Source organism: Thauera sp. 28, from assembly GCF_000310145.2.
In the GTDB taxonomy this organism is placed as follows: Bacteria; Pseudomonadota; Gammaproteobacteria; order Burkholderiales; family Rhodocyclaceae; genus Thauera; species Thauera mechernichensis.
Map to the genome: position 1 here is coordinate 168926 of NZ_AMXA01000001.1, position 56466 is coordinate 225391.

At 64.7% G+C, this 56466-nt stretch carries 52 protein-coding genes and 6 tRNA genes (2 of these 58 only partly in view); 44 read left to right on the forward strand and 14 right to left on the reverse strand.

The window, feature by feature from the left end; translation table 11 throughout:
• From C662_RS00765 to C662_RS00800, 8 genes are all read right to left on the reverse strand, one after another.
• A protein-coding gene (locus tag C662_RS00765; RefSeq protein ID WP_002923730.1) for a SulP family inorganic anion transporter crosses the window boundary here: on the reverse strand, nt 1-1349 show its 5' portion. The gene continues 394 nt to the left of window position 1, outside the view; the window shows 1349 of its 1743 coding nt (coding positions 1-1349); it begins with the start codon at nt 1347-1349; its stop codon lies beyond the left edge, outside the window.
• A gap of 12 nt (nt 1350-1361) precedes the next feature.
• Nucleotides 1362-2222 carry an MBL fold metallo-hydrolase gene (locus C662_RS00770; protein WP_002923731.1) on the reverse strand — a complete coding sequence of 287 codons (861 nt, stop codon included), beginning with the start codon at nt 2220-2222 and terminating at the stop codon, nt 1362-1364.
• A gap of 66 nt (nt 2223-2288) precedes the next feature.
• Nucleotides 2289-3287, reverse strand: a complete 999-nt coding sequence (locus C662_RS00775) for an SLAC1 anion channel family protein (RefSeq protein ID WP_002923733.1) — start codon at nt 3285-3287, stop codon at nt 2289-2291.
• A 20-nt stretch (nt 3288-3307) separates the two neighbouring features.
• Complete coding sequence (locus tag C662_RS00780; protein WP_002923736.1) at nt 3308-3739, reverse strand: DUF2141 domain-containing protein; 432 nt, start codon at nt 3737-3739, stop codon at nt 3308-3310.
• A gap of 39 nt (nt 3740-3778) precedes the next feature.
• A complete protein-coding gene (locus C662_RS00785; protein ID WP_002923738.1) occupies nt 3779-4195 on the reverse strand; it encodes a hypothetical protein in 417 nt (138 codons plus the stop codon).
• 37 nt (nt 4196-4232) lie between these two features.
• Nucleotides 4233-4532, reverse strand: a complete 300-nt coding sequence (locus C662_RS00790; RefSeq protein WP_002923740.1) for a DUF3817 domain-containing protein — start codon at nt 4530-4532, stop codon at nt 4233-4235.
• 16 nt (nt 4533-4548) lie between these two features.
• On the reverse strand, nt 4549-5973 hold the full coding sequence (locus tag C662_RS00795) for a dihydrolipoyl dehydrogenase (RefSeq protein ID WP_002923742.1): 1425 nt from the start codon (nt 5971-5973) through the stop codon (nt 4549-4551).
• A gap of 68 nt (nt 5974-6041) precedes the next feature.
• On the reverse strand, nt 6042-6686 hold the full coding sequence (locus tag C662_RS00800; RefSeq protein ID WP_002923745.1) for a peroxiredoxin: 645 nt from the start codon (nt 6684-6686) through the stop codon (nt 6042-6044).
• Nucleotides 6687-7382: 696 nt separating this feature from the next.
• On the opposite strand from C662_RS00800, the gene C662_RS00805 reads away from it, so the two are divergent.
• Nucleotides 7383-9845 (forward strand): ATP-binding protein, encoded by a 2463-nt coding sequence (locus tag C662_RS00805; protein WP_002923747.1) that lies wholly within the window; start codon nt 7383-7385, stop codon nt 9843-9845.
• 30 nt (nt 9846-9875) lie between these two features.
• On the opposite strand, the gene C662_RS00810 is transcribed toward C662_RS00805, so the two are convergent.
• Entirely contained in the window at nt 9876-11072 is a 1197-nt protein-coding gene (locus tag C662_RS00810) for a methyltransferase (protein ID WP_037983903.1), read from the reverse strand.
• Between the two features lie 288 nt (nt 11073-11360).
• On the opposite strand from C662_RS00810, the gene C662_RS00815 reads away from it, so the two are divergent.
• Nucleotides 11361-13544 (forward strand): malate synthase G, encoded by a 2184-nt coding sequence (locus C662_RS00815; protein WP_002923749.1) that lies wholly within the window; start codon nt 11361-11363, stop codon nt 13542-13544.
• 129 nt (nt 13545-13673) lie between these two features.
• Here C662_RS00815 and C662_RS00820 read toward each other — a convergent pair whose 3' ends face one another.
• A complete protein-coding gene (locus tag C662_RS00820; RefSeq protein ID WP_037982179.1) occupies nt 13674-14483 on the reverse strand; it encodes an outer membrane protein assembly factor BamD in 810 nt (269 codons plus the stop codon).
• 13 nt (nt 14484-14496) lie between these two features.
• Between C662_RS00820 and rluD the strand changes: the two genes are divergently transcribed.
• Nucleotides 14497-15456: a 23S rRNA pseudouridine(1911/1915/1917) synthase RluD gene (rluD, locus tag C662_RS00825; protein WP_386041131.1), complete on the forward strand. Its 960-nt coding sequence runs from the start codon at nt 14497-14499 to the stop codon at nt 15454-15456.
• A complete protein-coding gene (gene pgeF, locus C662_RS19855) occupies nt 15453-16226 on the forward strand; it encodes a peptidoglycan editing factor PgeF (protein ID WP_232433188.1) in 774 nt (257 codons plus the stop codon). The genes rluD and pgeF overlap by 4 nt, the downstream gene beginning before the upstream one ends.
• Before the next feature lie 56 nt (nt 16227-16282).
• On the opposite strand, the gene C662_RS00835 is transcribed toward pgeF, so the two are convergent.
• Nucleotides 16283-16498, reverse strand: coding sequence for a hypothetical protein (locus tag C662_RS00835; RefSeq protein WP_037982202.1), 216 nt, complete (start codon nt 16496-16498; stop codon nt 16283-16285).
• Nucleotides 16499-16601: 103 nt separating this feature from the next.
• On the opposite strand from C662_RS00835, the gene C662_RS00840 reads away from it, so the two are divergent.
• From C662_RS00840 to C662_RS00905, 14 genes are all read left to right on the forward strand, one after another.
• A complete protein-coding gene (locus tag C662_RS00840) occupies nt 16602-18347 on the forward strand; it encodes a PHA/PHB synthase family protein (RefSeq protein ID WP_037983905.1) in 1746 nt (581 codons plus the stop codon).
• Between the two features lie 108 nt (nt 18348-18455).
• Nucleotides 18456-19196, forward strand: coding sequence for an acetoacetyl-CoA reductase (phbB, locus tag C662_RS00845; RefSeq protein ID WP_002923756.1), 741 nt, complete (start codon nt 18456-18458; stop codon nt 19194-19196).
• Between the two features lie 225 nt (nt 19197-19421).
• The gene (locus C662_RS00850; protein ID WP_002923757.1) at nt 19422-20162 is read left to right on the forward strand and encodes a beta-ketoacyl-ACP reductase; all 741 of its coding nucleotides are present in this window, start codon (nt 19422-19424) and stop codon (nt 20160-20162) included.
• Nucleotides 20163-20287: 125 nt separating this feature from the next.
• Nucleotides 20288-20884: a polyhydroxyalkanoate synthesis repressor PhaR gene (phaR, locus tag C662_RS00855; protein ID WP_002923758.1), complete on the forward strand. Its 597-nt coding sequence runs from the start codon at nt 20288-20290 to the stop codon at nt 20882-20884.
• A 75-nt stretch (nt 20885-20959) separates the two neighbouring features.
• Nucleotides 20960-22291, forward strand: a complete 1332-nt coding sequence (gene rimO / locus C662_RS00860) for a 30S ribosomal protein S12 methylthiotransferase RimO (RefSeq protein ID WP_002923760.1) — start codon at nt 20960-20962, stop codon at nt 22289-22291.
• A 36-nt stretch (nt 22292-22327) separates the two neighbouring features.
• Nucleotides 22328-23296, forward strand: coding sequence for a patatin-like phospholipase RssA (gene rssA / locus C662_RS00865; RefSeq protein ID WP_002923761.1), 969 nt, complete (start codon nt 22328-22330; stop codon nt 23294-23296).
• Between the two features lie 10 nt (nt 23297-23306).
• Nucleotides 23307-24725, forward strand: coding sequence for an FAD-binding oxidoreductase (locus C662_RS00870; RefSeq protein WP_002923763.1), 1419 nt, complete (start codon nt 23307-23309; stop codon nt 24723-24725).
• 95 nt (nt 24726-24820) lie between these two features.
• A tRNA-Ala gene (locus C662_RS00875) sits at nt 24821-24896 on the forward strand.
• 23 nt (nt 24897-24919) lie between these two features.
• Nucleotides 24920-24995 (forward strand) — tRNA-Glu (locus C662_RS00880).
• Nucleotides 24996-25054: 59 nt separating this feature from the next.
• Nucleotides 25055-25131 (forward strand) — tRNA-Asp (locus C662_RS00885).
• A gap of 95 nt (nt 25132-25226) precedes the next feature.
• Nucleotides 25227-25302, forward strand: a tRNA-Ala gene (locus C662_RS00890).
• Nucleotides 25303-25329: 27 nt separating this feature from the next.
• Nucleotides 25330-25405 (forward strand) — tRNA-Glu (locus tag C662_RS00895).
• A 66-nt stretch (nt 25406-25471) separates the two neighbouring features.
• Nucleotides 25472-25548 (forward strand) — tRNA-Asp (locus C662_RS00900).
• Between the two features lie 197 nt (nt 25549-25745).
• A complete protein-coding gene (locus C662_RS00905; protein ID WP_002923764.1) occupies nt 25746-26603 on the forward strand; it encodes a 3-hydroxybutyryl-CoA dehydrogenase in 858 nt (285 codons plus the stop codon).
• Nucleotides 26604-26705: 102 nt separating this feature from the next.
• On the opposite strand, the gene rho is transcribed toward C662_RS00905, so the two are convergent.
• Together rho and trxA are read right to left on the reverse strand one after the other, a co-directional pair.
• On the reverse strand, nt 26706-27971 hold the full coding sequence (rho, locus tag C662_RS00910; RefSeq protein ID WP_157354431.1) for a transcription termination factor Rho: 1266 nt from the start codon (nt 27969-27971) through the stop codon (nt 26706-26708).
• Between the two features lie 172 nt (nt 27972-28143).
• Entirely contained in the window at nt 28144-28470 is a 327-nt protein-coding gene (trxA, locus tag C662_RS00915; protein ID WP_002923767.1) for a thioredoxin TrxA, read from the reverse strand.
• Between the two features lie 347 nt (nt 28471-28817).
• Between trxA and fdxA the strand changes: the two genes are divergently transcribed.
• From fdxA to C662_RS01040, 26 genes are all read left to right on the forward strand, one after another.
• Nucleotides 28818-29141 (forward strand): ferredoxin FdxA, encoded by a 324-nt coding sequence (gene fdxA / locus C662_RS00920; RefSeq protein ID WP_002923768.1) that lies wholly within the window; start codon nt 28818-28820, stop codon nt 29139-29141.
• A 98-nt stretch (nt 29142-29239) separates the two neighbouring features.
• Entirely contained in the window at nt 29240-29692 is a 453-nt protein-coding gene (locus C662_RS00925) for a CBS domain-containing protein (RefSeq protein WP_002923770.1), read from the forward strand.
• A gap of 217 nt (nt 29693-29909) precedes the next feature.
• Complete coding sequence (locus tag C662_RS00930) at nt 29910-31574, forward strand: long-chain-fatty-acid--CoA ligase (RefSeq protein WP_002923771.1); 1665 nt, start codon at nt 29910-29912, stop codon at nt 31572-31574.
• Nucleotides 31575-31937: 363 nt separating this feature from the next.
• The gene (gene ilvB, locus C662_RS00935) at nt 31938-33605 is read left to right on the forward strand and encodes an acetolactate synthase large subunit (protein ID WP_002923772.1); all 1668 of its coding nucleotides are present in this window, start codon (nt 31938-31940) and stop codon (nt 33603-33605) included.
• Nucleotides 33605-33922 carry an acetolactate synthase small subunit gene (gene ilvN / locus C662_RS00940; protein ID WP_002923773.1) on the forward strand — a complete coding sequence of 106 codons (318 nt, stop codon included), beginning with the start codon at nt 33605-33607 and terminating at the stop codon, nt 33920-33922. The genes ilvB and ilvN overlap by 1 nt, the downstream gene beginning before the upstream one ends.
• Nucleotides 33923-34093: 171 nt before the next feature.
• A complete protein-coding gene (aroC, locus tag C662_RS00945) occupies nt 34094-35224 on the forward strand; it encodes a chorismate synthase (RefSeq protein ID WP_002923774.1) in 1131 nt (376 codons plus the stop codon).
• A gap of 27 nt (nt 35225-35251) precedes the next feature.
• On the forward strand, nt 35252-36412 hold the full coding sequence (locus C662_RS00950; RefSeq protein WP_002923775.1) for an MFS transporter: 1161 nt from the start codon (nt 35252-35254) through the stop codon (nt 36410-36412).
• A 13-nt stretch (nt 36413-36425) separates the two neighbouring features.
• Complete coding sequence (locus C662_RS00955; RefSeq protein WP_002923776.1) at nt 36426-37241, forward strand: M48 family metallopeptidase; 816 nt, start codon at nt 36426-36428, stop codon at nt 37239-37241.
• A gap of 85 nt (nt 37242-37326) precedes the next feature.
• Nucleotides 37327-38736 carry a 3-isopropylmalate dehydratase large subunit gene (gene leuC, locus C662_RS00960; RefSeq protein WP_002923778.1) on the forward strand — a complete coding sequence of 470 codons (1410 nt, stop codon included), beginning with the start codon at nt 37327-37329 and terminating at the stop codon, nt 38734-38736.
• Nucleotides 38737-38763: 27 nt separating this feature from the next.
• The gene (locus C662_RS00965; protein ID WP_002923779.1) at nt 38764-38895 is read left to right on the forward strand and encodes an entericidin A/B family lipoprotein; all 132 of its coding nucleotides are present in this window, start codon (nt 38764-38766) and stop codon (nt 38893-38895) included.
• Nucleotides 38895-39533, forward strand: coding sequence for a 3-isopropylmalate dehydratase small subunit (gene leuD / locus C662_RS00970; RefSeq protein WP_002923781.1), 639 nt, complete (start codon nt 38895-38897; stop codon nt 39531-39533). The genes C662_RS00965 and leuD overlap by 1 nt, the downstream gene beginning before the upstream one ends.
• Nucleotides 39534-39584: 51 nt before the next feature.
• Nucleotides 39585-40649 carry a 3-isopropylmalate dehydrogenase gene (gene leuB / locus C662_RS00975; protein WP_002923782.1) on the forward strand — a complete coding sequence of 355 codons (1065 nt, stop codon included), beginning with the start codon at nt 39585-39587 and terminating at the stop codon, nt 40647-40649.
• Between the two features lie 53 nt (nt 40650-40702).
• Entirely contained in the window at nt 40703-41836 is a 1134-nt protein-coding gene (gene asd, locus C662_RS00980) for an aspartate-semialdehyde dehydrogenase (protein WP_002923783.1), read from the forward strand.
• Nucleotides 41837-42095: 259 nt separating this feature from the next.
• A complete protein-coding gene (locus C662_RS20715) occupies nt 42096-42680 on the forward strand; it encodes a type IV pilus assembly protein FimV (protein ID WP_443080803.1) in 585 nt (194 codons plus the stop codon).
• On the forward strand, nt 42637-45279 hold the full coding sequence (locus tag C662_RS00985; protein WP_443080805.1) for a FimV/HubP family polar landmark protein: 2643 nt from the start codon (nt 42637-42639) through the stop codon (nt 45277-45279). Before C662_RS20715 ends, C662_RS00985 begins: the two co-directional genes overlap by 44 nt.
• Nucleotides 45280-45339: 60 nt before the next feature.
• A complete protein-coding gene (locus C662_RS00990) occupies nt 45340-45984 on the forward strand; it encodes a CbiQ family ECF transporter T component (RefSeq protein ID WP_002923786.1) in 645 nt (214 codons plus the stop codon).
• Nucleotides 45981-46778 carry a tRNA pseudouridine(38-40) synthase TruA gene (gene truA / locus C662_RS00995; RefSeq protein WP_002923788.1) on the forward strand — a complete coding sequence of 266 codons (798 nt, stop codon included), beginning with the start codon at nt 45981-45983 and terminating at the stop codon, nt 46776-46778. Before C662_RS00990 ends, truA begins: the two co-directional genes overlap by 4 nt.
• Nucleotides 46779-47402 (forward strand): phosphoribosylanthranilate isomerase, encoded by a 624-nt coding sequence (locus C662_RS01000; RefSeq protein WP_002923790.1) that lies wholly within the window; start codon nt 46779-46781, stop codon nt 47400-47402.
• Nucleotides 47389-48600, forward strand: a complete 1212-nt coding sequence (trpB, locus tag C662_RS01005) for a tryptophan synthase subunit beta (RefSeq protein WP_002923792.1) — start codon at nt 47389-47391, stop codon at nt 48598-48600. Before C662_RS01000 ends, trpB begins: the two co-directional genes overlap by 14 nt.
• Before the next feature lie 42 nt (nt 48601-48642).
• The gene (trpA, locus tag C662_RS01010) at nt 48643-49464 is read left to right on the forward strand and encodes a tryptophan synthase subunit alpha (protein ID WP_002923795.1); all 822 of its coding nucleotides are present in this window, start codon (nt 48643-48645) and stop codon (nt 49462-49464) included.
• A complete protein-coding gene (gene accD, locus C662_RS01015) occupies nt 49461-50339 on the forward strand; it encodes an acetyl-CoA carboxylase, carboxyltransferase subunit beta (protein ID WP_002923796.1) in 879 nt (292 codons plus the stop codon). Before trpA ends, accD begins: the two co-directional genes overlap by 4 nt.
• An 8-nt stretch (nt 50340-50347) precedes the next feature.
• Complete coding sequence (folC, locus tag C662_RS01020; RefSeq protein ID WP_002923797.1) at nt 50348-51661, forward strand: bifunctional tetrahydrofolate synthase/dihydrofolate synthase; 1314 nt, start codon at nt 50348-50350, stop codon at nt 51659-51661.
• Between the two features lie 10 nt (nt 51662-51671).
• On the forward strand, nt 51672-52382 hold the full coding sequence (locus C662_RS01025) for an SPOR domain-containing protein (protein ID WP_002923798.1): 711 nt from the start codon (nt 51672-51674) through the stop codon (nt 52380-52382).
• A gap of 9 nt (nt 52383-52391) precedes the next feature.
• Nucleotides 52392-52883 (forward strand): CvpA family protein, encoded by a 492-nt coding sequence (locus C662_RS01030; protein WP_002923799.1) that lies wholly within the window; start codon nt 52392-52394, stop codon nt 52881-52883.
• Between the two features lie 10 nt (nt 52884-52893).
• Nucleotides 52894-54450, forward strand: coding sequence for an amidophosphoribosyltransferase (purF, locus tag C662_RS01035; protein ID WP_002923800.1), 1557 nt, complete (start codon nt 52894-52896; stop codon nt 54448-54450).
• A 51-nt stretch (nt 54451-54501) separates the two neighbouring features.
• A complete protein-coding gene (locus C662_RS01040) occupies nt 54502-55686 on the forward strand; it encodes an O-succinylhomoserine sulfhydrylase (RefSeq protein WP_002923801.1) in 1185 nt (394 codons plus the stop codon).
• Nucleotides 55687-55703: 17 nt separating this feature from the next.
• Here the strand turns inward: C662_RS01040 and C662_RS01045 are convergent, their stop codons facing one another.
• Nucleotides 55704-56466 carry the 3' portion of a UDP-2,3-diacylglucosamine diphosphatase gene (locus C662_RS01045; RefSeq protein WP_002923802.1) on the reverse strand. It continues 5 nt past the right edge of the window, so the window shows 763 of its 768 coding nt (coding positions 6-768); the start codon falls outside the window, past its right edge — the gene reads right to left on this strand; it ends in the stop codon at nt 55704-55706.

Genomic DNA, 56466 nt, shown 5'->3' on the forward strand with positions numbered 1-56466 from the left:
GCCAGGCGCCCGACCTCGGTCCAGTGGGGGCGGACGGTGCGCTGCAGCAGCAGGCCGACGGCACCGACCACACCGGCGAGCAAGGCCTCCTTCACCCCCACCGTCAGCGTCAGCACCGCCACCATCAGCATCAGGGCGAACTCGGTGCGCGAGTAGCGCCACGCCAGCACGAAGGGCGCGAAATCCACCAGCGACAGTACGGCCACGACGATGGTCGCGGCAAGTACGGCGCGCGGCAGGTAGTGCAGCACGTCGCCCAGCAGCGCGATCGCCAGCGCGAGGAAGAGCGCGGTCCACACGCCGGCCATGCGCGTGCGAGCGCCGGCGTCGAAGTTGACGATGCTGCGCGCGAAGCCGCCGGTGACCGGCATGCCGCCGGACACGCTGGCCGCGGCGTTGGCCGCTGCCAGGCCGAAGAGTTCGCGCCGGGGCGATACCTTCTCGCCGCGGCGTGCGCCGAGGGCCTCGGCGACGGCGAGGCTCTCGACATACGCCACCAGTCCCAGCAGTACCGCCGGGGCAAGCAGTTCACGCCACACCGGCAAGGGCGCCGTCCACGGCATTGGGAAGGCCAGGCCCTCGCCAAGGCTGATGCCGCCCGACAGGGCGACTCCCTCATTCAGGTGCGGGAAGCCGGCGACCCAGGCGATCGCAGCCGCGACCACGACGATGGGCGCGGTACGCGCCAGCAACTGCGCAGTCCGGGGCCTGAAGCCCAGGCCTTGCAGCACGGGGCTGCCGTGCCGGCGCAGGGCCCACATCAGCGCAAGCGCCAGCACGCCGATGAGTGCGGTGGTCGCATGGGGCAACGGGTGACTGGCGCCGGCGAGCGACTGCCACAGTGCGACTACCGTGCTGCCGCCAGCCTGCACCCCCAGCAGTGCGGGGAGCTGGCCGATCGCGATCACCAGCGCGGCACCGGTGATGAAGCCGTGCAGCACCGGCGTGCCGAGCAGCGCCGCCAGCGTCTCGAGGCGGAACAGCGCGGCGATGAGAAATACCGCCGCCATCTCCAGCGCCAGTACCAGTGCCGCCAGGTGCGGCGTGATCTGATGCGCGGCGGCGACGCCGCCGACCGCCTGCGCCGTCATCATCGCCAGCACCGCCACCGGCCCCACGGCGAGGCTGCTGCTGGAGCCGAAGGCGGCGTAGGCGACGATGGGCAGCAGGCTCGCCATCACGCCCACCACCGGCGGCAGGCCGGCAAGCATGGCGTAGGCCAGGCTCTGCGGTACCAGCAGGATGGTGACGATGACTGCCGCGATCAGGTCGTCGCTGAGTGCACCGAGCCGGTAGTCGTGCCAGCGCGCGAGCAGGGTGCGGGGGGCGGCGGCCGTCGTCGTGGGCATGGGATGGCGTGCCTAAAGCAGATCGATCGGTATCTTCAGGTAATGCACGCCGTTGTCCTCGGCCGGTGGCAGCTCGCCCGCACGCACATTGACCTGGATCGCCGGCAGGAGCAGCGTCGGCATGGCCAGCGTACGGTCGCGCGCGGTGCGCATGGCGACGAAGTCGGCCTCGGTCACGCCGTCATGGATGTGAATGTTCTTCGCCCTCTGCTCTGCGACCGTTGTTTCCCACACCGGGGCGCGGTCGTCGGGCGGATAGTCGTGGCACAGGTGCAGCCGCGTCTCGGGTGGCAGCGAGAGCACCTTGCGGATCGAGCGGAACAGCATGGCTGCATCTCCGCCGGGGAAGTCGCAGCGCGCGGTGCCGTAGTCGGGCATGAACAGGGTGTCGCCGACGAAGGCGTCCGGTCCGACGATGTAGGTGAGGCAGGCCGGCGTATGGCCGGGGGTGTGCATCACCTCGACGTCCAGCTCACCAATGCGGAAGCGCTCGCCGTCCTCGAACAGGTGGTCGAACTCGGCGCCGTAGGTGTTCATGTCCTTGGCGTTGAAGATGTCCTTGAACACGCCCTGCACCTGGCGGATATGCGCGCCGATGCCGATCTTGCCGCCGAGCTGCTGCTTGAGGTAAGGCGCGGCAGACAGGTGGTCGGCGTGGGCGTGGGTCTCGAGCAGCCAGTCGACCGTCAGACCGGTCTCGCGTACGTAAGCGATGGCCTTGTCGGCGGAGGTGCGCGATGTGCGCCCGGATTTGGGATCGTAGTCGAGCACGCTGTCGATGATTGCCGCGCGGCGGCTAGCCGGGTCAGAGGCGATATGCGTTACGGTGAAGGTGGCCGGATCGAAAAAGGATTGGATGTCAGCACGTTGCATGGCCAAACCTCCATGTTGAAGTGTTGAGAATGCGCTCATCGCGCAGGATGCGCTCGTGTCGCACGTCTATTCCGGCAAGCAGATCTTGCCATGGTGAGCCGCAGCCAAGGTCTTCCATGCGAGCAGCGCTACGACCCCACTGAGCACCGCGAGCATCAGCCAGGAAAGCCCCGCGTAGAAAGGCAGTCCGCTGCGCGCACTCATCTCGAAGGTGGCGATCGTCATCGCCGCCAGCGGGAAGGAGTAGGCCCACGCCGAGATAAAGAAGGGCAGGCGGAAGAAGCGCACGGCGTTACTGGCCAGCAGCAGGGTCAGGAACAGCGCGGTGAAGTAGAGCACGCGGGCAAAGGCGTCGACCTGGCCGGTAAGTGCGACATAGGCCAGGAAGCCGACCGAAGGCGGCGCGATCAGGATGAAGAGCGTGGGTGTAAGGCGCGCGGGCAGCGGTTCGTGGAAGAACAGCCGGTACAGCACGATCGTCATCAGTACCAGCCAGAACACCAACCCGATGCTGAAGAAGAACCAGCTGATGTCCGCCGGCGCGAAGCGCACGCCGGCGATCGGCACGATGATGTTGCCCACCACGGGGATGAACCAGGCCGGGTTGGCGTGCTTGATGTCGTAGTGGGTGTGGTGGATCCAGCTGCTCATGGCGAACAGTGTGAACATGAGATGCACTGCGGCGCCGATGCCCCACATCCACGGCGCGACGGTCGGGGCGTCCTGCGCCCAGGCGATCGACAGCAGCAGCAGGCCGATGGAGATGGCGGGGAAGAAGTTCAGACGCACCGGATGGGCGCGATCGGCCTTCACCGCTTCGGGGTGGCGCAGCAGCTTGGCTCCGTACATCACGAGGAGGAACAGGTACAGCGCGCTCGCCAGCCAGCGCAGCGCGATGCCGATCTCGATCGGCATGCCGCCGATGTGATGGGCCTTGAGCCAGGCAATGGTGAGGCCCGCCATGCCCATCACGGTGGAGAACAGGGCGACCGGGAAATGTGCGAGCCGTCCGCCATGCGCGTCGTGCGCAGCGGCGGGCGTGGCGGAGGAGGCGGGGGCGTTCATCGTTCTTCCTTGCAGGGCTGTCAGTAACGGAGGTCGATGCTGATCCGGGTGGTGCCCGCACCGGCAGCTACTTCGAAGGCACTGTCCGCGAACGCGGGCGGGCCGGACACGGTGGGATTGTTCGAGAGGCCGTAGCCTTCGGTCGGGAACATGCCGAAGCGGCGATTGAGTTCGCCGTTACCGTCCTCGTCGTGATAAGCCATGATCGCGTAGCGACCGGGCGGCAGCGCACCGAAGCTCACCGTCACCGTACCGGCGCTGGCCGGCACCTGCTGTATGGCGACGGCCTGCGCTTCCTTGCGGAAGGTTTTCGGCTCGGAATACAGCCCCACGCGCAGGCTTCCGCGATCATGCTGGATTCCGGTCAGACTGACTTCAAGTGCGGACGCTTGCGCCAGCACCATGGTGGCGGTTGTGGCAGAGAGAAGGAATACGAGCAGATGAGCGCTCATTGCGTGTGGCATCCGTTGATGATCAAGTGCGATGAATCGTCAGAAACCAATGACCTTGCGGTTCGGCTCCAGCAGTGCGGCGCCCATGTCGGCCGGCTTGGCCGGCTTGATGCCTTCCTTCAGGTCTTCGGCTTGCTTGCCGCTGTTGGGCAGGTAGAGCGCGCACACCGAGGCGGTTGCGCCCTTCTTCAGCGCGCCGTCGAGTAGTTGCGCCGGTGTCACGTTGTTGGGTTTGAGCGCTTCGCCGCCGGCGCCCTTGAGCGCGAGGTCGCCGGCTTGATCGCATAACAGGATGTCGACCTGCGCGCCCTGTTCCTGCATCTGGTTGGCCAGCACCATGGCCATGCCCTGGGTCATCGGGCTCTGAGCGTTGAGGACAACGGTGACTGCGGGCTTGTCGGCGAGCACGGCGGTGGAGCCGAGGGCGATGGCGAGGGCGACGAGGGCTTTCTTCATGGTAGTGCTCCTATATAAAGGGTGATGCATCGATGAATCAGGTCTGCAATTCCGGATAGGCTTGGCGCAGCTTGTGATCGGCAATAAATGCGCCCAGGGGCAGGAGCGCGCCGATGAGCAGCAGTAGCGCCAGGCCTGGCCGGAGAATTCCGCGTGCGAGCGCACTCAGCGTCGCAGTCGCAAGGGACAGGAACAGCGCCCCGTGCAAGGGGCCCAGCAGCTTCACCCCAAGCGGCTGGTCGAGCATGTACTTGACCGGCACGGCGACGAACACCAGGGCGAGCAGTGCGATGCCGTCCGAAAAGGCGAGCCAGTTGAGGATCTTGCGGTGGGACATGCTGGACGACTCCAGGTCAGAGGTGTTCGACGGGCGCGAGCCCGATCGGGTAGGGGTTTGGCAGCGGCAACTGCGCGGCGATGTCCTGTAGCGCTGTCTGCAACATCTCCTCGACCACGGGGTGGTAGAAGGGCAAGGCCAGCAGGTCGTGCGCGGTCTCGCCGCGCTGTATCGCCCAGGCAAGCAGATGGGCGAGATGTTCGCCGCCCGTCGCGACCATCGCGGCGCCGAGCAGTCGGCCATCGGTCGCGTTGGCATAGACGCGCAGCAGGCTGTCGGTGGCGCCGAGGATGCGGGCGCGTCCGTTCTTGTCGCCGCTGGCGGTGCCGACTACGATCCCCTCGGTGGGCAGGGCGTCGAAGCGCATGCCGACCGCGGCGATGTCTGGGTCGGAGAAGGCGATGCCGAGTGGCACCTTGCGCCAGAAGCGGGTGGGGGTTTTGCGGGCAGCGTTGTAGCCGGCAATCGCGCCTTCGTCGGCTGCCTCATGCATAAGCGGCCGGTCCGCATTGGCGTCGCCGGCGATGAAGACCGGCAACTCGCCGACCTGCATGGTCGTGGGGTCGAAGCGTGGGGTGCCGCGTTCGTCGAGTCGGAAGCCGGCAGCTTCCAGACCCAGGCTGTCGACGTTGGGGCGCCGGCCGAGGGCAGCGAGCAGCAGTTCGACTTCGGCCTTCCGTCCGTCCGCGTGCATGACAATGCCGGATGCGCTGCGCTCGAGTCGGGTCTGCGTGCCCAGCCAGAGTTCGATCTCCTGCCCAAAACGTTCGCGTGCGCGCTCGCCGAGTGCAGGATCGGCGAGGCCGCCGACATTCGGTGCGAGGTCTGCCCCGACCACGCGGATGCCGAGTCGGGACAGCGCAAGCCCCATTTCCAGCCCGATGGCGCCGAGTCCGAGGATGCCGATACTGCGCGGCAGCGCTTCGAGTTCGAACAGTGCGTCGGTCGTGATCACGCGATCGCGCAGGTCTTCCAGCCAGCCGGGCATGACTGGGCGTGAACCGGTGGCGATGACGACGGCACGGGCGCGTACGCGCTGCGATCCTGCAGGCGACGAGACCTCGATGAGCGTGGGTTCGAGAAAGCGCGCCGTGCCTTCGATGAGTTTGTCGCCGGCGGCGGCGCGAGCCTTGCCGGCGCCGTTGCTGGCGAAGAAGTCGCGTTGTTCGCGCAGCCTCGCCCAGGTCGCGGCAAGGTCGATGGAAAGGGCCTCGACCCCGCGTGCACCGATCCCGGCCAGGGCTTTGCGTGTCGCCCACTCCGCACCGGCATGCAGTGCGACCTTCGAGGGCATGCAGCCCACCCGGGCGCAGGTAGTGCCGAGCGGGCCGCGGTCGATCATCAGGACGTCGCGCCCGGCACGACGCACCTCGCGCAGCGCATAAAGTCCGGCGCTGCCCGCGCCGATGATGGCGACATCGGTGTGGATTTCGTTGGTCATGCGATCTCCTGTTCGCGCGTGGCGTGATGCCCTGCGGCGTGCGAGGCGCGCTGCAGGGCGGGGGCGGCTTACAGCGACTTGGTGGAGAAGTACCAATCGACCGTGTTGTAACCTTCGGTGGCGCGCTTGTCGGCCGCCTCGGCGGTCTTGGGCGGGGAGACGATCACTTCCTTGCCCGGGCACCAGTTCTCGGGTGTGGCGACACCGTGCGTGTCCGAGGTCTGCAGTGCCTGCAGCAGGCGGACGAACTCGTCGATGCTGCGGCCGTTGCTCATCGGGTAATACACCATGGCGCGCATTACGCCATTGGGGTCGATGAAGAAGGTCGCGCGCACGGCCTGGGTGTCGGCAGCACCCGGATGGACCATGCCGTAGGCGCGGGCGACATCCATCTTGATGTCTTCGATGATCGGGAAGGGGATATCGACGCCGAATTTTTCCTTGATGTTGCGCGTCCAGGCCAGGTGCGAGAACAGGCTGTCGATCGACAGGCCGAGCAGTTCGCAATTCATCTCAGCGAACTTGGGCGCGGCATTGGCGAAACCGATGAACTCGGTGGTGCATACCGGCGTGAAGTCGGCGGGATGCGAGAACAGGATCAGCCACTTGCCGCGGTAGTCCTCGAGCGAACGCTCACCATGCGTGGTACGGACGCTGAATGCAGGGGCCGGTTCGTTCAGGCGGGGAAAGCTGAATTGCTGTGCGTTTTCCATGATGGTGCTCCTAGGGTGAGGGAGATGTCTTTCGACGAGGCATACATTAGAGTGTTCTAATATTTAGAGCAATCTTATTTTTTGAATTATTTTGATAGCTAAACATAATGGCTTCCCGTGCTGGCTAGGCCTCGCTCTGTCAAGGCATGCGCAATCGGCGTGCCAACTCTGCGGAAGCAGGATTGCGCTTGAAATGTCTGCGCCAAAGCTGGAGCCTCGGGACAAGACGCCGGCTTTGGAGTGACTTCTGCTGCCTAAGATGGCGGTGATTGCTGCCATTTCTGGCGCATTTTGCCTGCTGAGTCGGATGTGGAGGTGTCGTGGCGGCGTATCACACGTTCCGACGTCTCCGCTGGAGTCCATGAGGACCTGTGTATTGATGCTGCGCAAGCCAGTCGGCCGGACGATGTGACGGCCCACAGGCGTCGGGAGACGGGAGCGCTCATTGCCGAAGGTCCGCATGCAGCCCCAATTCGCACTTGTAGACGCGCACTGGAAACGTCTGTCGAACTTGGCGACAATGCTTGGGTGGCCTCGCTGAAAGGCCCGTCCTTGCGCAGCCCGATGGCAACCGGCGATCAGTCGCACGCCCCTTGGCCAGGTCTTGCGCCCCCTGTTTCGCGGCATGCTCCAGTGGGGTCACAGTCGATGCAAATGCCATCATTGCCACGCGCATGGTTCGCGGCGGGGTTATCGGTGTTGCTGTTGATCGCTGCCGTTCCGCTTGGCGTGCATGCTGCCGTGCCGCAGGCCGCTGTTCAGCAGGTGCCGGCAGGTGTCGACTTCTCCCCGACTGGGTTGTCGGCGCGGGGAGAGGGGCAGGGCGCGGCTCCGGTCGGTACGGTCGCGAGCGAGGATAGGGGCGCGTCCCGACTCGCGCAGCGTGCGCAGCACCTGACGATCGCACTGTCCGTATTTGCTGCCTTGCTTCTTGCAGTGGTCGGGCTGCTGAGCTTCATCTTGCGGCAGCGCCGCAAGGTCGTCGAGGCACTGCGTCGTGAGATTGCCGAGCGGCGCGCGGCGGAGCGCGCACTGCAGGACAGTGAAACCAAGCTACGTACACTGATCGAGCACTTCCCGGGCACGGTCTTTCGTTGCCTTGACGACGAGAACTGGACAGCACATTTCATGAGCGGCAGGGATCAGCATATCGTCGGCTATCCGACGGCGGATTTCCTCGTTGCCGGGGGGCGGACCCTGGGCGGCTGCGTGCATCCGGAGGATATCGCCTGGGTATCCGAGCTGGTCAAGCATGCCGTCGAGGAGGCTGGGCGCTGGGAGATGGAGTACCGCATGCTGGGCGCCGATGGGCAGGTGCACTGGATGGCGGAGTACGGTGCGGTTGTTCCGCCACGCGATGGCGGGCCGCGCTATCTCGACGGTTTCGTGCTCGATATCACTCATCAGAAGCAGGCTGCGCTCGAGGTCGAACGCCAGGTGAGGGCGTTTGCGGTGCTCAACGACATCGCGTCGCGCAGTGCGCTCACGCTCGCGGAGCAACTGTCCACTGCGCTGAGTCTGGGGGCCGAGTTCTTGGGTATCGAGATCGCGGTGATCTGCGAGATCCATGACGAGCGCTGTCGAGTGACGGCGATCCATGCCTCGAGTGAGTCCGGTTTGGTCCAGGGCAGCGAGTTCGAGCTCGCGTCGAGCTACTGCGACCTGCCGGTGCGTGCGGGCTGCATCCAGGCCTTCGAGTCCGTTGGGGCCTCGGCCGCGCGCGATCACCCGAGCTACCGCATGCTTGGCTTCGAGACCTACATCGGTATCCGCCTTGAGGTGGGCGGACGGCTATATGGTTGCCTCGGTTTCGCTGCGGCTGAGGCGAGACAGACGCCTTTCAGCGCCGGTGAGAAGTACTTCGTGGAGTTGCTCGCGCGCTGGATCGGCGCCGCCATCGAGCGGGATCAGGCCGCCCAGCACATGCGCCGGCTGGCGCACATGGTGCGGCATTCCAATGACGCCATGTTCCTCGTTCGCGACGGCATCGTCATCGACTGCAACGACGCCGCGCTGGTGATGTACGAGCGGGCACGCGAGGACATCATCGGGCACTCGCCCCTGACGTTGTCGCCGCCCATGCAGCGTGGGGGCACCTCCGCCGAGTTGGCTGCGCGCTACCTGGCCGCGGCGCGTGCTGGGCAGCCGCAACGCTTCGAATGGGTTCACTCTCGCGGCGGCGGTGGCACCTTCGATGCAGAGGTGGCGCTGAGTGGGTTCGACGAAAACGGCGAGCGGCTGGTAATCGGTGTCGCGCGCGACATCAGTGTCCGCAAGCAGCGTGAACGTGAAGTGCTCGAGTTGAACGCTACGCTAGAGGGGCGAGTCGCCGATCGGACGCACGAACTCGAGGCTGCGCTCGAGCATCTGCGCCGTACCCAGGACGAGCTGCTGCAGAGCGAGAAACTGGCTTCGCTTGGCGCCCTGGTCGCAGGCGTGGCCCACGAGCTCAACACGCCAATCGGCAACGCGGTCACTGCGTCGAGTACGCTGAACGATGTCTACCGCCAGTTCAACGCACGTGTGGCGACGGGTTTCACGCGATCGGTCTTCAACGACTTCCTTGCCTGTGTGGACGAGGCGGGGCGCATCATCGAACGCAACCTCAGTCGGGCGGCCGAGCTGATCGGCAGTTTCAAGCAGCTCGCCGTGGACCAGACCAGCGATCAGCGTCGCCCATTCGATCTGCGCGAGGTCGTGCAGGAGGTGGGGCTGGCGATGAAGCCGAGTATCCGCCGTACCCCTTTCCGGCTGGTGGACGAGGTGCCCGCTGGGCTGAAGCTGGACAGTTATCCCGGGCCGCTCGGGCAGGTGCTGATCAACCTCATCAACAATGCCCTTGTCCACGCTTTCGAGGGACGTGATCGGGGTGCGATCACCCTCACGGCAGCTCCCGCTGGGGAGGATTGGCTGAGGCTGGTCGTCAGCGACGACGGCTGCGGTATTTCTGCCGCTAATCTCAAGCGCGTGTTCGATCCATTTTTCACCACTCGGATGGGGCAGGGGGGATCTGGGTTGGGCTTGCACATAACCCACCAGTTGGTGACCGGTATCTTGGGTGGGCGAGTCAGGATCGAGAGCGAGGAAGGCAAGGGCACATCAGTCACGATCGAACTCCCTTGCGGTCCAGGACGCTCGGGGCAGATCGTGGTGGAGTAGGCTGGGCGGTAGCGTAAAACGGGCGCTTCGCTATGTCGCAGTGCGTGAATCTGGTCGCCGCTGTCCGATAACGAGCAGGTTGCGTGGTGTCAGGCTGCGTTCGCAGAACCTTCCCAGGACAACGTCGAAACCACGCTCGCCCAGGCCCAGCGCGAGATCGAGTACCAGCCACAATTCCAGACCGCGCCGGAAGGCGTGGCGCACGAGTTCTAGGCGAAGTACTTCGTCACGTCGCTTCCAGCCGACATGCTCCCAGTCCGCCCATGCCGGATTCGCGGGCAGCCTTACATGCTCGCGGATCGCCAGTCTGCGGCAGAAGTCATCGAAGCTGCCGTCAAACCAGGCCGCAGGTACGGGACGGAAAGGGCGTCGCGTTTCACCCTCGACTTCAGTGCGTAGCGCGATGAAACCAAGCTTCCAGGCTTGGTCGCGCGCGAGACGAGTGCGATCGCGCTCTGGTGCGGTAACCAACTCGGTTACAGCGAGCCGTAGTGCTGAGGCGTCGAGCATCAGCGAGGCGTCGCTGCTCAGGGGTTGGTAGGGGTCTTCGCTTCCCAGGTGATAGCAACACGGAGAAATCCGGTAAGCCTCGGCACCGTCAGTATGTGCGTTGCGTACCAGGCTGCGGTGGAGTTCGCCGCATGCGTGGAGCGCGAAGACTGTGCGACCGCGCACGTGTTCGTGCCCGCTCGCGGTGAGCGCGTCGGCGCACAAGATCTCCTGGTCGACACCCTTGCGGGTGGCAAGGCTCTTGGCGTCGGCGCACAGCGCGGGGTTGAGCTCGAGCGAGACCACCGGTACCTGGTCGGTGAGTGCAACCTTGCGGCCGAGGTGGCCCTTGCCTGCGCACCACTCAAGCGCAGGGGTCACGGTGGCCGGGATGTGACGGACAAATGCTTCGACTTGCGCGCGCTTGCGTCCTGGCATGCCGTCATCCTCGCGCGCACGGGAAGCAGGTAGTGAGCGAGCGGGCAGCGCAGGGACTTCGGAGAGCTTGTTCACCATGCCTAGCGCGGGCAGGTAAGCCGCGAGCCAGTCTGCGCAGGCTTCGGGGTCGAGCCCGAAGCGTTTGACCGCCTCGTCGTCCAGCGCCTCCAGAGCGGTCGCAAGCGCGGGCCTGTGGTCCCTCCACCGGGGACTGACTGAATGAAACGGAGCTGGGCGCCAGATCTCTTCGTGTTCAGCTAGCAAGGTCTGCAGTTCAAGGAACCGGGCACGAAGGTTCATCGGTTGGCGCGCACTGTGTGTGTTCTCTGGGGGCGTTCATTCCATGGCAGGTAAACGCATGATACGTCCGGTGATCCGCGGCGACGAGGTCGTCGTGCAGAGACCTCTCGAGCAGTCGGCTTGGGGCGGGCTGAGCGCTTGTGCGGAGAATCTCGATATATGTTGTGTCTTATAGAAGACTTTTGGCTTCAGAGTATTGACCCGCGCGCGATTCGATCGCATCCTTCGTTGGTTAAGCACCCTCGAAGGAGGGGCGTGGTGTCAACATCAAGTACAGAGAGCCCGAACATGACCGAACGAGTGACCTGCGAGCGTCTTCAGGTGGCCACCAGCCTGAAGCGATTCATTGAGGAAGAGGCCCTGCCGGGCAGCGGTGTGGTCCCTGCCGCGTTCTGGAGCGGGTTCGATGCGCTCGTGCATGATCTGGCCCCCCGAAACGCAGCCCTGCTCGCTGAGCGCGATCGCATCCAGGCCGAGGTTGATGCCTGGCATCGTGCCAATCCAGGCCCCATCAAGGACATGGCTGCCTACAAGGCCTTCCTGGCCTCCATCGGCTACCTGCTCCCGGTCCCGGCTGATGCCAAGGTCAGCACCACCAATGTCGATGACGAGCTCGCCGTTCAGGCGGGGCCCCAGCTCGTTGTGCCGGTAATGAATGCGCGCTATGCGCTCAATGCTGCCAATGCGCGCTGGGGATCGCTCTACGACGCGCTCTACGGCACCGATGCGATTCCCCAGAAGGACGGCGCCGAACTCACCAAGGGCTACAATCCTGTGCGTGGACAGAAGGTGATCGCCTTCGGTCGCCAGGTGCTGGACCAGGCCGCAGCGCTTGCCGGCGCCTCGCACGCCGATGTCACCGCTTACACCGTGTCCGCTGGCGAGCTGGTGGCTGCGCTGCGCAATGGCAGTACCGTCGGCCTGCAACAGCCCGAGAAGTTCATCGGCTTCCAGGGCGAGGCCGCAGCGCCGAGCGCGCTCCTGATTCGCAACAACGGCCTGCACATCGAGATCCAGATCGATCGCGACGGCGCCATCGGCAAGACCGATGCGGCTGGCGTCAATGACTTGCTGATGGAGGCCGCACTGTCGACGATCATGGACTGCGAGGACTCGGTCGCTGCAGTCGATGCCGACGACAAGATCGTTGCCTACCGCAACTGGCTTGGTCTGATGAGCGGCACGCTCGAGGACAGCTTCGAGAAGGGCGGCAAGCAGATGACCCGCCGCCTGAATGCCGACCGCGAGTACGCCGGCGCCGATGGCAAGGTGGTGAAACTGCATGGCCGTGCGCTGCTGTTCGTGCGCAACGTGGGGCACCTGATGACCAATCCTGCCATCCTGTGGGGTGAGGGCAAGGAGATTCCCGAGGGCATCATGGATGCGGTGGTGACCACGCTGATCGCCAAGCGCGACCTCGGCCGCCGCGGCAATTCGCGTAAGGGCAGCATCTACATCGTCAAACCCAAGATGCACGGGCCTGCCGAAGTCGCTTTTGCCGACGAACTCTTTACCCGTGTCGAGCAGCTGCTCGGCCTGCCGGCCCATACGGTCAAGCTCGGCATCATGGATGAGGAGCGTCGCACGAGCGTGAACCTGCGCGCCTGCATTGCCGCTGCGCCCGCGCGTGTTGCTTTCATCAACACCGGCTTCCTTGACCGCACCGGCGACGAGATGCACACCGCCATGGAAGCCGGTCCGATGATGCGCAAGGGCGACATCAAGAACAGCAAGTGGATCGCGGCCTACGAGCGCCGCAACGTGCTGATCGGTCTTGCCGCCGGCCTGCGTGGCCGCGCCCAGATTGGCAAGGGCATGTGGGCCATGCCGGACCTGATGGCGGCGATGCTGGAGCAGAAGATCGCCCACCCCAAGGCGGGCGCCAACACCGCTTGGGTGCCGTCGCCGACTGCCGCCACACTGCACGCCTTGCACTATCACCAGGTCAGCGTGGCCGCGGTGCAGCAGGAGATCGAGAAGCTCGATCTCAACGCGCAGGCCGAGGCCCTGCTCGACGATCTGCTCACCATCCCGGTGGTGGAGCAGGCGAACTGGAGCGAGGCCGAGCTGCAGCAGGAGCTCGACAACAACTGCCAGGGTATCCTGGGCTATGTGGTGCGTTGGGTGGAGCAAGGCGTCGGTTGTTCGAAAGTGCCCGACATCAACAACGTCGGGCTGATGGAGGACCGTGCCACGCTGCGCATCTCCAGCCAGCACATCGCCAACTGGTTGCGCCACGGCGTGGTCGGCGCCGAGCAGGTGGAGGCCACGCTGCAGCGCATGGCTGCGGTAGTCGATGGCCAGAATGCCGGTGATCCGCTGTATCGCCCGATGGCGCCGGATTTTGGTGCTTCCGTGGCCTACGCGGCTGCACGTGCGCTGATCTTCGAAGGCTGCGCCCAGCCCAGTGGCTACACTGAGCCGCTGCTGCATCGTTATCGCCAGCAGTTCAAGGCCCGTTTCGGCGCCTGATCTGGATCGGCAGCGGGTCGAGGCCCGCTGCGCCACCGGCTGCGGCTCGGTCGGTGGGCCAATGAAGAAAGGCGCCCGTGGGCGCCTTTCTTCATGTCCTGCAGGGCATAGCCCCTGCCCGGGGCTATCTCACCACAGCTGCCACCACGGTTTGGTGTTTGCCGGTCCGCCACGGAAATAGACGCTGTCAGGGAAGTTCGTGCGCATGACGCGCTCGGCGTCGTCGCGCAGTTGGGTCATGCCCAGCGCGTCGTAGCTCTTGACGAGCAGGAACAGGGCTTCCTCGATGGCCGGCGCCTGGGGAAAGTTCGTAACTGCCGTCTGAGCGCGGTTGATGCTGGCAACGTAGGCGCCACGGTTGTAGTAATAGCGCGCGACGTGAACTTCGTGCGAGGCGAGCGAGTTGACCAGGTACTGCATGCGCGCGCGCGAGTCGTCCGCGTAGCGGCTGTCCGGGAAGCGCTCGACGAGTTCGCGGAAGCTGTCGAACGCTTCGCGAGCGCCCTTGGGGTCGCGCTCGGAGAGATCCTGGCGCGACAGGTTGGCGAGCAGGCCAAGGTTTTCGTTGAAGTTGATCAGGCCTTTGAGGTAGTAGGCGTAATCGACGTTGGGATGGTTGGGGTGCAGCCGGATGAAGCGGTCTGCTGCTGCCAGTGCCAGCGCCTGTTCCCCCTGCTTGAAGTACGCATAGGCGACCTCGATCTGGGCCTGCTGGGCAAATCTGCCGTAGGGATAGCGTGCCTCGAGCTTCTCGAACAGGGTGACAGCCCGGTCGTAGGCGCCTTCGGACATCGAAGTCTTTGCCTCGGAATACAGCCGCTGGGCGTTCCAGCCGGTTGTTTCGTCGACCTGATCGGGCAGTAGCCCGCAGCCACCGGCCAGCAGGGCGCCAATAAGAACAGCTTTTGCCGTTAAACTTCCGAGGGTGAACCTGGCCATCGAAGACACTCGCGTGAATGAACGCGCCGATTATATCCCAGCCGACGAGCCCGACTCGCTCGAAGCGCTGACGATTCCTGATGAACTTGCAGGCCTGCGCCTGGACCAGGCGCTCGCCCGCTTGCGCCCTGAGCATTCGCGCAGTCGCTTGCAGTCATGGATGCGCGATGGCTACGTCCTGCTCGATGGCAACGCGCCTGACCCGAAGCGCAAAGTGTGGGGCGGTGAATGCGTCGAGATCGCGCCGCCGCCCGCGCCCGAACTTGGCGCTGAGCAGCCCGAGGACATCCCGCTCGACATCGTCTTCGAGGATGCGCACCTGCTCGTGATCAACAAGCCGGTCGGGTTGGTCGTGCATCCTGGCAGCGGCAACTGGAGCGGTACGCTGCTCAATGCACTGCTGCACCACGACCCGGCGCTGGCGGCAGTGCCGCGGGCGGGTATCGTGCACCGGCTCGACAAGGATACGAGCGGCTTGCTTGTCGTGGCCAGGACGCTCGCTGCGCAGACGGAGTTGGTGCGCCAGCTTCAGGCGCGAACCGTCAAGCGCCACTACTGGGCGCTGGTCAAGGGCGAGCTCACGGCGGGCGCAAGCGTCGATGCGCCGATCGGGCGCCACCCCAGTCTGCGCACGCGGATGGCGGTGGTCGGCAACGGCCGCCCGGCCGTCACCCATTACCTTGTGCGAGAGCGTTTTGCGCGCTGTACCTTGGTCGAGTGCAGGTTGGAGACAGGGCGCACGCACCAGATCCGGGTCCATATGGCGCATGTTGGCCACGCCTTGGTGGGCGACGCCGTTTATGGTCAGCGTCGCACGGGCTCAGCCTTGCTCGACAGCTTTGCGCGCCAGGCGCTGCACGCCTTCAGGTTGGGTTTGCGCCATCCGCAGAGTGGTGATGACATGGCGTGGGAGTGTCCCATGCCCGCCGACTTCGCCATGCTGCTGCAGGCTTTGCGTGAGGAACTGGCGTGAGCGGGGGGCACTCGCCGACGGTTGGTCGGCCGCTGGTTCCTGGCTTGTTGTGCCCGGACTGGGCTCTGCCCAAGGGTGTCGGTGCATTGCTGACGACATGCGAGGGCGGGGTTAGTGCGGGCGACTTTGCCAGCTTCAATCTGGGTGCTCATGTAGGTGACGACCCGGCGGCGGTGGCGTCGAATCGCGCACGGTTGCGCGCCCATCTGCCCTCGGAGCCGGCCTGGCTCGATCAGGTACATGGATGCACGGTGGTCGACGCCGAGTCGGTGACGGGCCATGTTCGTGCGGATGCCGCAGTTTCAAGGACGCCGGGCCGGGTGTGCGCCGTGATGACGGCGGACTGCCTGCCGGTGCTGCTGTGCGATGACGACGCCACGGTCGTGGCAGCGGTGCATGCCGGATGGCGCGGGTTGGCGGCGGGTATCGTCGAGGCGACGGTCGCGCATATGGCGGTTGCGCCATCCAGCCTGCGTGCGTGGTTGGGGCCGGCGATCGGCCCTGGTGCCTTCGAGGTCGGTGACGATGTCCGGTGCGCGCTCGCCGACAGTGATGAGGAGGCCGCGCAGGCTTTCGTGGCGGGCGCTGCGCCTGGCAAGTGGATGGCTGACCTCTTCATGCTTGCCCGCCTGCGCCTGCGCAGGCTTGGCGTTGAGCGTGTCGATGGCGGCGGGGCGTGCACCTATTCGTCGCCACGGCAGTTCTATTCCTATCGCCGTGATGCAAGGACGGGCCGTTTTGCGTCTCTGGTCTGGCTCGATGCGCACTGATTCCGGGCTCCGGCATGGCCGGCACCCGCTTCGCATCGACCTCCAAACGGCTTGGGCTATTGATCAGGGCCCGTTTCGGCTCTATCGTTGCGGTCAAGGGCTTCGCGTTCGCGCTGGCGCCGCCGGCGGGCCGGGGTACCGAAGATCCACATGAAGAGGGCGAGTGGGGCGATGCCCCAAAAGACGAAGGTCAACACGCCAGCGACGACGGTGTCCTCGGACACGGCGACGAGGATGGCGACATAGAGCCAGGCAATCGGAATCAGGTACATGCGCCAATTGTAGCGCCGCTGCGACGCCGGATCGGGATTGCCATGCAGCACAAATCAGCACGCGATGGCCGCCGGCCGTCGCCACCAGCTTGGGGAGATGTGAATGTCGGATTCAGCGGGTAAGGGGACGCCGCCTGGCGTGCAGGCCATGTTCGAGGCGGGACAGTCCATGGCGAAGACCTTCTTCGACGCGCTGGCGCGACAGCATGCGGCAATGCAGGATTCCTCGGGCGTAGCGGCTCCCAAGCTGCCGCTGCCCGAGACGGAGACCCTTGGCGCCATCCAGAAGGCCTACGCGGAGAAGCACGCCCAGCTGTGGTCGTCGATGCTTGCGCGTAAGGACGGCGAGCCTGCGCCGGCCGTTGTTCAGCCGCCGCCGGGCGACAGACGGTTTACCGCGCCGGAGTGGAGTGAGAGTCCGGTGTTCGACTACCTGCGCCAAGCCTACCTGCTCAACGCCGAGTTGCTCACCCAGGTTGCCGAGGCCATGCCGATCGCCGACGGCCGCGCGAAGTCGCGCATTCAGTTCCTGACCCGGCAGTACATCGATGCCTTGTCGCCGAGCAACTTTGCGGCGACCAATCCCGAGTTCATCAAGACCGCGCTTGAGACGAAGGGCGAGAGCATCACGCGTGGCGTGCAGAACCTGCTCGGCGACCTCGAGAAGGGGCGCATCTCGATGACCGATGACTCGGCCTTCGAGATCGGCCGTAACCTGGCACTGACGCCGGGCTCGGTGATCTTCGAGAACGAGCTCATGCAGCTCATCCAGTACGCCCCGCTGACCGAGAAGGTGGCGCAGGCGCCGCTGCTGATCGTGCCGCCCTGCATCAACAAGTTCTACATCATGGATCTGCAGCCGGAGAACTCCCTGGTTCGATTCGCGGTAGAGCAGGGCTTCACCGTATTCCTGGTGTCTTGGCGGAACCCCCGTCCGGAGTCGGGCGGGCATTTCACTTGGGACGATTACCTGGAGAAGGGGCCGCTGGCTGCGCTGGATGTCGTGCGCGCGGTGACCCGCGTAAAGAAACCCAACGTGCTCGGTTTTTGCGTCGGCGGCACCATCCTGACCTCGGCGCTCGCGGTGGCGCGGGCGCGTGGTGAGGACCCGGTGGCGAGCCTCACTCTGATGACGACGCTGCTCGATTTTTCGGATGCGGGTGAGCTGGGCTGCCTGGTCGATGAGGCCGGCGTGGCCGCGCGCGAGGCAGCGATCGGCAAGGGCGGCGTGCTCAAGGGGCAGGAGTTGGCGAACGTGTTCTCCTTCCTGCGTGCCAACGATCTGGTCTGGCAGTACGTCGTCGGCAACTACCTCAAGGGCAACAAGCCTGCGGCCTTCGACCTGCTGTACTGGAATTCTGATTCGACCAACTTGCCCGGGCCTTTCCTGACCTGGTACTTGCGCAACATGTACCTCGAGAACAACCTGCGAGTGCCGGGCAAGCTCCGGATGCTGGGGCAGAAGGTCGATCTTGCCAAGGTGGATATGCCCGCCTACCTGCTTGCGGCACGCGAAGATCACATCGTGCCATGGAAGAGCGCCTACCTGGCGCGCAACCTGCTGGGCGGCGACACCACGTTCGTGCTCGGCGCGAGCGGGCATATCGCTGGTGCGATCAACCCGGCATCCAAGAACAAGCGCAGCTACTGGACCGCTGAAGGGCGGCCGACCGACCCTGATGAGTGGTTCGAAGGTGCGACAGAGCACAAGGGCAGTTGGTGGCTGAACTGGATCGAATGGTTGCGTCCGCATGGCGGCAAGCAGGTTGCGGCGCGAGGGCGTCTCGGCAGCACGCGCTATGAGCCGATCGAGCCGGCTCCGGGACGCTACGTGAAGGAGCGTGCCTGATCCGTCTGTCTCGACCAGATTTGCGGCGACAGCGTTGGGGCGGGCGCTGTCGTCACGATTGAAGCCCGTCCGGCACACAAGAACCCCGTCTAGGGAGAGGAGAGAACAATGTCTAGAGTTGCACTGGTAACCGGTGGTATGGGTGGTCTGGGCGAGGCGATCTGTATCAAGCTCGCGGCGCTGGGCTACAAGGTTGTGACGACGCATTCGCCGGGTAACAGCAAGGCGGCAGAGTGGCTGCAGACCATGAACAACATGGGCTACGGCTTCAAGGCCTATCCCTGCGACGTTGCCGATTTCGATTCGGCCAAGGCTTGCGTGGAGCAGGTGACTCGGGAAGTGGGACCGGTCGATGTGCTGGTGAACAATGCCGGTATCACCCGCGACATGACGTTCAAGAAGATGACCAAGGCGGACTGGGATGCGGTGATCAGCACCAACCTCGACTCGGTTTTCAACATGACCAAGCAGGTCATGGACGGCATGGTCGAGCGCAAGTGGGGGCGCGTCATCAACGTCTCCTCGGTCAACGGTCAGAAGGGGGCGTTCGGTCAAACCAACTATTCAGCTGCCAAGGCCGGCATGCACGGCTTCACGAAGGCGCTTGCGCTCGAGGTCGCACGTAACGGCGTGACCGTGAATACCATCTCGCCGGGCTACATCGGCACCAAGATGGTGATGGCCATCCCGCAGGAGATCCTCGACTCGAAGATCCTGCCGCAGATTCCCGTGTCGCGCCTTGGCAAGCCGGAAGAGATCGCCGGTCTGGTGGCCTACCTGTCGTCGGAAGAGGCGGCGTTCGTCACCGGCGCGAACATCTCGATCAACGGCGGTCAGCACATGTTCTGATTCCTGCCTGCAGGCTTGCCGAGCCGGCAGTGGAGCGCTCCTGAGGGGGCGCTTTTTTTTCGCCTCGATGCCACGTTCTATTGCGTTGCAACAAGATTTGTCAACAGTGTTTATAATGCGAACGCAAGGCAGTTGATGCGCTGCCGCAAGAAGCGCCGAATGTGATCCAGGATCCGGTCTAGCCTGGAGTGTCGGCATCTAAAATTGCTCCTGAAGGATCTCAAGATGTCCCAGAAAATCGCTCTCGTCACTGGCGCCATGGGTGGTCTTGGCACCGCGATCTGTCAATCGCTGGCCAAGGATGGCATGAAGGTTGTCGCCAACTGCCTGCCTGGCTTCGACCAGAAGGAAGGCTGGCTGGCTGCCCAACGCGACCTGGGTTTCGACTTCGTCGCGGCTGAGGGCGATGTCTCGGACTACGAGTCCTGCGCCGCCATGGTTGCCCGCATCGAGGCCGAGGTCGGCCCGATCGACGTGCTGGTCAACAACGCCGGTATCACCCGCGACAAGTTCTTCCCGAAGATGGAGAAGGGCCAGTGGGACGCGGTGATCAGCACCAACCTCAACAGCCTGTTCAACGTCACGCACCATGTGTCGGCCAAGATGGCTGAGCGTGGCTGGGGGCGCATCGTCAACATCTCCTCGGTGAACGGGGTCAAGGGCCAGGCTGGCCAGACCAACTATTCGGCAGCCAAGGCGGGTGTGCTCGGCTTCACCAAGGCGCTTGCCGCCGAGCTGGCGACCAAGGGCGTCACCGTGAATGCCGTCGCACCGGGCTACATCGGCACCGACATGGTCATGGCCATTCGCGACGACATCCGCCAAGGCATCATCGACACCGTGCCGATGAAGCGCCTCGGTCGTCCGGACGAGATTGGCGATCTGTGCGCCTACCTCGCGTCGGACAAGGCAGCCTACATCACCGGCGCCACCATCAACATCAACGGCGGCTTGCACATGTGCTGATGGCTGCATTGCAGCATGCGTGAAATCACGAAACCCCGTCGAATGGCGGGGTTTCGTTTTCGCACCGCGATATAATCGATCCCGCAACCCAGAGCGGGACGGACCGCCGTCGAGGAGATGGAGAAATGCAGGAACAGCAGCGCCTGATCAAGAAGTACCCCAATCGTCGCCTGTACGACACGCGTACGAGTTCGTACATCACGCTTTCGGACGTCAAGGAGCTCGTGCTCAACAACGAGGAGTTCCAGGTCGTCGATGCGAAGACCGGCGAGGAGCTCACGCGCAGCATCCTGCTCCAGATCATTCTCGAGGAAGAGGCGGGCGGTGCGCCCATGTTCACCAGCGACCTGCTGGCGCACATGATCCGTTTCTACGGCAACGCCATGCAAGGCATGATGGGGAAGTACCTTGAAAGCAACATCAAGGCGTTCACCGAGATGCAGGGAAAGCTTCAGGACCAGGCGCGCGCGATCTATGGCGAGAACAGCCCGGTCGGTCAGGACCTGTGGGCGCAGTTCCTCAATTTCCAGGGGCCCGCGCTGCAGAGCATGATGGGCGCCTACGTCGACCAGTCGAAGAAGATGTTCGAGCAGATGCAGAGCCAGCTCGAGAGCCAGACGCGCAACATGTTCACCGGCTTCCAGTTCCCCAATTACGTCAAACCCGGCGACGAGCGCGCCGATGCGCCCGCCGCGACCGGCAAGGGCGACGCCCACAAGTGATGCCCTGACGCGAGCGGGGCGGCTGAACCTTTCTGCCACCCCCTCGTGCCGACCCCCGGACAGGTTTCCCCACGCATGACCACTTTCAAGACCCCGAACCTGCCGCGCGTCGGCTTCGTTTCCCTCGGCTGTCCGAAGGCGACCGTCGACTCCGAGCACATCCTCACCCGATTGCGCGCCGAGGGCTACAGCATCTCCGGCACCTATGACGACGCCGACCTGGTGGTGGTCAACACCTGTGGCTTCATCGATGCCGCGGTCGAGGAGTCGCTCGATGCCATCGGTGAGGCGCTGGCCGAGAACGGCAAGGTCATCGTCACCGGCTGCCTTGGCGCCAAAGACGATGTCGTGCTGGCGGCGCATCCCCAGGTACTCGCGGTCACCGGGCCGCATGCTACCGAAGAGGTCATGCATGCGGTGCATAAGCACCTGCCCAAGCCTCATGACCCCTTCACAGATCTGGTGCCGCCGCAGGGCATTCGCCTGACGCCGCAGCATTACGCCTACCTCAAGATCTCCGAGGGCTGTAATCACCGCTGCACCTTCTGCATCATTCCGTCCATGCGTGGCGACCTGGTCAGCAGACCTATCCACGAGGTCATGCGCGAGGCCGAGGCGCTTGCCGATGCTGGCGTGAAGGAAATCCTCGTCATCTCCCAGGACACCTCCGCCTACGGCGTCGACGTCAAGTATCGGACCGGCTTCTGGGGTGGGCGGCCACTCAAGACCCGCCTTGTGGACCTGGCGCGTGCGCTGGGCGAGCTCGGCATCTGGATCCGCATGCACTACGTGTATCCGTACCCGAGCGTCGACGAGCTGATCCCGCTGATGGCCGAGGGCAAGATCCTGCCCTACCTCGACGTACCCTTCCAGCACGCCAGCCCGCGCATCCTGAAGGCGATGAAACGGCCCGCCAATGCCGAGAACGTGCTCGAGCGCGTGCGCAAGTGGCGCAGCATCTGTCCCGAACTCACTATTCGTTCGACCTTCATCACCGGTTTCCCCGGCGAGACCGAGGAAGATTTCGAGATGCTGCTCAACTTCCTTGAGGAGGCGCAGCTTGACCGCGTGGGGGCATTTGCCTATTCGCCGGTCGAGGGGGCCGCGGCAAACGAGCTGCCGGATGCCGTCCCGCACGAGGTACGCGAGGAGCGACGGGCGCGGCTGATGGACTTCCAGGAAGATATCTCCACGCAGCGCCTTGAGGCAAAGATCGACCGCGAGATGACCGTCCTTGTGGATGAGATCGAAGAGGATGGCGCGCTGGCGCGCTCGCCAGGTGACGCACCCGAGATCGACGGCCTGGTGATCATCCCCGATGCCGAAGGGCTGGAGCCGGGCGACTTCGTGCGAGTCCGCATCACGGATTGCGATGTCCATGACCTCTATGCCGAAAGGCTCGACTGACGGCGCGGCAAACGCGTTCGTCTCAGGAGCAGGGCCTTGACTCCTCCGGGGGCGTTCGCCCTGCCGCCGCAGCGTGATGGTGGCCACGAGCCGGTCATTGGCTTGGCGCTGGGCAGTGGTGCCGCGCGCGGGTGGGCGCATCTGGGGGTGTTGCGGGCGCTGGCAGAGGAGGGTATTGCGCCGCGTGTGATCAGCGGCTGCTCGATCGGCGCGCTCGTTGGTGCAGCTGCGGCTTCGGGCGACCTCGACAAGCTCACGCGCTGGGCCGAGACACTGAAGTGGCAGGACGTCGTGTCCCTGCTCGACGTGTCGCTGCGTGGTGGCCTGATCAAGGGCCAGAAGCTGATCAGTTTCTTCGAGCGCAATTTCATCGATCGCGACTTCTCCGAGCTCGATGCTCGCTTTGCCTGCGTGGCGACCGAGTTGGGTAGTGGCCGTGAAGTCTGGCTGCACGACGGCAGCGTGTCCGCAGCCGTGAGAGCATCGATTGCGTTGCCCGGGTTGATGACGCCGGTGATGTACCAGGGTCATCTGCTTGTAGATGGCGGGCTGGTCAACCCCGTGCCGGTGTCCTTGTGCAGGGCGATGGGTGCCGATGTGGTCATTGCGGTCGATCTGGGGTCGGATATGGTCGGGCGTGCGCTGCGCCGAACGGCTGCGGCGCCCGTGCCGATCGAGGAAACCGAGGCCGGCTGGACCGAGCGCCTGCTGGCCGGCCTGGGACTCTCGCGTGACGACATTGATGCCTTGTCGGCGGCAATCCCATTCGGTAGCGACAGTTCGCCTTCACTCGCTTCAGTGATCAGCTCCAGCATCAACATCATGCAGGTCCGGATCGCTCGTAGTCGCCTTGCAGGCGATCCTGCCGACGTGCTCATCTCGCCGCGCGTCGGCCAGCTCGGCCTGATGGACTACCATCGCGCCGATGAGGCAATTGCCGAAGGCGTCGCTGCCGTCGGCCGCGTGCGTACGGTGTTGCGCGAGCTCACCGGCAGGTCAGACTGAGGAGGCGGGCATGGCATCCCTGATCGAGCTCTTGCAAGGCATTGTGGGGGCGCCGAACGTCCTTACCGCGGCCGGTGACATGGCGCCGAGCCTTGCCGACTGGCGGGGGCGTTATCACGGCACCGCTCAGGCCGTCGTCCGGCCGGCCACCACCGCAGAACTCGCTGCCGTGGTGGCCGCCTGCGCGCACGCGGGCGTGCCGATGGTGCCTCAGGGCGGCAACACCGGCCTGTGTGGCGGTGCCACGCCGCTCGCCGACGGGCGTGCGGTGGTGATCGGCATGGGACGAATGAACCGTGTGCGCGCGCTCGATGTCGATAACGGCACGATCTGCGTCGAGGCCGGATGCACGCTTGCAAGCGTGCAGGCCGCTGCTGCCGCCGAAGATCTGCTGTTTCCGCTGTCACTGGCCTCTGAGGGTAGCTGCCAGATCGGCGGCAACCTGTCGACCAACGCTGGCGGCGTGCAGGTGTTGCGCTACGGCAATATGCGCGAGCTGGTGCTGGGGCTCGAGGTAGTGCTGCCTGACGGACGGATCTGGGACGGACTGCGTGGCCTGCGCAAGGACAACACTGGCTACGATCTCAAGCACCTGTTCGTGGGGGCGGAGGGTACGCTAGGCATCATCACCGCAGCAGTGCTCAAGCTGTTTCCGCTGCCGCGGGCTCGTGCCACCGCCTGGGTCGGTGTGCCCGATCCGCGCGCGGCCGTGCACCTGCTGAGGCTGATGCGCGACGCCTGCGGTGAGCGCGTGAGCGCGTTTGAGATCGTCGGTCGCAGCGCGCTTGAACTCGTACTCGCTCACATTCCCAGGGCACGTGCCCCATTGGCTCGGGGCCACGACTGGGGCGTGCTGCTGGAGTTGACCGACCCACAGCTCGATTCAGGGTTGGCGACCAAACTTGAGCAGGCGTTGGCGGTGGCGATGGCTCGTGGCCTGGTACTCGACGCCGTGCTTGCGACCTCCGAGGCGCAGGCGGCTGAGTTGTGGGTCTTGCGCGAGCAGATCTCCGAGGCACAGCGTCTGGAGGGAGTCAGCATCAAGCACGACATATCGGTGCCGGTCAGTCGCATACCGGAGTTTCTTGAGCGCACGAAGGCAGTGCTCGAGGCGCGCTACGCCGGTGTTCGTATCGTCGCCTTCGGCCATATCGGCGATGGCAACCTCCATTACAATCTATCGCAACCCCTGGTCGAGGCCAACGCGGCCTTCATAGCGCGCACGGCTGAGATCAATCGCATCGTGCATGACGAGGTTGCAGCCCTTGGCGGGTCGATCTCCGCCGAGCATGGGCTTGGCCAACTCAAGCGCGATGAGATCCTGCGCTACAAGTCTGAGGTCGAGCTCGACATGATGCGGGCGGTGAAGCGCGCGCTCGACCCACTGGGTTTGATGAATCCTGGCAAGGTCCTGTCGCTGCGTGCCTGAGCGAGAAGGGCGAGATGGGGGCAGGAATTGAAATTGTGTGACAAGGGGGTTTACAAGGTGGGGGTTAGTTCCTATAATGCGCGCTCTTCGGTGACGGGGGTATAGCTCAGCTGGGAGAGCGCTTGCATGGCATGCAAGAGGTCAGCGGTTCGATCCCGCTTACCTCCACCACAAAGAAGAATTGGTAGTACGCAGTCCCCATCGTCTAGAGGCCTAGGACACCGCCCTTTCACGGCGATAACCGGGGTTCGAATCCCCGTGGGGACGCCAGACAAGGCGCCCAGCATTGAGCTGGGGGCAAAGCCGGCAAGGCCGGTGCAGGTTAGTGCGGAGTGGTAGTTCAGTCGGTTAGAATACCGGCCTGTCACGCCGGGGGTCGCGGGTTCGAGTCCCGTCCACTCCGCCAGTTTCAACAGAGCTTTGCTCTGATGTGCAGCGAAGGTGACAATTCGATGCACTTGCGGTGAGCTTGATCAGAAGCTATAATCGCCGACTTGTTGTGGGGGTATAGCTCAGCTGGGAGAGCGCTTGCATGGCATGCAAGAGGTCAGCGGTTCGATCCCGCTTACCTCCACCAAATGGTTTTTGCAGTAGTAGGCTTGCAGTCCCCATCGTCTAGAGGCCTAGGACACCGCCCTTTCACGGCGATAACCGGGGTTCGAATCCCCGTGGGGACGCCAACATTGCAGCTTGGTCGTCATAAAGATCAATCTGCAGCTTCGTGGAAACGCGAAGTCGATCAGCGCGGAGTGGTAGTTCAGTCGGTTAGAATACCGGCCTGTCACGCCGGGGGTCGCGGGTTCGAGTCCCGTCCACTCCGCCACCAAAAAGCCCCGAGTCAGGTTTCTGACTCGGGGCTTTTTCCATTGCCCCATCCGTGCCCATCTCGCCTTTGCTTTCCCGGCTGGTGCTGGTGAGCAGAATCAGCTAAAGTTCATAACATACGCTACGGTATGGAAAAAGGGCGTGCCTGTGCGTCTGTCCGTGCGTGTCTTATAACCAGTCGGGAGAGCAAGTACGATGAGTATCACCAAGGTTGGCGTCGTTGGCGCAGGGACGATGGGCAATGGTATTGCCCAGGCCTTCGCGGTTGCAGGGATGGATGTGGTGATGATGGACGTGGCCGAGGCGCAGGTTAAGCGTGGCCTCGATACCATTGGCGCCAGTCTCGATCGCCTGGTGAAGAAGGAAAAGATGAGTGCCGAGCAGAAGGCTGCGGCAATGGCGCACATCGGCACGGCGACGGCGCTTTCCGCGTTGGCTGATTGCGACCTCGTCATCGAGGCTGCGACCGAGAACGTCAATCTCAAGCTCAAGATCTTCGCAGAGCTGGATGCGCTGACCAAACCTGAGGCCATTCTCGCCAGCAACACTTCGTCGATCTCGATCACCCGCCTTGCTGCCAGCACGCAGCGGCCGGCCCAGGTCATCGGCATGCACTTCTTCAATCCGGTGCCGATGATGGCGCTGGTAGAGCTTATCAAGGGGCTGCAGACCTCCGATGCGACTTATGAAGCCGTCGAGGCGCTTGCACAGTCGATCGGCAAGTCCCCGATCAAGGTGAAGAACAGCCCGGGTTTCGTTGTCAATCGCCTGTTGTGCCCGATGATCAACGAGGCAGTATTCGCGCTCGGCGAGGGGCTGGCGACTGCGGCAGAGATCGACGAGGCGATGAAGCTGGGCTGCAACCATCCGATCGGACCGCTCGCCCTGTGTGATCTCATCGGTCTCGATGTGGAACTGGCTGTGATGCAGGTGCTGTACGAGGGCACCAAGGATCCGAAGTATCGCCCGGCGCCGTTGTTGGTCGAGATGCTCGAGGCGGGCTATCTCGGGCGCAAGAGTGGAAAGGGCTTCTTCGACTACCCCGCGAAGTGATGCGCTCGGCGCTCCGGGGCGCAAGCCCTGGAGGAGCCGGCGGCGCCCAAATGCAAACGCCACCGTGAGGTGGCGTTTGTGTTGATGCAGAGGGCAAGTGAATCAGCCTCGGCCTGAGCGCATTGCGTCGAAGAACTCGGCGTTGCCCTTGGTGGCCTTGATCTTGTCGAGCAGGAATTCCATCGCGTCGATGTCATCCATGCCGTACAGGAGCTTGCGCAGGATCCAAACCTTCTGCAGCACGTCGGCCTTGAGCAGAAGCTCCTCGCGACGGGTGCCGGAACGGTTGACGTTGATCGCTGGATAGACCCGCTTCTCCGCCATGCGGCGGTCGAGGTGGAGCTCCATGTTGCCGGTGCCCTTGAACTCCTCGTAGATCACGTCGTCCATGCGGCTGCCGGTGTCGACCAGCGTGGTGGCGATGATGGTGAGCGAGCCGCCTTCCTCGATGTTGCGCGCGGCGCCAAAGAAGCGTTTGGGCTTCTGCAGTGCGTTGGCGTCCACGCCGCCGGTCAGTACCTTGCCCGAGGCCGGTTGCACCGTGTTGTACGCGCGTGCGAGGCGGGTGAGCGAGTCGAGCAGGATCACCACGTCGTACTTGTGCTCGGTCAGGCGCTTGGCCTTCTCGATCACCATCTCGGCGACCTGGACGTGACGGGTGGCGGGCTCGTCGAAGGTGGAGGCTACGACCTCGCCCTTCACCGAGCGCAGCATCTCGGTCACTTCCTCCGGGCGCTCGTCGATCAACAGCACGATCAGCTTTACGTCCGGGTGGTTGGCCGTGATCGCATGCGCGATGTGCTGCAGCATCACCGTCTTGCCGCTCTTGGGTGGGGCCACGAGCAGGCCGCGCTGGCCCTTGCCGATCGGCGCGATCATGTCGATCACCCGGCTGGTGATGTTCTCCTCGCCACGGACCTCACGCTCGAGCTTCAGGCACTCCTGCGGGTGCAGGGGCGTGAGATTCTCGAACAGGATCTTGCTCTTGCACTCTTCCGGCGGGCGGCCGTTGATCTTGTCGAGCTTGGTGAGCGCGAAATAGCGCTCGCCGTCCTTGGGCGTGCGGATCTCACCCTCGATCGTGTCGCCGGTGCGCAGGTTGAAGCGCCGGATCTGCGATGGCGACACATAGATGTCGTCGGTCGCAGCGAGATACGAGGTGTCCGGGGAGCGCAGGAAGCCGAAGCCGTCAGGCAGCACTTCGAGTGCGCCATCGCCACAGATCGGTTCGCCCCTGCGGGCACGGTTGCGCAGCAGCGCGAATACGAGTTCCTGCTTGCGCAGTCTGTTCGCGCCCTCGACACCGGCGTCCGTTGCCATCTGCAGCAGTTCGCTGACATGCAGGGCCTTGAGTTCGGACAGGTGCAGAGCAGGCACGTCGGGATCGCGGGGCGTGGAGTTGCCTTCCTCGCCACCGTTGTCGACGTCGAACAGATCGTTGTCGTTCTGCTGATTCTGGGGGGGATTACCGTCTCGGTTACGCGAGCCACGGCGACGGGCACGCGAGGAGCCGCGAGAGCGGGCCGGAGCCTGGTCCGGCTTAGATGTTGCTGTCAATGAAGGCGGTCAGTTGAGATTTGGAAAGGGCGCCCACTTTGGTCGCCTCGACGTTGCCGCCCTTGAACAGCATCAGCGTCGGGATACCCCGGATGCCGTACTTGGCCGGCGTTTCCTGGTTCTCGTCGATGTTGAGCTTGGCGATCTTGAGCTTGCCGGCGTAGTCCTTGGCGACGTCGTCGAGGATGGGCGCGATCATCTTGCAGGGGCCGCACCATTCGGCCCAGTAATCGACCAGCACCGGGGTCTGGGACTGCAGCACTTCGGACTCGAAGTTGCCGTCAGTCACATAGTGGATATGCTCGCTCATGATTCCTCACTTAAGGGCTAGCGGGTGTTGACGAAAGCCGATGACTTCGTTGTGTTGTGATGCTTGTATGGGGCTTGCTGCTGGACGCCGCGCTCGACGATTGCCTCCCGAGCCGTTGTGCGGTAGGGGTGGGCTGGACTACGGGGCGCGGTTGGCGGAAGGGGAAGCCTTCCGGAAAGGAAGCTTGGCGAAACTTATGCGAAGGTTCGGCGGCCGTCAAGCGTGATTGATGGCTGACCAATAAACTGAGCGCCGAGGCGTGGCAAAAAAACAATGGGCTGGACTATATTCACGTCCTGCGCCTCGTCGATGGGTGGTCTGGGCGCCTGACAAACGGAGATCCTGCGATGACCTACGTCGTCACCGAAAGCTGCATTCGCTGTAAATATACCGACTGTGTGGACGTGTGTCCGGTCGATTGCTTCCGCGAGGGGCCCAACTTCCTCGTCATTGATCCCGAGGAGTGCATCGACTGTACGCTCTGCGTGGCCGAGTGCCCGGTGGAAGCGATCTATGCAGAGGACGATGTGCCTGCGGATCAGCAGCACTTCATTGCGCTGAATGCGGAGCTGTCCAGGCAGTGGAAGCCGATCGTCGAGCGCAAGGATCCCTTGCCCGATGCTGAGGACTGGGCGAAGGTCAAGGGTAAGCTCGACGAGCTTGTGCGCTGATTGCACCCATCGGCGTGCATGGCGGCTATGCGCTGCCGCATCGATGCACTAATATGGCGCAGACTTGACACTGAAACCGACGAGGTTCGGAGAACGACATGCTGGTGAGCGAGATCCTGGCGATCAAGGGCAAGGTGCTTTTCACCATTTCCCCGAAGAAGAGCATTGCAGAAGCCGTAGAGATCATGAACGAGCAGGACGTGGGCTCGCTCGTCGTGTTCTCGCGTGGCGAAATGGTGGGCATGCTGACCTTCCGTCAGGTCCTCCAGGCCGTGCAGAAGGGCGGCGCTGACTGGCAGGCTCTGTGCGTCGAGGACGTGATGTTGAGAGATCCGCTCGCTGCTTCGCCAAACATGGAGATGGACGAGCTCAGGCGCCTCATGGTTGAGCATCACCAGCGTTATCTGCCGGTCATGGAAGATCATACGCTGCTGGGTGTCGTCAGTTTTCATGATGTGGCCAAGGCGGTGCTCGAAGAGCAGAGCTTCGAGAACCGAATGCTCAAGAACTACATCAGGAATTGGCCTGAGGCCGAACAGGAGGAGCGCTGAACAGACGCTGGAGTAGCGACTCCGGCTTGTGGCGACCGTGTCGCCACGCCTCCGTGACGAATCTGTTTTCGTCCGATTGACGCCCAACCCAAAATAATCGGGCGCGATCAAGTTGGAATTGCGGGGCTGCCCTCACGGGTTGACCCGACGCCTCGGGAGGGCGGGGCCGAACGGCAATCATGCGGTTCGGCAGTTTCCAGCAACAGGAGGAGGTAGCGTGGAAAAAATCTGGCTGAAGAGCTATCCCGCGGGCGTACCGGCCGAAATTGACGTCGACCAGTTCCGCTCGCTCGGTGATCTGTTCGAGAAGAGCGTCGCGCAGTTTTCGCAGCGTGATGCCTTCTACTGCATGGGGAAGACGATCACCTATGCCGAACTCGACGCCCTGAGTGCGCGCTTCGGCGCTTTTCTTCAGGGGGAGTTGGGGCTCGCAAAGGGAGCTCGTGTCGCCCTGATGATGCCGAATGTGCTGCAGTACCCGGTAGCGCTCTATGGTGCGCTGAGAGCCGGCTACACAGTCGTCAATGTCAATCCTCTTTATACGGCGCGCGAGCTCGAGCACCAACTCAAGGATGCGGGCGTCGAGGCGATCGTGATCCTCGAGAACTTTGCCCATACGCTGCAAAGCGTCATCGGCAAGCTCTCCCTCCGTCATGTGGTCGTCACCAGTCTTGGCGAGCTGCTCGGCTTCCCGAAAGGGGCGATCGTCGACTTCGTCGTGCGCCGGATACGCAAGATGGTGCCTGCGTGGTCCTTGCCCGGCAGCGTACGCTTCTCGGACGCGTTGCAGCGCGGTGCCCGCCATGCCTTGAAGCCGGTCGATGTGGGACATGAAGACATTGCCTTCTTGCAGTACACCGGCGGTACGACCGGCATGGCCAAGGGGGCGGTGCTGACGCATCGCAACATCATTGCCAACATGCAGCAGGCGCATGCGTGGATCAGGCCGGTGGTGCGCGAGGGCCAGGAGATCATCATCACCGCGCTGCCGCTGTATCACATCTTCTCGCTTACCGCGAACTGCCTGACCTTTTTCAAGGTGGGCGCGACGAACATCCTGATCACCAATCCACGTGACATTCCGGGCTTCGTCAAGGAGCTTGCGAAGCATCGCTTCACGGCGATCACCGGCGTGAACACCTTGTTCAATGCCTTGCTGAACAACCCCGATTTTGCCAAGCTCGATTTCTCTTCGCTTCATGTGTCCCTGGGCGGAGGAATGGCGGTGCAGCAAGCGGTTGCCGAGCGCTGGAAGAAGGTGACCGGCGTGGCTTTGGTCGAGGCGTATGGGCTGACCGAGACGTCTCCGGCGGTTACTCTCAATCCGCTTGATCTCAAGGAGTTCAACCACGCGATCGGCTTGCCGATCTCATCGACCGACATCAGTATCCGTGATGACGATGGGGTCGAGCAGCCAGTCGGGCAGCGTGGAGAGCTTTGCGTGCGTGGGCCTCAGGTCATGCGAGGTTACTGGAATCGCCCTGAAGAGACGGCGAGAGTATTCACGTCTGACGGCTATCTGCGCACGGGTGACATTGCGGTCATCGATGCAGCGGGTTTCATCACGCTGGTCGACCGCAAGAAGGACATGATCCTGGTCTCGGGCTTCAATGTGTATCCGAACGAGGTCGAGGATGTCGTTGCCAGTCATCCGGGCGTGCTCGAGGTGGCCGCTGTTGGTGTTCCCGACGAGCGCAGCGGCGAAGCAGTGAAGGTGTTCGTGGTGCGCAAGGACCCCGCGCTCACCGCCGAGGCGCTGATTGCGCATTGTCGCAAGGAGTTGACCGGCTACAAGGTGCCGCACCATGTCGAGTTCCGCGACGAACTGCCCAAGAGCAACGTGGGCAAGATCTTGCGCCGGGAGCTGCGTGGGGCTGCCTGATGGTTGCGTGCGCGTCGGGGCTGGTTGGGCTGGTTGGGCCGGCTTGATCAGTCCTCCCGCCAGGGCGCAGAGGGCTGCCAATCGAAAAAGTCTCTTGTGCAATGCGGCGATTAGTCATTAGAATCGGCCGCAGTCTGCAAAGAGACGTTCCGAGTTCAAGTCGATAATCCGTAATGACCCTGTCCGCCCGTTTCCTCGCTGTCGTCGTAGTACGCGTAGTAAGCGTAGGACAACGCGCGTCGTAACGGGACAGAACACTCCAGCAGCAAGATTCCAAACCCCCGTCGGCGCGCAAGGCCGGCGGGGGTTTTGTTTTTTTGGCTCGTCGGTCTGGCTGTCGAATCCGCAACGAAGGAGAGCAACATGATTCAACTTACCGGCGCGCAACTTATCGTGCGTCTTCTCGAGCGTCAGGGCGTGCGTACCGTCGCTGGCGTGCCAGGCGGCGCGATCCTGCCGTTCTACGACGCCTTGTCGTCCAGTGAGCTGATCCGTCACGTGCTTGCCCGCCACGAGCAGGGTGCGGGCTTCATGGCCCAGGGCATGGCACGCGTGAGCGGCGTGCCCCAGGTGTGCATCGCCTCCAGTGGCCCGGGTGCGACCAATCTGGTCACCGCCATCGCCGACGCTTGCCTGGACTCCATCCCGATGGTGGTCATCACCGGCCAGGTGCCGCAGGCCATGATCGGCACGGATGCGTTCCAGGAAGTGGATATCTATGGCATCACGGTGCCGATCACCAAGCACAACTTCCTTGTGCGTTCGGCACAAGAGTTGCTGGAGGTCGTCCCTGATGCCTTCCGCATCGCCATGTCCGGCCGTCCCGGTCCGGTGCTGATTGATGTGCCCAAGGACGTGCAGAACCAGCTCATCAGCATCGAGGAGCTGCCTCCGCCAGCGGTGCCCGACCCCACGCCCGCGCTCGACGTCGCTGCCATCGAAGAGGCAGCGCGCATGATCAACGGTGCGCAGCGGCCGGTGCTCTATCTCGGTGGCGGCGTGGTGCACTCGGGTGCGGCGCCGCTTGCGGTCCAGCTGGCCGAGCGCGCCGGGCTGCCGACCACGATGACCTTGATGGCTCTTGGCGCAATGCCGATGGATCACCACCTGTCGATCGGCATGCTCGGCATGCATGGCGCGCGCTACACCAATTTCGTGCTCGAGGAAGCCGATGTGCTGATCTGCGTCGGCGCCCGCTTCGACGATCGCGCGATTGGCAAGGCGGCGCAGTTCTGCCCGAGGGCCAGCATCGTTCATATCGATGTCGACCGCTCCGAGCTGCACAAGATCAAGAATGCCCATGTCGCCATCCATGCCGATGTGAATGTGGCCCTGGCGGCGCTTCTGCCGCGCATCGATCCGATCATCCGGGAGGCCTGGCTGTCGAAGGTCGCGGACCTGAAGACGCGCTTCCCGATGCAACTCCCCGGCATCGAGGATCCGCGCAGCCACTACGGGCTTATCCAGGCCGTGGCCGATGCGCTCGATGACGAGGCGGTGATCGCCACCGACGTCGGCCAGCACCAGATGTGGGTTGCGCAGGCCTATCCCTTCCGTCGTCCGCGCCAGTGGCTCACCTCCGGTGGCCTGGGCACGATGGGCTTCGGCATGCCGACGGCGATCGGTGCGGCGCTTGCCGAGCCGGAGCGCACCGTGGTGTGCTTCTCGGGCGATGGCAGCTTCAAGATGAACATCCAGGAGCTCGCGACGCTGGCCGAGGAAGGCCTGAACGTCAAGATCGTGCTCATGAACAACAATGCGCTCGGCCTGGTGTACCAGCAGCAGACGCTGTTCTACGGCAAGCGCCTGTTCGCCTCGAAGTACCGCACCGAGCCCGATTTCGTGAAGATCGCTGAAGGCTTCGGCGTGCCTGCGGTGGATCTGGACAAGGCCGAAGATCCGCGTATGGCGCTTGCCGAAGCCCTGCGTGCTCCGGGTCCGTGCCTGATCCATGCGACGATCGACCGCGAACAATTTGTCTATCCCATGGTGCCGCCCGGTGCGGCCAACACCGAGATGATCGGAGGCTGATGATGATCGAACAGGTTGCCGACCCGCTGCCGCAGACGAGCTGCGCCAAGGTCGTTCTCGAAATTGATGTGAACAACCACCCCGGGGTGATGAGCCACATCTGCAATCTATTTGCGCGCAGGGCGTTCAACGTCGAGGGCATCCTGTGCATGCCGGTATCGGACGGCAAGCGCTCGCGTATCTGGCTGCTGGTGTTCGACGACCAGCGCCTGGAGCAGATGGTGCGCCAGGTCGAGAAGCTCGAAGACGTGCTGGCGGTACGCCGGCACGGCGCCGAGCACGAGGTCTTCGAGCGTCTGGAGAGCTTCTTCCACTGATCGCCCGAGCGCCGGTGCGTGGCACCGCTGCGGTCATCGGCCCGGCGGCGCAGAGGGGATGGGCTTGCGTGCTAGACTCACGCCCCATCCCCTTTTCCATGATGCAACCAGTCGCGCTGCAGCCGTGGCCTCTGCGGTCAGGTGCGGCGCTTACGAGAGGCGAATCCTTCCATGTCCGGCAACACCTTCGGCACGCTCTTCACCGTCACGTCCTTTGGCGAATCGCATGGCCCGGCCATCGGCTGCGTGGTTGACGGGTGTCCGCCGGGGCTCGCGCTCAGCGAGGCCGATATCCAGGCCGAACTCGATCGCCGCAAGCCGGGTACTTCGCGCCACGTTACCCAGCGCCGCGAGCCCGACACCGTGGAGATCCTGTCGGGTGTGTTCGAGGGCGTGACCACCGGCACGCCGATCGCGTTACTCATCCGCAACCAGGACCAGCGCAGCAAGGACTACGGCAACATCGCCGATACCTTCCGCCCCGGGCATGCGGACTATGCCTATCTGCAGAAATACGGCCTGCGCGATCACCGCGGCGGCGGACGTTCGTCGGCGCGTGAGACTGCGGTGCGCGTCGCGGCGGGCGCGATCGCGCGCAAGTGGCTGCAGGAACGCTACGGTATCGTCATCCGTGCCTGCATGACCGCGCTCGGGCCTATCGAGATTCCCTTCGTGTCCTGGGACGAGGTCGATGGCAATCCCTTCTTCGCTCCCAATGCCGCCATCGTGCCGCAACTCGAGGCCTACATGGACGAGCTGCGCAAGTCGGGCGATTCAATTGGTGCGCGCATCGATGTGGTCGCCAGCGGCGTGCCCGTGGGGTGGGGCGAGCCGGTCTACGGCCGCCTGGACGCCGACATCGCCTATGCGATGATGGGCATCAATGCCGTCAAGGGCGTCGAGATTGGTGCTGGCTTTGCCTCAGTCGCCCAGCGTGGCACCGAGCACGGTGACGAGATGACGCCCGAGGGCTTCCTGTCCAACCACGCCGGCGGCGTGCTGGGGGGCATCTCCACCGGCCAGGACGTCATTGCCAGCATCGCGATCAAGCCGACCTCGAGCATCCGCCTCGACCGCCGCTCCATCGACCGCGCCGGCAACCCGGTCATCGTCAATACGCACGGGCGCCACGATCCCTGTGTCGGTATCCGCGCCACGCCGATCGCCGAGTCGATGCTCGCGCTGGTTCTGATCGACCACGCGCTGCGCCACCGCGCGCAGTGCGGCGACGTCAGTACCGACACGCCGCGGATTGCCGCACTCGCGCCCCAGGGGCACCAGCGCCTGCCTTCGCCGCGCTGACGCGCGGCTGTTGCGGACTTCGTCGGCATGGTCCCTTACTGGCGCCTGTCCGCCTACTATTTCTTCTACTTCGCCTTCGTCGGCGCGTTCTCGCCTTACTTCACGCTCTACCTGCAGTCGGTCAGCCTGTCGGCCACGGACATCGCCATCCTGATGTCGCTGACGCAGCTGATGCGGGTGCTGGCGCCGAACCTGTGGGGCTGGCTCGCCGAAAAGCTTGGCGCACGCGTTGCCATCGTGCGCCTGTCGGCGATCGCGGCACTGGCGGGGTTCGCTGGCTTCTTCCTCACCACCGAGTTCACCGGCCTGTTCGCGGCCATGGCGCTGATGGCCTTCTTCTGGAGCGCGGCGCTGCCGCTGGTGGAGGGCCTGACCTTCTCCCACCTCGGCACGGCTGCGCACCGCTATGGCAGCATCCGTGTGTGGGGATCGGTCGGCTTCATCGCAGCCGTGCTCGGGCTCGGCTACCTGCTCGACCATCTGCCGATCGATGCCGTGCTGTGGGTGACCGCAGCCATCCTCGCCGGCATCCTCGTGTGCGCTTTGGTGGTGCCGGAGGCTGCGCGCGCTCCCGAGCCGCGCGCGGCGGCCAGCATGGGCGAGACCCTGCGCCGGCCCGAGGTGCGTGCGCTGCTCGGCGCCTGTTTCCTGATGTCCGCTGCGCACGGCGCGCTCTACGTGTTCTACTCGATCTTCCTGGTCGAGCATGGCTATGACACATCCCTGGTGGGCTGGATGTGGACGCTGGGTGTGCTTGCCGAGATTGTCGTCTTCATGCTGATGCCGCGTCTGGTGCGCTACGTCCGGCTGCGAACGATCCTGCTCTTTGCCTTTGCCTGTGCGGTGCTGCGCTTTGCGATGATCGGCTGGGGGGCGGACAGCCTCGCTCTGCTGGTACTCGCCCAGCTGTTGCACGGTGCCACCTTCGGCGCCTACCACGCGGCAGCGATCGCCGTGGTGAACCTCTGGTTCCCGGGACGGCTCCAATCGCGTGGGCAGGCCTTGTACGGCAGCATCTCCTTCGGTGCCGGCGGCATGCTCGGTGGCCTGCTGAGCGGTTACACCTGGGAAACGCTGGGTGCGGCCTGGACCTATACGATGGGCTCGGTGTTCGCGTTGGCTGGCCTGGTCTGGCTGCTGGCTGGCTGGCGGGTAGCTGCCGATGCGGACGAAGGACGAGCGGGTTGAGGAGCTTGGAACGATGAAGGGACTTGTGAGGGGCGTTTTGCCCGTGGTCATCGTGGCGACGATGACGGTTGCGTGTCAGACGGTGCAAACCACGGGCGGCGGCGCCGTGGGTGTGCAACGCTCGCAAATGATGATGGTGTCCGCCAAGGAGGTCGAGCAGGCTTCGCGGCAGCAGTACCAGCAGATGCTTGCCGAGGCGAGGCAGAAGAATGCGCTCAATCGTGATCCGGCCATGGTCCAGCGCGTGCGCACCATCGTCGCACGACTGACTGCGCAGACGGGCGTATTCCGCGCCGATGCGCCGGCGTGGCAGTGGGAGGTGAATGTGTTCTCCTCCAACGAGCTCAACGCCTGGTGCATGGCGGGCGGCAAGATGGCCATCTACACCGGTTTGATCGAGCGCTTGAGGCTGACTGATGACGAGATCGCCGCCGTGATGGGGCACGAGATCGCGCATGCGCTGCGCGAGCATTCCCGCGAGCAGGTGTCGAAATCGATGGCCACCGGGCTGGGGGTCTCAGTGGCTGGTGCCCTGCTTGGCGTCGGCCAGGTTGGGCAGGATCTGATGAGCACGGTGGCAAAAGTGACCTTCGAGCTCCCCAACTCGCGCGAGCATGAGATCGAGGCCGACCGAATCGGCGTCGAGCTTGCCGCGCGCGCGGGCTACGACCCGCGTGCCGCGGTGAGCTTGTGGAACAAGATGTCGACCCAGTCGGCTGGGGCACCGCCGCAGTGGTTGTCGACCCACCCCTCGCACGCCAGTCGCCAGCGCGACCTGGCTGAGTACGCCGCCCGCGTCATGCCGCTGTACCAGGCTGCGCGGCGCTGAGCCCGATGGCGCTGAGTCGGGCGGCTGTTCAGTTTCGCAGCCTTTGTGAAATAATCGATATTTTTCTTGACGCGGAATCCCCGGGATGCAAGCTCAAACCTTGTACGAAAAGCTCTGGTCCAGTCACGTCGTCCATCAGGAGGCTGACGGTACGGCGCTGATCTACATCGATCGCCACCTTGTCCATGAGGTGACTAGCCCGCAGGCTTTCGAAGGCCTCAAGCTGGCCGGGCGCACGCCATGGCGGATCAGCTCGATCGTGGCCACGGCGGACCACAACACGCCGACCGACCATTGGGATCTGGGCATCCAGGATCCGGTGTCGCGCCAGCAGGTCGAGACGCTCGATGCCAACATTCGCGAGGTGGGCTCGCTTGCCTACTTCCCATTCAAGGACGAGCGCCAGGGCATCGTGCACGTGATCGGGCCCGAGAACGGCGCTACGCTGCCTGGCATGACCGTGGTGTGCGGCGACTCGCACACCTCCACGCATGGCGCTTTCGGCTGTCTGGCGCACGGCATCGGCACCTCCGAGGTCGAGCATGTCATGGCCACCCAATGCCTGCTGCAGAAGAAGTCGAAGACCATGCTGGTCAGGGTCGACGGCCAACTTGGCGCCGGTGTCACGGCCAAGGACGTGGTGCTCGCCATCATCGGCAAGATCGGCACGGCCGGTGGCACCGGCTACGCGATGGAGTTCGGCGGCAGTGCGATTCGTGCTTTGTCGATGGAAGGCCGCATGACGATCTGCAACATGGCGATCGAGGCGGGCGCGCGCGCCGGCATGGTCGGCGTGGACGAAACCACCATCGACTACCTCAAGGACCGTCCGTTCTCGCCCAAGGGCGAGGCCTGGGACAAGGCGGTCGATTACTGGCGCAGTCTGCACAGCGACGAGGGCGCGGAGTTCGACAAGGTCGTCGAGCTCAAGGCCGAGGACATCCTGCCGCAGGTGACCTGGGGTACCTCGCCCGAGATGGTCACCACAGTCGATGGCTGCGTGCCGGATCCCGCTGCGGTTGCAGACCCCGTACGCCGCGAGGGTGTCGAGCGCGCGCTCAAGTACATGGGGCTGGAGGCCAACACCCCGATCACCGAGATCAAGGTCGACCAGGTCTTCATCGGCTCTTGCACCAATTCGCGCATCGAGGATCTGCGCGAGGCCGCTGCGGTTGCCAAGGGGCGCACGAAGGCCGCCAACGTCAAGCGCGTGCTGGTGGTGCCGGGCTCCGGTCTGGTCAAGCGTCAGGCCGAAGCCGAGGGTTTGCACGAGGTCTTCCTCGCCGCTGGTTTCGAGTGGCGCGAGCCGGGCTGTTCGATGTGCCTGGCGATGAACGCCGACCGCCTCGAGCCGGGCGAGCGTTGTGCCTCGACCTCGAACCGTAACTTCGAGGGCCGCCAGGGCGCAGGCGGGCGCACCCATCTCGTGAGCCCGGCCATGGCCGCTGCCGCCGCGGTGACCGGCCACTTCACCGACGTGCGCACGCTCGCCTGAGCGCGCGCTTCCCGAGGAGCGTTTCCGATGAAGAGAACCATCGCAAGCCTCTGCGCCGCCGTGTTCGCCGTGCTTGCGCTCGGCGCCTGCAACACCGTGCAGGGCATCGGCAAGGACATCGAAAAGGGTGGCGAGGCCATCCAGAGGGCAGTCAAATAATGAAGCCGTTTACCACGCTCGACGGTCTGGTTGCGCCGCTCGACCGCGCCAACGTCGACACCGACGCGATCATCCCCAAGCAGTTCCTGAAGTCGATCAAGCGCAGCGGCTTCGGCCCCAACGCTTTCGACGAGTGGCGCTATCTCGATGTCGGCCAGCCCGGCCAGGACAACAGCAAGCGCCCGCTCAACCCCGACTTCGTGCTCAACCAGGCGCGTTACACGGGCGCGCAGATCCTGCTCACGCGCGACAATTTCGGTTGCGGCAGTTCGCGCGAGCACGCCCCCTGGGCGCTCGAGGACTATGGCTTCCGCGTCCTGATCGGGCCGAGCTTCGCGGACATCTTCTTCAACAACAGCTTCAAGAACGGCCTGCTGCCGATCAAACTCGACGCCGCCGAGGTCGACGAGCTGTTCCGCCAGTGCGAGGCCGCTGAAGGGTATCGTCTTCGTGTCGATCTGGCCGCCCAGACGATCACCCGCCCGGATGGCAAGTCGATCGCCTTCGACATCGACCCCTTCCGCAAGGAATGCCTGCTCAACGGCTGGGACGACATCGGTCTGACCCTGCGTCATGCCGACAAGATCCGCGCCTTCGAAGACAAGCGCCGTACCGAACATCCCTATTACTTTGCCTGAGCGTGCGGCTTCGAAGCTGCAGCGCTTAGTGAAACCAAGGAAAACACTTCGATGAAGATTTGCGTGCTGCCGGGTGACGGCATCGGTCCCGAAATCATGGCGCAGGCCGTGCGCGTGCTGAAGGCGCTCGACCTCAAGATGGAGATGGAAGAGGCGCTGATCGGCGGTTGCGCGGTCGATGCCACCGCAAACCCCTATCCGGAAGCCACGCAAAAGCTCGCGCGCGCGGCCGATGCGCTGCTGCTCGGCGCAGTCGGTGGTCCGAAGTGGGATACGCTGCCGCGCGACCAGCGCCCGGAGCGCGGCCTGCTGGGCATCCGCAAGGACCTCGGGCTGTTCGCCAACCTGCGCCCGGCGATTCTGTACCCCGAACTCGCCAATGCCTCCTCGCTCAAGCCCGAGATCGTTGCTGGCTTGGACATCCTGATCGTACGCGAGCTGACGGGCGACATCTACTTCGGCCAGCCGCGCGGCATCGAGGTGCGCGAGGTCGAGGGCACGCAGCAGCGCGTGGGCTGGAACACCATGATCTATGCCGAGTACGAGATCCGCCGCATCCTCAAGGTGGCCTTCGAGGCGGCGCAGAAGCGTGGCAAGCGCCTGTGCTCTGTCGACAAGATGAATGTGCTCGAGACGACACAGCTGTGGCGCGATATCGCCGAGGAGCTCGCCAAGGACTACCCGGACGTCGAGCTCAGCCACATGCTGGTCGACAACGCTGCCATGCAGCTCGTGCGTGCGCCCAAGCAATTCGACGTGATGGTCACCGGCAACATGTTCGGCGACATCCTGTCGGATGAAGCCTCGATGCTCACCGGCTCGATCGGCATGCTGCCCTCCGCCTCGCTCGACGCCAACAACAAGGGCCTGTACGAACCCTCGCACGGTTCCGCGCCGGATATCGCCGGCAAGGACCTTGCCAACCCGCTCGCCACCATCCTGTCGGCGGCGATGATGCTGCGCTATACCTTCAATCAGGAGGAGTCTGCCCGGCGAGTCGAGAGTGCGGTCAAGAAGGTGCTCGCCCAAGGTTATCGTACCGGCGACATCCATGAACCGGGTACGAAGCGGGTCGGCACGCGCGAGATGGGCGACGCGGTGCTCGCTGCGCTGTAAGCTGTTGCTTCGCGGTTGGATTTCAGAAAACGTCTTAGCTGAGAGTGATGAACATGAATCGAGTTGGTCTGGTTGGCTGGCGCGGCATGGTGGGTTCCGTGCTGATGCAGCGCATGGTGGAAGAGGGCGACTTCGCCTTCATCGAGCCGGTTTATTTCTCCACCTCCAACGCTGGCGGCAAGGCGCCGTCCTTCGGCGGCAAGGAGGCGGCTGCGCCGCTGCAGGACGCGACCGACATCGACGCGCTCAAGGCCTGCGACATCGTGATCACCTGCCAGGGCGGCGATTACACCAAGGACGTTTTCCCCAGGCTGCGCGCCACGGGCTGGAATGGCCACTGGATCGATGCGGCCTCCGCGCTGCGCATGAATGACGACGCGGTGATCATTCTCGACCCGGTCAACCGCAACGTCATCGATGCTGCACTTGCCAAGGGCGGGCGCAACTGGATCGGCGGCAACTGCACCGTATCGTTGATGCTGATGGGCCTGGGCGGCCTGTTCAAGCATGGTCTGGTGGAGTGGATCTCGGCGATGACCTACCAGGCGGCCTCGGGTGCCGGCGCGCAGAACATGCGCGAACTCATCAGCCAGATGGGCACCATTCATGACTCGGTCAAGGATCTGCTCGCCGATCCGGCCTCGGCCATCCTCGAGATCGACCGCAAGGTCGCCGAGACCATGCGCTCGGACGCTTTCCCCAAGAAGAACTTCCGCAATACCCCGCTCGCCGGTAGCCTGATCCCCTGGATCGATGTACCGGTCGAGCATGGCCAGAGCAAGGAAGAGTGGAAGGGCGGCGCCGAGTGCAACAAGATCCTGGGCAATCCGGCCTTCCGCAGCCCGGGCTCGATCCCGATCGACGGCCTGTGCGTGCGCATCGGCGCGATGCGCTGCCATTCGCAGGCACTGACCATCAAGCTCAAGAAGGACGTGCCGCTCGACGAGATTACCGACATCATCGCGGGTGCCAACCCGTGGGTGAAGGTGGTGCCCAACGATCGCGAGACCACCGAGCGCGAGCTCACCCCGACCGCCGTCACCGGTACGCTGGGCATTCCGGTCGGCCGCCTGCACAAGATGGCGATGGGGCCCGAGTACCTTGGCGCCTTCACTGTTGGCGACCAGTTGCTGTGGGGCGCGGCAGAGCCGCTGCGCCGCATGCTGCGCATCCTGCTCGAGCGTTAAGATTTGCTCGTCAGTGACGTTAAGAAAGGGGGCGCTTGCCCCCTTTTTGTTTGTGAGGGGGCGCGGGAATGAGGTATTCGGTCACGTCTGTTTCGTCGAAGTGCGGCCCCGGCATGCGGGAAGTCGCGGAAAATGCTAAATTCCTAGGCAATTCCATGGCGCTATTGACCGTCGACTTCAGCTTCGGGGGAAACGCGGTTTGAAACACACTATGACAAAGTCGCTCAGGGCGTCCCTGATTGCCCTCTCGATCGCAGCCATGCCGTTTGCCGCCCAGGCTGCGGGGCTTGGGCAAATCAACGTGTACAGCGGCCTAGGGCAGCCGCTACGGGCTGAGATCCAGGTCAGCGCGACTGCAGAGGAGTTGCAGACCCTCAATGCACGTATCGCTTCAGCCGATGCGTTCCGCCAGGCCAATCTGACCTATGGCAGTGCGGTGAGCGCGATTCGTGTCAGTGTCGATACGCGGGGCGGGCGGCCGGTGCTGCGACTGACCAGTGATCGGCCGGTCAACGACCCATTCGTGGATCTGCTGGTCGAGCTCGACTGGGGGGGGCGGGCGGCTCGTACGCGAGTACACCTTCCTGCTCGATCCGGTCGATATCGCTGCGCCGCGCCCGTTGGCGGCGAGCGTGGACACGCCGGCAGCAGCGCCGGTGCCGCGCCCGCAAGCAGCCCCAGCACCTGCTCAAAGGGCGGCTGCGGTACGCGCGCCTTCCGGTACCTATACCGTGCGCCGCGGCGACACGATGCACCGTATCGCGACCGCTCACGCCCAGCCGGGATCGACGCTGGACCAGATGCTCGTTGCCTTGCTGCGTGCCAATCCCCAGGCCTTCGATGACGGTAACATCAACCGCCTGCGCAGCGGTGCCGTGCTGACCCTGCCGGGGGCGGATGCGGTGCGTGCGATCGACGCTGCCGAGGCAAGGCGCGAGATCCGTGCCCAGTCCGCCGATTTCGAGGCCTACCGGCGCGGACTTGCGCGCTCGGCCGCCCAGCAGGCGCCCGTGACGGCTCGTACCGAACAAGAGAGCGTGGGCCGGATCACGCCGCGCGTGGAGGAGGCCGCCCGGGTCGAGCAGGCTGGCGACCAGGTGCGTGTGTCGCGGACGCAGACCGGTGGTGGAGACAGTGACGCCCAGGCCCGCCTGTCTGCGCTCGAGGAAGAGCTCGGGTCTCGCGAGCGTGCGCTGGAAGAGGCAAATCAGCGGCTGGCGCAACTGGAGAAGAGTATTCGCGATCTGCAGCAGCTGCTCGAACTGCAGAGCGGTACGATGGGGCAGCTGCAGCAGCAGGCCGAGGCTGCGCCCGCGGCCGAGTCGGCGACTGCGCCGGGTGCCGTCACCGAGACCTTGCCGGCAACCGTCCAGGACGAAGCCGAGGCGAAGGGCGAGACTGCGCCTGTGAGCGACGAGGAAGGGGCTGCGCCCGCCGAGCCGGTGGCGCAGGAGGCGGCACCCGCACCCGCGCCTGCACCCGCAGCCGCACCCGCAGCCGTCTCGGACCAGCCCGACCAGGCGCCGGTCTCCGCGCCGGCCGCAGCCGAACGCCCCGCACCCGCCGTCGCGCCGGCAGCGCCTGCGCCGCAGCCTAGTCTTGTCGACAGCCTGATGGCTGATCCCGCGGTGCTCGCAGGGGGTGGTGGCGTACTCGCACTGTTGCTGGCGCTGCTCGGCTTGAAGCTTCGTCAGCGACGCAAGGAGGCGGAAATCCAGGCTGCTTCCTCGGCGCTCGACGCCGATGCCCTGGGTGGCAACAGCCAGGCCGTCTTCGGTAGCGGCGGGCAGAGCGTGGATACGGGTGCCACGAGCATCATGCACACGGATTTCAGCCAATCCGGACTATCCGCGATCGACGCCGACGAGGGGGTCGATCCAGTGGCGGAGGCTGACGTCTACATGGCCTACGGTCGCGATGCTCAGGCGGAGGAGATTCTGCTTGACGCGCTCAAGGCCGATCCGGCTCGCACGGCGATTCATCTCAAGCTGTTGGAGATCTACGCGCAGCGACGCAGCGCGCGCCAGTTCGAGACCGTGGCGACCGAGCTGTACGCGCAGAGCGCTGGCAACGGCCGCGATTGGGAGAAGGCCGCGGCGATGGGGCGCAAGCTCGATCCCGATAATCCGCTTTACGCTGCCGCAGCGGCACCGGCAGCAGCGTCGGCACCTGCACCTGCGACGGCGCTGGATGATGCGCCTACTCAGCAGGGCGGTGCGCGCGTCCCGGTCGATCAGGGTGTCGCGCTGGCAGCAGCCGGAGCGGCTCTGGCGACGGCTGCGGTCAAGGCAGAAGAGGTACCGTCTGCCGCTGCTGGCGATCAGCAGGAGCAGGCCGCGCAGGAGTTGTCCGCGCTCGATTTCACCATCTCGTCTCCAGTTGAGCCCAGTCAGTCCCAGCTGCGCGACACCTGGACGGTTCCGGGCGACTTGAGTCGTCTCACCAACGCCGAAGGTGAGCTGCCCGACACCCTGCCGCCGCAAGCCTCCGTCGAGGAGGATCAGGCCGCGCTCCAGATCGACGATGAGGTGATCGATTTCGAACTCGATCTTGACGAGGTGCAGGACGTCGCTTCGCTCGATCTGGCGGTGTCCGGTGAGCCTGCGGCGGAGGCTGCGGCGGTCGAGGCTCGCCAGGAGGAGGACGGTGGGCTGGTGTTCGACTTGGACATCGGCGATTTTGAAGTGCCTGCAGCGGCAGCCGAGCCGCCCGCTGGTGCTGCTGAGGCGCTTGAGGTGGAGGAGGCGCCCGAGCTTGGCGATCTCCCCGAGCCGACTGCCAGCGATGCCACTGCGACCCAGTTCGAGAGCACCGATGGCTTGGTCAGCGGGCTCGAGTTCGAGTTGCCTGACATGGAGTCCGAGCCGCCCGCATCCGGCTTGCTTGACCTGAACGCCACCGTCGTCGCTTCTAGCCTCCCGGCATCCGGTGACGGCGATGAGGCGTTCCCGGCCGATGCCGAGGGTGTCTCGAGTGTCGAGGGGCGCGAGGTGCAGGGCGACGAGCGCATCGTCGATCTCGAGAAGACGAGTTTCGACAGCAGCCTGCTCGAGTTCGACTTCGATATCGATACGCCTTCTGCAACCGATATCCCGGCAACCATGGGGCCAGCTGGGCTGGACCTGACCTCGATCGACCTCGATCTGGAGAATTTCGACGATCAGGGTGTGCCGGAGATGACAGCGGTACCTTTCGAGGCAGAATCCACCGACATCGGCCAACCGCGCCCGCAGGCGGTCGATGACGAACCGCTGCCCGAGGTCGTCGAGGCGGCGGCTGATGAAGCCGACAACGAGGAGGCCGAGACCAAGCTTGAGCTCGCGCGTGCCTACGAAGAGATGGGCGACAACGAAGGCGCGCTCGAACTGCTCCAGGAGGTGCTCGGCGAGGGGTCGTCCAGGCAACAGCGGACGGCGCAGGAGATGATCGCCCGCCTCGGCTGAGGCTGGCCATGTCACGGGCCGCTGCGGGCCAGCCTGCAGCGGCCCGGTTCGTTCACGAAGATGCATTCAGGCCTGATCCTTCTTCTCTGGCTGGCCGCGGTTGCTTCGGTGCAGTTGTTGCCGATATCCGCGCTCGGCGTTGCCGTCCTTGCCTGTGCGTGCGCCGCACTGCTGTGGGCGCGCGTGCGTGCATGGAGGCTGGTGCGGCGTGTCCGCATCCTGCTCCTCGCCATCGTGGTCCTGTTTGCCTGGTTCACCCCAGGGGAGGCCTTGTGGGTCGACTGGCCGAGACTGGGGCCCAGCCGTGAAGGGACGATGCTCGCCTTGCTTCATGCGGGGCGCCTGCTCGCAGTCGTGTGTGCGGTCGCGTTGCTGCTCGAGCGGTTGCCGATCGAGCGCCTGGTCAGTGGCCTGCATGCGCTTGCCTCGCCCCTGCGTGTGCTCGGCGTGCCGCCTGAGCGGCTCGCCTTGCGGCTGCTGCTCGTCCTGCGCCTGGTCGAGGCGAGTCCGCGCGGCACTCAGCACGGTGACTGGAGGCACTGGCTGGAAGACGAGTGCGAGCGTGGGCGAGCGGATACGACTGGGCGTGACGAGGGCGGAGGCGACGGCGAATCGGTGCGTATCCTCCGAGAACGCCTGGGGTTGGTCGATGGCTTGGTTGCGATCGCTGTGTTCGCGGCGCTGATCTGGTGGAGTGTGGCATGAAGCGAATTGCGCTCGGCGTGGAGTACGCCGGCGATGCCTTCTGTGGTTGGCAGAGTCAGGCGCACGGGCGTACCGTGCAGGACGTGCTGGAGTCTGCGCTTGGCCAGATTGCGGCGCAGCGGGTGCGGCTGCACTGTGCCGGCCGTACCGATACCGGGGTGCACGCCAGCGTGCAGGTTGCGCATTTCGACACCGATGCGCATCGTCCGGCGAGCGCTTGGGTCCGCGGCGTCAATGCCTTGCTGCCAGCGGCGGTGGTGGTGCGCTGGGCAGTGGAGGTCGACGACACCTTTCATGCGCGCTTTCTCGCCACCGACCGGCGCTATCGTTACATCCTGCACAACACGCCAACGCGCCCGGCGCTGCTTGCGGGCAGGGTAGGCTGGTTCCACCTGCCGCTTGATGAGGCTCGTATGGCCGCCGCCGCGGAGTGCTTGGTGGGCGTGCATGATTTCAGCGCTTTCCGCGCCGCCGGCTGCCAGGCGAAGACGCCCGTGCGGCTGATGCATGAGGCGGCGGTTTCCCGGCAAGGCGATTACCTGCTGTTCGATTTTCGTGCCAATGGCTTCCTGCACCATATGATCCGCAATCTTGTCGGTGCGCTTGTGTACGTTGGCAAGGGGCGCTATCCCGTGCCCTGGATGCGTGAGTTGCTCGAGTCCTGCGATCGTTGCGGGGCTGCGCCCACCTTTGCGCCTGACGGGCTTTACCTGTGCGGCGTGAGCTACCCGTCGCGCTGGCCGCTGCCGGACGATGGGCGTATCATCGCGCTGCCCCAGCTACCCCTCGCCTGAATGCCCCGTACCCGAATCAAGATCTGCGGCCTGACAAGGCCGGAAGACGTGCGCGCCGCCGTCGACGCGGGGGCTGACGCCATCGGCTTCGTGTTCTATCCGCCCAGTCCGCGTGCAGTCGGCATCGAACAGGCGGCCGAACTGGTTGCCCTGTTGCCGCCCTTCGTGAGTTCCGTCGGTCTGTTCGTCAATGCAGCGGCGGCGGACATCGAAGCCGTGCTGGCGCGCGTGCCTTTGCAGTTGCTGCAGTTCCATGGCGATGAGGCGCAGGCCGAGTGCGCGCGTTTCGGGCGGGCCTGGATCAAGGCCGCGCGGATGCGCCCCGGGGTCGATCTGGTAGAATTCTCAGCTTCGTATCCCGGCGCCAGCGGTATTCTGGTCGACGCGTTCGTCGATGGCTATGGTGGCGGCGGGAAGACTTTCGACTGGTCGCTGATCCCTCCCGGGTTCGGCGGCCGGCTTGTGCTGTCCGGCGGTCTGGATGCGGACAACGTCGGCGACGCGGTGCGCAGACTGCGCCCGTGGGCGGTCGATGTGTCGAGCGGGGTCGAGAGTGAAAAGGGAATCAAGGATGCGGCGAAGATCGCTGCCTTCATAGCCGGAGTTCGACATGCAGATGGCTGACACGCCTTACCAGTTTCCCGACGCGAGCGGGCATTTCGGCCCGTACGGGGGCGTCTTCGTTTCCGAAACGCTGATGCCCGCACTGGCCGAGCTGCGCGAAGCCTACGCAGCCTGCCAGGCCGATCCGGAATTCATCGCCGAGTTCGAATACGAACTCAAGCACTACGTCGGTCGTCCGAGTCCGATCTACCACGCCAAGCGCTGGTCGGGTCTGCTCGGTGGCGCACAGATCTACCTCAAGCGCGAGGACCTCAACCATACCGGCGCGCACAAGGTGAACAACTGCATCGGCCAGGCCCTGGTGGCCCGCCGCATGGGCAAGCCGCGCGTGATCGCCGAGACCGGCGCCGGCCAGCACGGCGTCGCCACCGCCACCGTGGCCGCGCGCTACGGCATGGAGTGTGTGGTGTACATGGGCGCCGAGGACGTCAAGCGCCAGGCGGCCAACGTCTATCGCATGAAGCTGCTCGGTGCCACCGTGGTGCCGGTCGAGTCCGGCTCGAAGACCCTCAAGGATGCGCTCAACGAGGCCATGCGCGACTGGGTCACCAACGTCGCCGACACGTTCTACATCATCGGCACGGTTGCGGGGCCGCATCCGTATCCGATGATGGTGCGCGACTTCCAGTCGGTGATCGGCAAGGAGTGTATCGAGCAGATGCCGGAGATGGCGGGGCGCCAGCCCGACTACGTCATCGCCTGCGTCGGTGGCGGCTCGAACGCGATGGGCATCTTCCATCCTTACCTCGACGTCCCCGGCGTCAAGCTCGTGGGTGTCGAGGCGGCGGGCGACGGTCTCGACAGTGGTCGCCACTCGGCCTCGCTCACGGCTGGTCGGCCGGGTGTGCTGCACGGCAATCGTACCTACCTGCTGCAGGACGAGGACGGACAGATCATCGAGACGCACTCGGTGTCGGCAGGGCTCGACTATCCTGGTGTCGGTCCTGAGCATGCCTGGCTCAAGGATAGTGCCCGTGCCGCCTATGTCGGCATCACCGACAACGAGGCACTCAAGGCCTTTCACGATCTTTGCCGGCTCGAGGGCATCATTCCCGCGCTCGAGTCCTCGCATGCGCTGGCTTATGCCGCGAAGCTGGCGCCGACCCTGCCCAAGGACCGGGTCCTGCTCGTCAATCTGTCCGGCCGTGGCGACAAGGACATGCACACCGTCGCCGAGCGTTCCGGTATCGAGTTCTGAACCAACGCGGGCCGCCATGGTGGCCCGCTGTGTGATCGAGACATGTCAAGAATCCAGACCGTATTCCAGCGCCTGCAGGCCGAAGGCCGCAAGGCGCTGATCCCCTTCGTCACTGCCGGCTTCCCGAGTCCTGAGTTGAGCCTGCCGCTGATGCAGGCCCTCGTCGACGGGGGCGCCGACATCATCGAGCTGGGCGTTCCGTTCTCCGACCCCATGGCCGATGGCCCGACCATCCAGCGCGCATCCGAGCGTGCCTTGGCTCAGGGCATGAGCCTGCGCAAGGTGCTCGAGATCGTACGGGCGTTCCGCGCAACCGATGCCGCTACGCCGGTGGTGCTCATGGGTTATGCAAATCCGATCGAGGCCATGGGGGCCGAGCGCTTCGTCAGTGCCGCGGCCGAAGCCGGGGTCGATGGCGTGCTGGTGGTCGACTACCCGCCAGAAGAGTGCGTCGGTTTTGCCGCCACGGCCAAGGCCGGTGGCCTCGATCCGATCTTCCTGCTCGCGCCGACCTCGTCCGAGCAGCGCTATGCGGACGTCGCGTCTGCCGGCAGCGGCTACATCTACTACGTTTCGCTCAAGGGCGTCACCGGTAGCGCAAAGCTGGACGTCGAGGAGGTTGCGCGCCGCATTCCGGACATCCGCGCGGCCGTCGGCATGCCGGTGGGCGTCGGTTTCGGCATCCGCGATGCGGAGAGTGCGCGCGCGGTTGGTGCAGTGGCCGACGCGGTGGTGATCGGCAGCCGCATCATCGAAGAGATCGAGAACAACCCTGGCGAGGAGGTTGCACGCGTTGCCGCCTTCATGCGCGACATCCGCTGCGCGCTTGACGACCTCGCCACCGGTAAAGGAGTGACTCAATGAGTTGGTTGCAAAAGCTGCTGCCGCCCAAGATCAAGCGCGGCGAGGTGTCCGCGCGCAGCAAGTCGATTCCCGAGGGTTTGTGGAGCAAGTGCGAAGGCTGCGAGTCGGTGCTTTACCGTTCGGACCTCGACAGCAGCCTGGGCGTTTGCCCCAAGTGCGGGCATCACCATCGCCTGCGCGCGCGCAGGCGCCTCGACGTGCTGCTCGACGCCGAGGGGCGGGTCGAGATCGGTGCCGAGGTGACGCCGGTCGATGCGCTCAAGTTCAAGGATTCGCGCAAGTATCCGGAGCGCTTGTCGACCGCGACCGCCGACACAGGCGAAGCAGACGCGATGGTGGTGATGCAGGGCGCAATCAAGAGCCTGCCGGTGGTCGTGGCCTGCTTCGAATTCGAGTTCCTGGGCGGCTCGATGGGTTCGGTCGTGGGTGAGCGCTTCGTGCGCGGCGCCAAGCGTGCCTACGAGCAGCGCATCCCCTTCATCTGCATTACCGCCTCGGGCGGTGCTCGCATGCAGGAGGGGTTGCTGTCGCTGATGCAGATGGCCAAGACCACGGCTGCGATCACGCGTCTTGCCGAGCGCAGGCTGCCCTTCGTCACCGTGCTGACGGACCCCACCATGGGGGGCGTGTCCGCCAGTTTTGCCTTCATGGGCGACGTGGTGATCGCAGAGCCGAACGCGCTCATCGGTTTTGCCGGCCCGCGCGTCATCGAGCAGACGGTGCGCGAGAAGCTGCCAGAAGGCTTCCAGCGCGCCGAGTTCCTGCTCGACAAAGGGGCGATCGACCTGATCGTGGATCGACGCGAGATGCGCGACGAGATCGCAGGCGTGCTTGCCATGCTGACGCGCCAGCCTGCGGACGCGGTTTCGGCGTGAGGCCTGCGGTGGTTGCGGATCCGGGGCTGCCAGCCAGCCTCGAGGGCTGGCTGGCCTTGCTCGAGCAGCGCCATGGGCAACGCATCGAGCTCGGTCTCGAGCGTGTGCGCAAGGTCCAGCAGGCGATGGCTGCAGGCAGCGAGGCCTTGGTCATCACCGTCGGCGGTACCAACGGCAAGGGCTCGTGCTGTGCGATGCTCGAGGGCATTCTGCTGGCGGCAGGTTATCGCGTCGGTTGCTACACATCGCCCCACCTGTTGCGCTACAACGAGCGTGTTCGCATCGACGGCAGGGATGTCGACGACGAGCGCCTGGTGCAAGGCTTTGCCGCCGTCGAGGCGGTGCGCGGCGACACGCCGCTGACCTATTTCGAGCATGGCACGCTTGCGGCGTGGTCGGTGCTGGCGGGCGAAGGGCTCGATGTAATCGTCCTGGAGGTCGGTCTGGGTGGCCGGCTCGATGCGGTCAACCTTTTCGATTCCGACTGCGCGATCGTGACCAGCGTGGCAATGGACCACATGGAGTTCCTCGGCGATTCGCGCGAGGCGATTGGCTACGAGAAGGCGGGTATCTTTCGCACGGGTTGTCCGGCCGTGTGCGGAGACCCCCAGCCACCTGCGACCTTGGTGGACCATGCTGCGGCCATTGGGGCAGAGCTGTGGATCAGCGGCCGGGATTTCGGTTTTGGTGGTGACCGCCAGCAGTGGGGCTACTGGCGGTACGAGCGGCCGCGTGCCCAGGGCGGTCTCGTAAAGCGTGGCGGGCTGGCATATCCGGCCTTGCGCGGTGCCAACCAGTTGCTCAACGCCTCTGCGGTCATCACCGCGCTCGAGTTGTTGCGTGCGCGGCTGCCCGTGTCCATGCAGCATGTGCGTCAGGGACTGATGCTGGTCGAGGTGCCCGGGCGCTTTCAGGTGCTGCCGGGGCGCCCGGCGGTGGTGCTCGACGTCGCGCACAATCCGCAGGCAGCGGGTGTGCTGGCCGAGAACCTCGGCAGCATGGGTTTCTTTCCGGAAACATGGGCCGTGCTCGGCATGTTGGCAGACAAGGACGTCGAGGGGGTGGTCGAGCGTCTGGCTGGGCGCGTCGACCACTGGCTGCTCGCCGACCTGCCCGGCGCGCGCGGCCTTTCGGCACAAGACCTTGCCGCACGTGTGCGCGCGGCTGGCGGTGCGGGCGATATCCGTTGCTACGAACAGCCGGCTGCTGCGTTTGCTGCAGCGCAAGATGCTGCAGCCGAGGGTGATAGAATCGTCGTCTTTGGCTCGTTCCTGACAGTGGCCGATGTGCTTGCGGCGATCAAGGCCGCACGCCAGCGATGAGGTTCTCCCGGTGAGTGACGCTGACAACCTGGATATCAAGAAGCGCGCGCGCCGACGTCTGGTCGGCGCGGTTGCGCTCGCCTTGCTGGCTGCCATCGTGTTGCCCATGATGATGGACCCGGAGCCGCACCCTTCGGTGCAGGACATCCAGATCACGATCCCCGATCGGGCTGCAGCCCCTGCGCTGAAGCGGCCGGCTGCTCCCGCGGAGTCTGTGGCGGCCGTGCCACCTGCCGTATCCGAGGATGACGATGTGGCCGCCGATGGCCCGCAGTTGGTTGCGGTCGATCCGGTCGAGCCGCCCCCTGTAGAGAAAACGCCTGCGGCTCCGCCGCCTGCGCCTGCCACGACAGCGCGGCCGCCTGCGGTGGCGCCTCAGGCGCCGCCGGTGCGCCAGGAGGCATCGCCGGCGGCAAAGCCGGCGCCAAGCCGAGCGGCAACCGATGCCGACGAGGAGGCGAGGGTGCGTGCGATCCTTTCGGGCCAGCCCGTGCCGCCACGTGGCGAGGCCTTCGTGATCCAGGTCGGCGCCTTCAGCGATGCCGCCAAGGCTGCCCGCCTTGCCGATGAGCTCAAGGCGCAGGGCTTCCAGGCCTTCACCGAGCGCTCGGGCAGCGTGACACGAGTACGCGTCGGCCCGATCACGGGCCGGCAGGCAGCCGACTCGGTGGCCGCGCGCCTGAAGGCGTCGGGCCATCAGGCCGTCCTGCAGCCGCGTTGAGACGCAGCCATGACAGTGTTCGACTACGTCTTCCTGGGTGTGCTCGGCTTTTCGGCTGCGATCGGCATGTGGCGAGGGCTGGTGAGCGAGGTTGTCGCCCTGCTGGCCTGGGTGGCAGCACTTTTTGCGGCCTGGCGCTATAACGAACAGGCAGCGGCGTTCTTCACCGGCATGATCGTGGAGCCGGTGTGGAGGCAGGTTGCGGGCGGCGCGCTGGTGGTGGTTGCAGTGCTGCTGATCGCGGCCTTGCTGCGCTACCTGCTGCGGGAGCTGTTGCGCGCTGCCGGCCTGGGGGCGACGGACCGCTTCTTCGGTGCATTGTTCGGCGTTGCACGCGGGCTTGCGGTCGCGTTCGTCGTCGTCCTGGTCGGCGGTATCGCGGGCGTGGCGCGCGAGCCCTGGTGGTCGCAGGCGCTGTTTTCGGCGCCGATGGAATCGGCCGTGATTGCTGCAAAACCCTGGCTGCCCGACGAGGTGGCCGACAAGATTCGATTCAGATAGGCATGCCTCCATGTGTGGAATTCTCGGTGTCGTCGCGACTTCTCCGGTCAACCAGCTTCTTTATGATGGACTGCAGGTCCTGCAGCACCGCGGCCAGGATGCGGCGGGCATTGCTACCTCGGAGGGCGGGCGCTTTCACATGCACAAGGGCTCGGGCCTCGTGCGCGACGTCTTTCGTACGCGCAACATGCGCAACTTGACCGGTAACTGGGGAATCGGCCATGTGCGTTATCCGACCGCGGGCTCGGCCTACAACGCGGCCGAGGCACAGCCTTTCTACGTCAACTCGCCGTTCGGGCTGCTGCTCGCGCACAACGGCAACCTGACCAATGCGGACGAACTCAAGCGCGAGATGTACCTCTCGGACCTGCGCCACATCAACACCAGCAGCGATTCCGAAGTGCTGCTGAATGTGCTGGCACATGAACTGCAGGCAGCCAGCAAGGGGCTCAAGCTCGACGAGGACGCGATCTTCACCGCAGTGGCCGGCGTGCATCGGCGCTGCCGTGGTGCCTATGCGGTCGTTGCCATGATCGCCGGCTACGGGCTGCTGGCGTTCCGCGATCCGTACGGGATCCGACCGCTGGTCATCGGCCGCAACGACACGGCTGCGGGCAGCGAGTGGCTGGTCGCCTCCGAGTCGGTCGCCCTCGATGTGCTGGGCTTCCGCTTGTTGCGTGACGTCGCGCCGGGCGAGGCCGTGCTGGTCGATATCGAGGGGCGCTTCCACAGCCGCCAGTGCGCAGCCAAGACGGTGCACGCACCATGCATGTTCGAGTTCGTCTACCTGGCGCGACCCGATTCGATCATCGACGGCGTGTCGGTCTATGAGTCGCGCATGAAGATGGGCGAGTTCCTGGCCGACAAGATGAAGCGGACCATGCCCAAGGTGCACATCGACGTGGTGATCCCGATCCCGGACTCGAGCCGGCCGTCGGCCATGCAGATGGCGCATCGCCTGGGCTTGCCCTTCCGCGAGGGTTTCGTCAAGAACCGCTACATCGGGCGCACCTTCATCATGCCGGGCCAGGCGACGCGCAAGAAGTCTGTGCGCCAGAAGCTCAACACGATTCACCAGGAGTTCAAGGGCAAGAGCGTGTTGCTGGTCGACGACTCGATCGTCCGTGGCACCACGAGCAAGGAGATCGTGAATATGGCGCGCGAAGCTGGCGCGACCCAGGTCTACCTCGCGTCTGCGGCGCCTCCCGTGCGCTATGCCAATGTGTATGGGATCGACATGCCCACGCGCGGTGAGCTGATCGCCTCGGATCGCAACGATGAGGAGATTTGCCGCGAGATCGGGGCTGACGGCCTCATCTACCAGGATCTCGACGATCTGAAGGCTTCCGTGCGGGCGCTCAATCCCGCCCTTAGCTTCTTCGAGACGTCCTGTTTCGATGGCAGCTACATTACCGGCGACATCACGGCCGAGTATCTGAACGGCGTGGAGAATCAGCGTAGCGAGCCCGCGGCGGGCAAGGGTGATGCCGGTGACCATGGCGACGACGGCGAGGGCGGCGAGGGCGGCCAGCTCGACCTCAATCTCGCCTCCGCTGGCGACCACTGAACCTGCTGACGTCCTGCACGCAAGCCTCCTGAACATCCGATTGCAGCGAACATGAGCCTTCCAGATCCGCATTCTCTTCACCCCGACACGCTCGCCGTGCGTTCGGGCATCGAGCGCAGCCAGTTCGGAGAACATGGGGAGGCGATGTACCTGACCTCCAGCTTCGTGTTCGAGAACGCAGCACAGGCGGCGGCGCGCTTCTCGGGTGAGGAGGAGGGCTATGTCTATGCCCGTTTCTCGAACCCGACAGTCAGTGCGCTGCAGACCCGGCTTGCTGCGCTTGAAGGCGCAGAGGGCTGTGTAGCGACTGCCTCCGGAATGTCGGCGATTCTTGCACTCGCAATGGCGACGCTGCAGGCGGGCGACCATGTGGTCGCGTCCAATGGTTTGTTCGGGGCCACGCAGCAGTTGTTCGGCGGCATCCTTTCCAGGTTCGGCATTCAAACGACCTTCGTCCCGACCACCGACCTCGATGCCTGGCGCGATGCCACGCAGCCGAGGACACGGCTGTTCTTTACCGAGACGCCCTCGAATCCGCTGACCGAAGTGATCGATATTGCGGCCGTGGCAGACATCGCACACGAGGCCGGAGCGCTGCTGGCCGTCGATAACTGCTTCTGCTCACCGGCCTTGCAGCGTCCGCTCGACTTGGGTGCGGATGTCGTCGTGCATTCGGCGACGAAGTATCTGGACGGCCAGGGCAGGGTACTGGGCGGGGCCGTGGCGGGCCGCAAGCTCGTTACCGACGAGGTGTTCAAGTTCCTGCGCACAGCCGGGCCGACGCTGTCGCCCTTCAATGCCTGGGTGATCTTCAAGGGTCTTGAAACCTTGCGCGTACGCATGGAGGCGCAGTCGGCGAGCGCGCTGGAGCTGGCGAAATGGCTCGAAGCCCAGCCTGGTGTGGCGCGGGTGTACTACCCTGGTTTGCGCTCTCACCCCCAGCACGAACTGGCAATGCGCCAACAGAAGACGGGTGGAGCAATCGTCAGTTTCGACGTCGAGGGCGGTCGCGATGCCGCCTGGAAGGTGGTCGACTCGACCCGGCTGATCTCGATCACGGCCAATCTGGGCGACACCAAGACCACGATCACGCATCCTGCGACCACTACTCACGGCCGCATCAGCGCCGAGGCGCGAGCCAGCGCGGGGATCGGCGACGGCCTGCTGCGCGTGGCGGTCGGTCTCGAGCACGTCGACGACATCAAGGAAGACCTGGCGCGCGGCCTGGCGCGCTGAGCGCACAGCCGGATTGCTCAGCCGGCGCTTGTGTCGGTGTGGGCGCTGAACCGGCTGCCGTCGAAGGCTAGCCAACAGGCGGCGCCCCGCCAGTCGGAGAGCACGTGGCGCGCGCACTCGCGGCCATCGACCTTGAGCGCGTGGAGGTCCGGGCGGTGGGTGTGGCCGTGAACAAGGATTGGGTAGTCGTGGCTGCGGAGCAGGGCTGCGACCGCCTCCGCGTTGACGTCCATGATCTCCATCGATTTTCCGGCCTTGGCGGTTTCGCTCTTCTGGCGCAGGCTGGCGATGAATGCCTTGCGTGCAGCCAGGGGTTGAGCGAGGAAGCCGGCTTGCCAGGCAGGGTCCCGTACCTGGCGGCGGTAGGCCTGGTAGGCGAGGTCGTCTGTGCACAGGGCGTCGCCGTGTGAGAGCAGGAGCACGGGGGCGTTTGCCGCGTCACCGAAGCGCACGCATGCGGGGTCATCGAGCAGGGTCGCGCCGATCGCGGTCGCAAAGGCCGGGCCAGCAAGCAGGTCGCGGTTGCCGGTCATGAAGTGCACTGCGGTGCCACTGCACGAGAGCGTGCGGATTGCTTCTGCAATGCGCGCATTGAAGGGCGTGGCAAGATCGTCGTCACCCGCCCAGTATTCGAACAGGTCGCCGAGGATGAACAGGCTCGCCGCCTCGCGTGCCGGGCCCTCCAGGAAGGCGAGGAAGGCCTCGACGTTGGCTGGTTCGTCTTCGCTCAGGTGCAGGTCGGAGATGAACAATGCCGGAAGGGCCGCGCGTGCGGCCTCC

Bases quoted from the DNA above. Each gene is read 5' to 3' on its own strand.
- C662_RS00770 (WP_002923731.1), bottom strand. From the start codon at position 2,222: ATGCAACGTGCTGACATCCAATCCTTTTTCGATCCGGCCACCTTCACC.
- C662_RS00775 (WP_002923733.1), bottom strand. From the start codon at position 3,287: ATGAACGCCCCCGCCTCCTCCGCCACGCCCGCCGCTGCGCACGACGCG.
- C662_RS00780 (WP_002923736.1), bottom strand. From the start codon at position 3,739: ATGAGCGCTCATCTGCTCGTATTCCTTCTCTCTGCCACAACCGCCACC.
- C662_RS00785 (WP_002923738.1), bottom strand. From the start codon at position 4,195: ATGAAGAAAGCCCTCGTCGCCCTCGCCATCGCCCTCGGCTCCACCGCC.
- C662_RS00790 (WP_002923740.1), bottom strand. From the start codon at position 4,532: ATGTCCCACCGCAAGATCCTCAACTGGCTCGCCTTTTCGGACGGCATC.
- C662_RS00795 (WP_002923742.1), bottom strand. From the start codon at position 5,973: ATGACCAACGAAATCCACACCGATGTCGCCATCATCGGCGCGGGCAGC.
- C662_RS00800 (WP_002923745.1), bottom strand. From the start codon at position 6,686: ATGGAAAACGCACAGCAATTCAGCTTTCCCCGCCTGAACGAACCGGCC.
- C662_RS00810 (WP_037983903.1), bottom strand. From the start codon at position 11,072: ATGAACCTTCGTGCCCGGTTCCTTGAACTGCAGACCTTGCTAGCTGAA.
- C662_RS00815 (WP_002923749.1), top strand. From the start codon at position 11,361: ATGACCGAACGAGTGACCTGCGAGCGTCTTCAGGTGGCCACCAGCCTG.
- C662_RS00820 (WP_037982179.1), bottom strand. From the start codon at position 14,483: ATGGCCAGGTTCACCCTCGGAAGTTTAACGGCAAAAGCTGTTCTTATT.
- C662_RS00835 (WP_037982202.1), bottom strand. From the start codon at position 16,498: ATGTACCTGATTCCGATTGCCTGGCTCTATGTCGCCATCCTCGTCGCC.
- C662_RS00840 (WP_037983905.1), top strand. From the start codon at position 16,602: ATGTCGGATTCAGCGGGTAAGGGGACGCCGCCTGGCGTGCAGGCCATG.
- phbB (WP_002923756.1), top strand. From the start codon at position 18,456: ATGTCTAGAGTTGCACTGGTAACCGGTGGTATGGGTGGTCTGGGCGAG.
- C662_RS00850 (WP_002923757.1), top strand. From the start codon at position 19,422: ATGTCCCAGAAAATCGCTCTCGTCACTGGCGCCATGGGTGGTCTTGGC.
- phaR (WP_002923758.1), top strand. From the start codon at position 20,288: ATGCAGGAACAGCAGCGCCTGATCAAGAAGTACCCCAATCGTCGCCTG.
- rimO (WP_002923760.1), top strand. From the start codon at position 20,960: ATGACCACTTTCAAGACCCCGAACCTGCCGCGCGTCGGCTTCGTTTCC.
- C662_RS00870 (WP_002923763.1), top strand. From the start codon at position 23,307: ATGGCATCCCTGATCGAGCTCTTGCAAGGCATTGTGGGGGCGCCGAAC.
- C662_RS00905 (WP_002923764.1), top strand. From the start codon at position 25,746: ATGAGTATCACCAAGGTTGGCGTCGTTGGCGCAGGGACGATGGGCAAT.
- trxA (WP_002923767.1), bottom strand. From the start codon at position 28,470: ATGAGCGAGCATATCCACTATGTGACTGACGGCAACTTCGAGTCCGAA.
- fdxA (WP_002923768.1), top strand. From the start codon at position 28,818: ATGACCTACGTCGTCACCGAAAGCTGCATTCGCTGTAAATATACCGAC.
- C662_RS00925 (WP_002923770.1), top strand. From the start codon at position 29,240: ATGCTGGTGAGCGAGATCCTGGCGATCAAGGGCAAGGTGCTTTTCACC.
- ilvB (WP_002923772.1), top strand. From the start codon at position 31,938: ATGATTCAACTTACCGGCGCGCAACTTATCGTGCGTCTTCTCGAGCGT.
- ilvN (WP_002923773.1), top strand. From the start codon at position 33,605: ATGATGATCGAACAGGTTGCCGACCCGCTGCCGCAGACGAGCTGCGCC.
- aroC (WP_002923774.1), top strand. From the start codon at position 34,094: ATGTCCGGCAACACCTTCGGCACGCTCTTCACCGTCACGTCCTTTGGC.
- C662_RS00950 (WP_002923775.1), top strand. From the start codon at position 35,252: ATGGTCCCTTACTGGCGCCTGTCCGCCTACTATTTCTTCTACTTCGCC.
- C662_RS00955 (WP_002923776.1), top strand. From the start codon at position 36,426: ATGAAGGGACTTGTGAGGGGCGTTTTGCCCGTGGTCATCGTGGCGACG.
- leuC (WP_002923778.1), top strand. From the start codon at position 37,327: ATGCAAGCTCAAACCTTGTACGAAAAGCTCTGGTCCAGTCACGTCGTC.
- C662_RS00965 (WP_002923779.1), top strand. From the start codon at position 38,764: ATGAAGAGAACCATCGCAAGCCTCTGCGCCGCCGTGTTCGCCGTGCTT.
- leuD (WP_002923781.1), top strand. From the start codon at position 38,895: ATGAAGCCGTTTACCACGCTCGACGGTCTGGTTGCGCCGCTCGACCGC.
- leuB (WP_002923782.1), top strand. From the start codon at position 39,585: ATGAAGATTTGCGTGCTGCCGGGTGACGGCATCGGTCCCGAAATCATG.
- asd (WP_002923783.1), top strand. From the start codon at position 40,703: ATGAATCGAGTTGGTCTGGTTGGCTGGCGCGGCATGGTGGGTTCCGTG.
- C662_RS20715 (WP_443080803.1), top strand. From the start codon at position 42,096: ATGCCGTTTGCCGCCCAGGCTGCGGGGCTTGGGCAAATCAACGTGTAC.
- C662_RS00985 (WP_443080805.1), top strand. From the start codon at position 42,637: ATGCTCGTTGCCTTGCTGCGTGCCAATCCCCAGGCCTTCGATGACGGT.
- C662_RS00990 (WP_002923786.1), top strand. From the start codon at position 45,340: ATGCATTCAGGCCTGATCCTTCTTCTCTGGCTGGCCGCGGTTGCTTCG.
- truA (WP_002923788.1), top strand. From the start codon at position 45,981: ATGAAGCGAATTGCGCTCGGCGTGGAGTACGCCGGCGATGCCTTCTGT.
- C662_RS01000 (WP_002923790.1), top strand. From the start codon at position 46,779: ATGCCCCGTACCCGAATCAAGATCTGCGGCCTGACAAGGCCGGAAGAC.
- trpB (WP_002923792.1), top strand. From the start codon at position 47,389: ATGCAGATGGCTGACACGCCTTACCAGTTTCCCGACGCGAGCGGGCAT.
- trpA (WP_002923795.1), top strand. From the start codon at position 48,643: ATGTCAAGAATCCAGACCGTATTCCAGCGCCTGCAGGCCGAAGGCCGC.
- accD (WP_002923796.1), top strand. From the start codon at position 49,461: ATGAGTTGGTTGCAAAAGCTGCTGCCGCCCAAGATCAAGCGCGGCGAG.
- C662_RS01030 (WP_002923799.1), top strand. From the start codon at position 52,392: ATGACAGTGTTCGACTACGTCTTCCTGGGTGTGCTCGGCTTTTCGGCT.
- purF (WP_002923800.1), top strand. From the start codon at position 52,894: ATGTGTGGAATTCTCGGTGTCGTCGCGACTTCTCCGGTCAACCAGCTT.
- C662_RS01040 (WP_002923801.1), top strand. From the start codon at position 54,502: ATGAGCCTTCCAGATCCGCATTCTCTTCACCCCGACACGCTCGCCGTG.